The sequence below is a fragment of the Streptomyces fulvoviolaceus genome, assembly GCF_000718165.1.
Taxonomy (GTDB): Bacteria; Actinomycetota; Actinomycetes; order Streptomycetales; family Streptomycetaceae; genus Streptomyces; species Streptomyces fulvoviolaceus.
In genome coordinates this window covers 1-57671 of the sequence record NZ_JOEY01000024.1, presented here as the reverse complement: position 1 = coordinate 57671, position 57671 = coordinate 1, and the positions used below count along the sequence as shown (strand labels likewise).

Sequence of the window (57671 nt, the reverse complement as noted above, 5' to 3'; positions counted from 1 at the left end):
GGCACGGGCCGGTGCTCGGAGACGATCACCTCGGTGTGGCCGCGGACGGTGTCGAGCCAGTCGCCGAACTCCTCGGCGTTGGACACTGTCGCCGACAGGGACACCAGAGTCACGGACTCCGGCAGGTGAATGATCACCTCTTCCCATACGGCGCCCCGGAAGCGGTCGGAGAGGTAGTGCACCTCGTCCATGACCACGTACCCGAGGCCCAGGAGGGTCTGCGAGCCCGCGTACAGCATGTTCCGCAGCACCTCGGTGGTCATCACGACCACGGGGGCTTCGGAGTTGACGCTGTTGTCGCCGGTGAGCAGGCCTACCTTGTCCGCGCCGTAACGGCGGCACAGGTCGGCGTACTTCTGGTTCGACAGCGCCTTGATGGGTGTCGTGTAGAAGCACTTCTTGCCCTGCTGCAGGGCGAGATGGACGGCGAACTCGCCGACGATCGTCTTGCCGGAGCCGGTGGGGGCGGCCACCAGCACGCCCTTCCCGGATTCGAGCGCCTGACAGGACTCGATCTGGAAGGGGTCGAGGCCGAAGTCGTACATCTCGCGGAAGCCCGCGAGGGCGGTGGCCTGCTCGACAGCGCGCCTGCGTGCTGCCGCATACCGCTCGGCCGGTGAGAGGTCCTCTGTCATCGTGCTTTCGAGCGTACCGGGCCCCACTGACAACAGGACGATCATTATCCGGATATCGTCCTGCGAAACCTGAGCTTTACGCAGCTCAAGGGCCTACGACGCGTACCGCACCCCGCACGCAGCGCGCGGTCAGCGGCAGCGGCCCGAGCGGCTCGCCGTCGGCATACCCCGTGACGCCTTCGGCGACCACCTCGACCTTCGCCGCCCTCAGCACGGTGACCTTGGGATGCGAGACATGCGTACCCGGGTACACACTCGGGAACACCCGCAGCAGGGTCGTACGGCTGCAGTCCCCGACCACGGTGATGTCGAACAGCCCGTCAGTGAGGTCCGCGCCGGGACAGATGCGCATGCCGCCGCCGTACGACGATCCGTTGCCGATGGCCACGAGTGTCGCCTCGACCTCCCTGACCGCACCGTCGTCCAGCGTGATCCGGTACGGGAACGGCCGGAAGGCGGCCAGTTCGGCGAGCATCGCGAGGTCGTACTTGAGGCGTCCGGCGGGCCATCTCATGCGGTTGCCGCGGTCGTTGACACGGGAGTCGAAGCCGGAGGCCAGGACGGTGCCGAACCAGCGGCCGTCGGCCTGGCCGAGGTCGATGTCGCGCAGTCGGCCGCCCTTGAGCGCCTCGGCGACGATCCGCCCGGCGGCGGCCGGGTCGCGCACGGGCAGGCCAAGGGCGCGGGCGAAGTCGTTGCCGGTGCCGACGGCGACCAGACCGAACGGGGTGCGGGTGCCGGCGACCGCCTGGAGGGCGAGGCCCGCCATGCCGTCGCCGCCGACGGCGATCAGGGCACCGGTGCCGTCCTCGACGACGGCACGTGCGCGCGTGAGGGCGTCCCGGGCGTTCTCGCCGAGGACCGTACGTACGGAGAATCCGGCCGCCCGCAACGCGGAAGCGGCCGGCTGCGCCGCGTGGGCGCCCCGGCCGCGGCCCGCGGTGGGGTTGACGAAGAGGGTGATCTCGCTGGTCACAGAACCGACCCTACGAGCGGCTTCCCGATCTTCAGGTCACGTCGTCATAACCGTTGACCCGGTCCGAGCTCGCCTGCTCGGGCAGCGCCCGGCTGGCGGAGACGGTCTCGACCGGGCCGACGTCCTCGGGGGTGAGATCCAGGTCGGAGGCCTCGTCGTCGTCGGGGCCCTCGGCATCCCGGCGGCGTCGGCGCTTGTCGTTCAGCAGGGAGAAGAGCACCGCGCCGAAGTAGAGGATCCAGATCGGTCCGGCGAGCGCCAGCATGGTCAGCGGGTCCGTGCTCGGCGTCGCGACGGCCGCGAACACGGTGATACCCATGATCATCGCCCGCCACCAGCTGAGCATCCGCTTGCCGGTGATCATCCCGGTGAGGTTGAGGAAGACCAGCAGCAGGGGCAGCTCGAAGGAGAGACCGAAGACCAGCACCATGCGCAGGACGAGGTCGAGCAGGTCGTCCAGCGGCAGCAGGTTGGAGGTGCCGTCCGGGGTGAAGCCGATCAGTACCTTCGCCGTGGTGGGCAGCACCGTGTAGGCGAAGTAGGCACCGCCCATGAAGAGCGGGGCACCCGTGCCGACGAACGCGTAGGCGTACTTCCGCTCGTGCCGGTGCAGACCGGGAGCGATGAAGGCCCACAGCTGGTAGAGCCAGACCGGCGAGGCCGCGACGACGCCGGCCATCAGCGACACCTTCAGCGCCAGCGTGAAGGGGGCGAGGAGACCATTGATGGTGATCTCCGCGCACGGCTCGGTGGACTTCGTCGACTTCGCCAGTTCCGCGAAACTCTTGTCACAGCCGACCGAGTCGAGGATCGGCCTGGTGATCAAGTTGATGATGTCGTTGTAGAAGAAGGCGGCGACGACTGTGATGGCGACGATGGCCAGCATCGCCTTCGCGAGCCGGTTGCGGAGCTCACGAAGGTGATCCGCGAGAGGCATCCGCCCCTCGGGATCCCTCTCCTCTTTGCGGGCAGACTTCAGCAACCCACGTTCCCATCTCGTGCGGCGGGCCGGAGGTCACCGGCCCTGCGTCAGCGCTTGGTCGTGTCCGTCGGCTCGGCGACCGGGCGGGAGCTGGTCACGTCACCGGGAGCGGCCTGGATGGTGCGCTGGACGGGGGGCTGCTGGTCGTCCTGCGGCGGGGCCGCGGGAGCGGACGCGTTGTCCTGACCCTCGGTCTTCATCGCCTTGGCCTCGCTCTTGAGGATGCGAGCCGACTTGCCGAGCGAGCGCGCCATGTCGGGAAGCTTCTTCGCGCCGAACAGCAGGATGATGACGACGAGGATGAGAATGATCTCGGGGGCGCCGAGCCTTCCGAACATAAGTCTTTACCTTCTCACCGAGGCGGCTGGGGGTGGGTGCTGTCCGACCGGTCGGACATGTGTCCGATCAGTCGTGCTGGCAGCGATCGTAACGCTCAGGGGTGAACGTGTGGCAATCCCCGTGCGTACTCCCGGTCCGCGGCCGGGCCTCGTTCTCCGGGCCGCGACCAGCAGCGTACCTGCCGCGAGCACCAGGGTGACAGGGCGAAGTGGCGCAAAACGCATGCGACCCGGGACTCACACCCAACTCTCAGCCGGACTCACAGCGAGTCCACAGAGCGGGCCGTGCTCACGGCCGCCCGCTCCAGGTCCTCCGCGGCCCGGTTGATACGGCGCGCGGAGTCCGTGACCTGCTTTCCGAGGCGCTGCGCCTCCAGGAAAACGCGTACGGCGAGCACACCGAGGACGGCGAGACCCACGAAACCCACAGCTACGGCGAACATCGGCCAGAACATGGGGCCGAGCCTAGAGGGTGGAGTGCAGGCGCAGGGTCCTGACCCCGCCCCCGGTGAGCAGCTCGACGATCCGCTCACCCGCCGGCTTGCGGACCGCCTCGCCGCACTCGGGGCAGGTGAAGGAGTAGAAGGTGGTGCGGCTCGAGGCGCCGATGGCCAGGCGCAAGGAGCTCGCGGCGAGCTCGAAGCTGACCCGGCAGTCCGGGCAGCCCGCCCTGAAGGTCACCGGGGTCACGCTTCTCATCCCGGCGAACGCGGCGGCCACCGTCATTCCCTCGTGGGCCGTCACTCCCGCGCCAGACGCCGACGACTCGCTCAAAGCCCCTGCTCCTGCCTGTCGTGCTGCCCGTCGTGAACCGCGGACGCTCCGTGAGCGCCCTGCGCCTCGACCCCGTCGTACGCCGCCAGCGCCTCGCGGGCCGCCTGGCGGGCGCTGTCGGCGAGGTCGCGCGGCGAGACGATCCGGCCCTCACGGCCGAGCCGCAGCGCCAGCCGCCTGAGCGACGTCGGATCCGGGGTGCGCAGGCTGATACGCAGCCCGCCGTCCGGAAGTTCATCCGCACTGTCGTGCGGGTAGTACTCGGCGACCCAGCGCCCGCCGGGGCCGACCTCGATGACCACCTCGGGGTCCTCGGCCGCGGGCTGCACGAGCCCCTCGGACAGGTCCCTGAGCTCGATCTCGGGCGGCGCGGACGGCTCGTCGAGGATCCTGATCTCGGCGACCCGGTCGAGCCGGAAGGTGCGGCGCGCCTCGGAGCGGCGGCACCAGGCCTCCACGTACGTGTGCCCGACGCTGACCAGCCGGATCGGGTCGATCTCGCGCTCGCTGAGTTCGTCGCGGGCGGGCGAGTAGTAGCGGATCCACAGGCGGCGGCGCTCGGAGATGGCCCGGTCGACGTCCGCGAAGACGCCGCCCTCGGACTCGAAGGTGACCGACAGGCGCGCACTGGCGCCCGCCGTCTCGCCGGCCGCGGTCTCCACCTTGGCCGTGGCGCGCAGCAATGCCTGCCGGTCGCTCTCCCGCAGCCCGGGCAGCGTGGACACCGCGCGGGCGGCCACGAGCAGCGCGGTGGCCTCGTCGGCCGCGAGCCTCAGCGGCTCGGCGACGTCATCGGGGTTGTGCCACCAGATGCGCTCGCCGTCGGTGTCGATGTCGAGCAGGTCGCCGCCGCGGAAGCTGGTGCCGCACATGGGCAGCACGTCGAGGTCCGAGACCAGCTCGTCCTCGGTGATCCCGAAGGCGCGCGCCACGTCCTCGACCCGGGCGCCGGGACGCTCCCTCAGATACGTGACCAGGGAGAGCATCCGCCGGGTCTGGTCGATGGCGTTCGCGGGCCTGGCCGGTTTTCCCACCACTGTGCTACGTCCCCCTCAGCCCTTGGCCACGGCACGCAGCCGGTCCACCACGTCGGCCCGCAGCTCGGCCGGCTCCAGGACCACCACGTCCGGCCCGAACTCCACGAGCCAGGCGTCCAGTCCATGCCCGTACGGGATCTCCAACTCGTCCCAGCCGTCCCCCAGTTCCCGCACCGAGGCGGCCTTCGCCCGCAGCGGGTACCCCGCGTCCGTGCGCAGCCGGATCAGCGCGGAGCGGTCGGCGTTCTCCCCCGCCCAGCTCGCGACGGTCTCGCGGACCGTGACGACGTCCGGGACGGGCGCCGTGAACCTGGCTCCGCGGGTGCGCACCTTCCCGGTGATCCGGGAGAGCCGGAACACCCGCTCGGCGCCCCGGTCGCGGTCCCAGCCCGCCAGGTACCAGTGGCCACGCCAGCACTCCAGGGCCCACGGCTCGACATGCCGGGGCTCGGGGTGGGCGGCGGTGGCCTTGCGGTAGTCGAAGACGACCGGGCGGCGATCGCGGCAGGCCAGCATCAGCGGTTCGAACGACGCCTCGTGCACCGGGATGCGCGGCTCCAGGGCGCCATGCGACTCGTACGGGTCGAAGTCCTCGGGGAGTCCGGCCGCGCGCAGTTTCTGCAGCGCGCCGCTGGCCGCGCCGGCGAGCCGGGCCTGCTGCCACACCTTGGCGGCCAGGCCCAGGGCGGCGGCCTCCTCGGCGTCGAGGGTGACGGGCGGGAGACGGTTGCTGTCGCGGCGGGCGAGGTAGCCGACGTCGCCGTCGAGGTTCTCCACGGTCTCGATCACGAGCCCGAGTTCGCGCAGATCGTCCTTGTCGCGCTCGAACATCCGGTTGAAGGAGTCGTCGGAACCCGCTTCGAGATAGGCCTCGATGGACTCACGCAGCTCGCGTTTGCTGAGTGGCCGCCGCGTCCCGAGCAGACACAGCGCCAGGTTCATCAGCCGCTCTGCCTTGGCAATGGCCATCGACGCCCTTCGCCTCCCTATGGTGCTTACGGACGATGACCGTACCGCCCCGAAGTGGCGCGGCAAAAGCCGAGGGCCCATGCCCGGACAGGCATGGGCCCCAGCTGGTCGAGACCGGTCGTACGACGATCAGACTCCGAGGAGGTCGACCACGAAGATCAGGGTCTCGCCCGGCTTGATCGCCGGGGTCGGGCTCTGGTTGCCGTAGGCGAGGTGGGCGGGGATGGTCAGCTGGCGACGGCCGCCGACCTTCATGCCCTGCACGCCCTGGTCCCAGCCCTTGATGACCCGGCCGCCACCCAGCGGGAAGCGGAACGGGGTGCCACGGTTCCAGCTGGCGTCGAACTCCTCGCCGGTGCTGAAGGCGACACCCACGTAGTGGACGCTGACGGTCTGACCCGCCTGGGCCACCGCGCCGTCGCCCTCCCAGATGTCCTTGATCTCCAGGTCCGCCGGGGGCTCGCCGCCCGGGAAGTCGATCTCGGGCTTGTCGATGCTCACGTCACTAGCTCCTGCTTGTTCACGGAAAGGCAACAGGGACAGTCTTACACCTCCGAGGGGTCACATCTTCGCCAGGATGTCCACGGAGAAGACGAGCGTGGAGTCCTTCTCGATGCCGCTGCCCGACGGCGGGCTGTCGCCGTAGCCCAGCTTCGGCGGGATGGAGATCAGGACGCGGCTGCCGACCTTCTTGCCGGTCAGCCCCTGCGCCCAGCCCTTGACGACCTGCTCGAGCGAGAAGGACGCCAACTGACCTCGGCCGTACGTCGAGTCGAACTCCTTGCCGGTGTCCCACACCACGCCCTTGTACTGGACGAGCAGGCTGTCGGTGGCGGCGACCGCGTCGCCGTCGCCCTCGAGGATGTAGTTGGCCACCAGCTTGGTCGGGGCGTCCGCCTTCGGGATGTCGATGGAGGGGGCCTTGCCGTCGGTGTTGGTGCCGACCTTCGGCAGGTCCGCGTCGTTCTGTGCGACGTTCGTGCCCTTGGCGGAGCTCTTCGCGTTGAACGTCTCCTGCAGGTCGACGACGAAGACCAGCGTGTCGGTGCCCTTGATGCCCGCCTGGGAGTTGCCCTCCGTGCCGTAACCCCAGGTGGGCGGCACCGAGAACTCGACGCGACTGCCGGTCTTCTTGCCCGTCAGGGCATACCGCCAGCCATCGATGATGCTGTTCTGGGCGAGCTGGATGATCAGCGGCGCCTTGCGGTCGTAGGAGTTGTCGAAGACCTTCGCCGTGGCCCAGACCTGGCCGAGGTAGTGCGCCTGGACGTAGTCGTTCTCCGCGACCGTGGTGCCGCCGCCCGCGATGACCGTCTTCACCGCGAGCTGCTTCGACGGGTCGCCACTGCCCTTGGCGACCGTCGGCTTCTCACCGAACTTCGCGCCCGCGGTGATCGCCGGCAGCGGACCATCGACGATCTTCGGCGGCGGCGCGGCAGAGGCCGATGTCGACGCCGAGGGCGACGCGCTGTCACTCGCCTTACTCGAGTCGGACTTGTCGTCGCCGCAAGCGGCGAGCGTGGCCAGTCCTGCGGGTACGGCGATGAGGAGTGAGCGTCGGCGCACGGTGGGGGCCTCGTAATCGGTCGATCTTGTGATGGCGTGCGCGCAACTCTACGGCGTGAGAAGGGCGCCGTACGGGAAACGTACGGCGCCCGTGTTGCGTTCCGGCAATTCAACCGGAACGCGCTGCTCACATACCGGCGATCAGCTTCTCCACCCGGTCGTCGACGGAACGGAACGGGTCCTTGCACAACACCGTGCGCTGGGCCTGGTCGTTGAGCTTGAGGTGGACCCAGTCGACGGTGAAGTCCCGTCGCTGTTCCTGGGCCCGGCGGATGAAGTCACCGCGAAGGCGGGCCCGAGTGGTCTGCGGGGGTACGGACTTGCCCTCGAAGATCTTCAAGTCGTTGCAGATCCGGGCGGCTTGACCCTTCCTCTCCAGGAGGTAGTACAGGCCTCGGCGGCGGTGGATGTCGTGATAGGCGAGGTCTATCTGCGCGACCCGCGGGTGGGACATGGTCATGTTGTGCTTGGCCCGGTACCGCTCGATGAGCTTGTACTTCATGACCCAGTCGATCTCGGTGCCGATCCGGTCGAGGTCCTCAGCCTCGATCGAGTCGAGCACCCGGCCCCACAGCTCGAGGACCTGCTCGACCGTTCCGGTACGGATGCCGCGGCGCTCACAGAAGTCCACGGCCTTCTCGTAGTACTCGCGCTGCACCTCCAGCGCGGAGGCCTCGCGACCGCTGGCCAGGCGCACCTTGCGCCGGCCGGTGATGTCGTGGCTGACCTCGCGGATCGCCCGGATCGGGTTCTCCAGGGTGAGGTCACGCATCACGGTGCCCGCCTCGATCATGCGCAGCACCAGGTCGGTGGCGCCGACCTTGAGCAGCATGGTCGTCTCGGACATGTTCGAGTCGCCCACGATGACGTGCAGGCGGCGGTAGCGCTCGGCGTCGGCGTGCGGTTCGTCTCGCGTGTTGATGATCGGCCGGGAACGCGTCGTCGCCGAGGAGACGCCCTCCCAGATGTGCTCGGCCCGCTGGCTGACGCAGTACACGGCGCCCCGCGGGGTCTGCAGAACCTTGCCCGCACCGCACAGCAGCTGGCGGGTGACAAGGAAGGGAATGAGGATGTCCGCGAGCCGGGAGAACTCCCCGTGGCGTGCGACGAGATAGTTCTCGTGGCAGCCGTAGGAGTTACCCGCCGAGTCGGTGTTGTTCTTGAAGAGGTAGACGTCGCCCGCGATTCCTTCCTCATGCAGGCGTCGTTCGGCGTCCACCAGGAGTCCTTCGAGAATGCGCTCGCCTGCTTTGTCGTGCGTGACCAGTTCGGTCACGTTGTCACATTCGGGTGTCGCGTATTCCGGATGTGACCCGACATCGAGATAGAGGCGGGCGCCGTTTCGCAGAAAGACATTGCTGCTGCGGCCCCATGACACGACACGGCGGAAGAGGTACCGCGCCACCTCGTCGGGAGACAGGCGCCGCTGTCCCCTGAACGTACACGTGACGCCGTACTCGTTCTCCAGCCCGAAAATGCGGCGGTCCATGAGTGAACATTACGCCCGATCCCCTGAGCTGAAACGGGGTTCGACAGCACGGTTTGGATCATTTTCCGATGAAGCCGCAACTACCGCGCGTCCGGCGGGAGCTGCGAGGACCCGTCCCGTGGCCAGCAGAACCAGCAGGGAGACGCCCCCCGCGACACCCGGTACGGCGAAGCCCCACAGGGCCCCGCCCGCCTCGACGACCGGGCCCGCCAGCCCCGTTCCGACGGACGCGCCCACGGTGAACGTGGTCACGAACCAGGAGAACGCCTCGGTGACGGTCCCCCTCGGCGCGTGCCGGTCGACGAGCACGAAGGCACAGGCGATGGCGGGCGCCAGGAACACCCCGGCGACGGCCGTGAGCAGCGTCATGGCGACCGCGCCCGGCATCAGCAGCAGCGGCAGGTAACCCGCCGCCAGAAAGGCCACCAGGACCCGAAGTCGCCGCGCCGGCTCCCCCGCCCACTGCCGCGCCCCGTAGACGGCGCCGCCCACGAGCGCGCCGAGCCCCAGCGCCGCCATCATCCAGCCGAACACCGCGTCCCCGCCGTTGTCGTCCGCGTACGGCACGGCGGCGACCGTGATGGAGCCGAGCGCCATGCCCACGAAGAGGAACGCGCCGAGAAGCGCGAGGAGTCCGGGCGAGCGCAGGGCGCCGAGCCAGTGCGCCTCCCGCGGGGCCGAGCGCCACGCGCGCGAGGGCGGCGACACGACCACCGAGAGCGCGCCGAGCACCCCGATGGCGTTCAGCACGAGCAGCGCGGCCTGCCCCGACCACAGCGACACGAACAGCGTCACGAGCAACGGCCCGACGGTGAACATGACTTCCTGCGCCACGGCGTCCATGGCGTACGCCGTGTGCACCTGGTCCTCCTTGCGGAGGACGGAGGGCCACAGCGCCCGCAGACCGCCCTCCAGGGGCGGTGTGAAGAGTCCGGCGGCCGCCACGGCGGCGTAGGCGAGCGGCAGCGGCTCCGTGCCCGTGAAGGCGAACACGGACATCGCGAGGGCCGACAGGACAGCCGACGGCAGCTGCACACGGGGCTGGCCGTGCAGGTCCACCAGCCGCCCGAGCAGCGGCTGCCCCACGGCGTTGGCGACGCCGTAGACCGCCGCGAGCCCGCCGGCCAGGGTGTACGAGCCGCCCTCGGCGCGGACGAACAGCAGGATCGCGATCGCGGCCGTGGCGTTCGGCAGCCGGCCCACGAGCGTGCCGACCAGCAGCCGGGTGGCGTGCCTCGTCCTGAGGATCTCCAGGTATCCCGCGGCCATGTCCCGACCTTCCCTCGCCGAATGCGTTGAGGTTGTACGTATAACTCCCTTCGTCATACGTACCATGTGCGCTGTTCACGAGTCCAGACGAAGGAGCAGGGAGACGGTGGCACGAGGCAGCACCCGCCCCACGAGCCGTGACGTCGCCCGGGTCGCCGGGGTCTCCCAGGCCGCGGTGTCCCTGGTCCTCGGCGACAAATGGCGCGGCCGGGTCTCGGAAGCCACGGCGGAGCGCGTCCGCACAGCCGCGGGCGAACTCGGCTACCGGCCCAACCTCGCCGCCCGCAACCTGCGCCTGGGCCGCACCCGCACGGTGCTCCTCGTGGTCCCGGTGCTGACGACGGAGTTCTTCGCCGGCGTCTACACGGGCGCCGCCCGCATCGCCGCCGAGCACGGCTTCGGAGTGGTCCTCTACCCCTCCCCCGAGGGAATCGGCCCCGCCAAGGACCCCTTCGCCTCCGCCCAGGCCGCCCTGGACGGCGTCATCGCCTCCTCCATGGCCGCCGACGCCGTCACCGCCATCCGCGGCGACCAGCTGCCCCTGGTCATGCTCGACAGCGACCCCGAGGGCAGCCTGGGCGCGGCGACGGTCAACCTGGACATCGCCGACGGCGTCCGCCAGGTGGTCGACCATCTGGCCGGCCTGGGACACCGCCGCTTCCTGCACCTCGCCGCGGACGTGGCGTCCTGGACCTTCGACGTACGCGCCCGCGAGCTGGCCGCACGGCTGGAGGCGTTCCCGGGCGCGACGGTGCGCACCGCGCACGCGCCGATCACCATCGACGGCGCACGCGCCGCGACCGAAGCCGCCTTCGCCGCCCCCGGCCCCCGGCCCACCGCCATGGTCTGCGACGACGACAAAATGGCGGTCGGCGCCTACAAGGCGATCCGGCACCTCGGCCTGCGCATCCCCGACGACGTCTCCGTCACCGGCCTCGACGACCTCGCCCTGGCCACAGCCGTCGACCCCGAGCTGACCACCGTCCGACTGGACGCGGAGCTGTTCGGCGAACGCGGTATGCAGGCCCTCCTGGCGGTCCTGGAGGGCCGTACGCCCGAGGCGGGGGACATCCACGTCGAACTGGTCGTACGGGGCTCCACGGCCCCGCCCAGCGCCCCCTGAACGCCCTGTGCCCCGGCCGAGTCGCCGGCCGGGGCACATGAGGGATGAGGACGATGCGGAGTTACTCCTCCTCGGCGCTCTCCGCCTCCGTGGTCGCACCGCCGGTCTCCAGCAGACGGCCGAGCTGACGACCCACGATGCGCTTGAACTTGCGCTGCTGCGGACGCGTACGGTCCAGCACCGCGACCTCCAGGCGCTCCGCGGGGATCTCCCGCTCACTGCCGTTCGTGTCACGGGACAGGGCCTGGACGGCCAGCTTCAGCGCCTCGGCCAGGCTCATGCCGTCCTGGTGCCGCTGGTCCAGATAGCTGCTGATCTGCTCGGCGTTGCCGCCCACCGCGACCGAGCCGTGCTCGTCCACGATCGAACCGTCGTGCGGCAGCCGGTAGATCTGGTCGCCCTCCGGCGTCTCGCCGACCTCGGCGACCACCAGCTCCACCTCGTACGGCTTCTCGGCCGCACTGGAGAAGATCGTGCCCAGCGTCTGGGCGTAGACGTTGGCGAGACCGCGGGCGGTCACGTCGTCACGGTCGTAGGTGTAACCGCGGAGGTCGGCATAGCGCACGCCGCCGATCCGCAGGTTCTCGTACTCGTTGTACTTGCCGGCGGCCGCGAAGCCGATCCGGTCGTAGATCTCGCTGAACTTGTGCAGCGCGCGGGACGGGTTCTCGCCGACGAAGACGATGCCGTCGGCGTACTGCAGCACGACCAGGCTGCGGCCACGGGCGATGCCCTTGCGGGCGTACTCCGCCCGGTCGGCCATGGCCTGCTGGGGGGAGACATAGAACGGCGTCGACACCGGTTATCCATCCCTTTCTGTCGAAGTCACTGGATCACCTTGGCAACAACGGGCTCTCGCCTACAGCAGCGCGGCCCGCGGGCCGTCGGGCTGCTCCAGGCGCCGCTCCAGGATCGAGCGGGCGATCTCGGAGGACTCGTCCTCGCCGAGCCGGCGGAAGCCGTCCTCGGTGATCACGGTGACGATCGGGTAGATCCGGCGGGCGACATCGGGACCACCGGTCGCCGAGTCGTCGTCAGCCGCGTCGTACAGGGCCTGCACCACGAGCATCGTGGCCTCGGCCTCGGTCAGACCGTCGTGGAAGAACTTCTTCATGGCACCGCGCGCGAAGATCGAGCCGGAGCCGGTGGCGGCGAAGTTGTGCTCCTCGGAACGGCCGCCGGTGACGTCGTAGGAGAAGATGCGGCCCCTGCCCCGGTCCACGTCGTACCCGGCGAAGAGCGGCACCACGGCCAAGCCCTGCATGGCCATGCCCAGGTTGGAACGGATCATGGTCGACAGCCGGTTGGCCTTGCCCTCCAGGGACAGCTGCGCACCCTCGACCTTCTCGAAGTGCTCCAGCTCCAGCTGGAAGAGCTTGACCATCTCGACGGCGAGACCGGCGGTGCCGGCGATACCGACGGCCGAGTACTCGTCCGCCGGGAACACCTTCTCGATGTCCCGCTGCGCGATGACGTTGCCCATGGTGGCCCGTCGGTCACCGGCGAGCACGACGCCCCCCGGGAACGTCACGGCCACGATCGTGGTGCCGTGCGGCGCCTCGATCACGCCCTGCACCGGGGGCAGTTGCCGCTTACCGGGCAACATCTCCGGCTGGTGGTCCGACAGAAAATCCATGAAGGACGACGACCCAGGCGTCAGGAAGGCAGCTGGCAGACGCCCGGTGCTACGAGTGTTGGCTTCCACGCGATTCCTTCCAAGTAAGCGGCGGCCCGACGGACGGCGTCGGGGTCATCTCCCAACCTGCCGATGGCCGAATTGCAGTTGAAGCACAGTACGCCTCGGACCCTACCCGTCCTGTGGCAGTGATCCACATGTACGGCCGGGGCTTTCAGGCAGATCACGCAGAGCCCCATTTGAGAGGCGACCATCTCGGCACGCTCGGCTTCGGTCATGCCGTAGTGGCGCTTCAGGTGACCGGCACGCCCCTCGACGGCTCGGCACGCCTTGCAGCGCGTCGACAGTCCGTCCGAGGCCGTTGCATTGCGGTGCCACTCGCTCCACGGCTTCACCTCGCCGCACTTGAGACAGAGCTTGTGCCCTTCCGGGACTTCCGCCCTGGGACGAACATTCCGCCCCAGGCTCTGCTGACGCGTCCGGTGATAATCCGATGCGCAGTCTCGGCAGTGTCGCTGCAAACCGTCCAGATTGGACCGCCTGCGAGCGAAGTCTGCGTGCGGCTTGGTCTCACCGCACCGCACCGCACGCAGCGCTTCACGCCCTCTTCGCTTGCCAACCCCAGGCCTCCTGTAGCCTTCGATTCGAAGGCTACTGGCCACCTTTCTGAACGAATGAACGAACGAAGTCCTCGGCATTTTCTTCCAGGACATCGTCAATCTCGTCCAGGACGGAGTCCACGTCGTCGCTCAGCTTCTCCTGGCGCTCCTTGAGGTCTTCGGATGCCTGCGCCTCGGGCGCCTCCTCGACCTCCTCGGTGCTGCGCGTCGCCTTCTGCTGTCCGCCGCCGGTGTCCTTGGTCGCCATAACCCCTCACCCCGCTCGGTTCGACGTTCTTGATCAGACCCTACAAGCAGGGTCCGACATCGGCCCCGCAGTTCCTACAACGTACGGGGGCCATCTCGATGATTCCCGTCAGGCGGGCTTTCCACCCTGTCCGGCCGCCTCTTCCGGGTATCCGTTCAGTTACCCGACAGCACCCTGACCAGGTCTTCCGCGGTACGACAGCGGTCCAGGAGCTCCTTGACGTGATTACGCGTTCCGCGAAGCGGTTCCAGGGTTGGGACCCTCTGGAGCGAGTCCCGCCCCGGCAGGTCGAAGATCACGGAGTCCCAGGAGGCCGCCGCCACGTCGTCGGCGTACTGCTCCAGGCAGCGCCCCCGGAAGTACGCGCGCGTGTCCTCCGGCGGCTTCGTACGGGCCCGCTCGACGTCGTTCTCGTCGAGCAGGCGCTTGATGCGCCCACGGGCCACCAGACGGTTGTAGAGGCCCTTCTCGGCACGCACGTCCGCGTACTGGAGGTCGAGAAGGTGGAGCTTCGCCGCGTCCCAGTCGAGGCTGTCGCGGCGCCGGTAGCCCTCCATGAGCTCCCGCTTGGCGACCCAGTCCAGCTCGCCGGCCAGGCTCATCGGGTCGTTCTCCAGGCGGTTGAGCGTGTCCTCCCAGCGGACCAGGACGTCCTTGGTCTGGTCGTCGGCGTCGGCGCCGAACCGCTCCTCGACGTACTTGCGGGACAGCTCGAAGTACTCCATCTGCAGCTGGACCGCGGTGAGCGTCCGGCCGCTGCGGAGGGTGACCAGGCGCTTGAGCGTCGGGTCGTGGGAGACCTGGTGGAGGGTGCGGACGGGCTGGTCCACCGCCAGGTCGACGGCGATGAAGCCGTCCTCGATCATGGACAGGACGAGGGCTGTCGTGCCCAGTTTGAGATAGGTCGAGATCTCCGAGAGGTTCGCGTCGCCGATGATCACGTGCAGGCGGCGGTACTTCTCGGCGTCGGCGTGCGGCTCGTCACGCGTGTTGATGATCGGGCGCTTCAACGTCGTCTCAAGGCCCACCTCGACCTCGAAGTAGTCCGCGCGCTGGCTGAGCTGGAAGCCGTGTTCGTGCCCGTCCTGGCCGATGCCGACGCGGCCCGCTCCGGTGACGACCTGACGGGAGACGAAGAACGGCGTGAGGTGGCGCACGATGTCCGAGAAGGGGGTTTCCCGCTTCATCAGGTAGTTCTCGTGCGTGCCGTAGGAGGCGCCCTTGTTGTCGGTGTTGTTCTTGTAGAGGTGGATCGGCTGGGCACCGGGCAGCTGGGCGGCCCGTTCCGCGGCCTCCGCCATGATGCGTTCGCCGGCCTTGTCCCACAGGACGGCGTCCATCGGGTTGGTGACCTCCGGCGAGCTGTACTCGGGGTGTGCGTGGTCGACGTAGAGTCGCGCGCCGTTGGTGAGGATGACGTTGGCCAGGCCGATGTCCTCGTCGGTGAGCTGGCTGGAGTCGGCGGCCTCGCGGGCGAGGTCGAAGCCTCGCGCGTCCCGCAGCGGGTTCTCCTCCTCGAAGTCCCAGCGGGCCCGCCTGGCCCGGTGCATCGCCGCTGCGTATGCGTTGACGATCTGGGACGAGGTGAGCATGGCATTGGCGTTGGGGTGGCCGGGGACGGAGATCCCGTACTCCGTCTCGATGCCCATTACTCGCCGTACGGTCATGCGGCCCTCCTTGCCCGGCGGCGCCCTCGGTCGGGGGCGCCGCTCAAGTACCGCTGGCGCTCCGGTGCGTGTGCGGTGCCCGTCCCCGCACTCCGCGACTCGGCGGTACCGAAGAGCCTAGAACGCCTCTGCGCTGGTGGGGAGATCATTTGCGTCATTGCCTTGCTCCGGCCGTGTCCTGAAAAACAGTCGGCTGCGGGTACCCGGTGAGGGCACCCGCAGCCGCCCTGTCTATTACAGGTACTGACCGGTGTTCGCCACCGTGTCGATGGAGCGTCCGGTGTCCGCGCCCTGCTTTCCGGTGATGAGGGTACGGATGTAGACGATCCGTTCGCCCTTCTTTCCGGAGATCCGGGCCCAGTCGTCCGGGTTGGTGGTGTTGGGCAGGTCCTCGTTCTCCTTGAACTCGTCCACGCAGGCCTGGAGGAGGTGCGAGACGCGGATGCCCTTCTGCTTGTGGTCGAGGAAGTCCTTGATCGCCATCTTCTTGGCCCGGCCCACGATGTTCTCGATCATGGCGCCGGAGTTGAAGTCCTTGAAGTAGAGGACTTCCTTGTCACCGTTGGCGTAGGTGACCTCCAGGAAGCGGTTCTCCTCGGATTCCGTGTACATGTGTTCCACGGCCGTCTGGATCATGCTCTGGACGGTGGTGGACTTGTCGCCGCCGTGCTCTCCGACGTCCTCGGGGTGCAGGGGGAGGCGTTCGGTGAGGTACTTCTGGAAGATGTCCTTGGCCGCTTCGGCGTCCGGACGCTCGATCTTGATCTTCACGTCCAGGCGGCCGGGGCGCAGGATGGCGGGGTCGATCATGTCCTCGCGGTTGGAGGCACCGATCACGACCACGTTCTGCAGGCCCTCCACACCGTCGATCTCGGCGAGCAGCTGCGGGACGATCGTGTTCTCGACGTCCGAGCTGACACCCGAGCCACGGGTGCGGAAGAGGGACTCCATCTCGTCGAAGAAGACGATGACGGGCGTGCCCTCGCTGGCCTTCTCCCGTGCACGCTGGAAGACGAGGCGGATCTGCCGCTCGGTCTCACCGACGTACTTGTTGAGCAGCTCGGGACCCTTGATGTTCAGGAAGAAGCTCTTGCCCGTGGCCTGGCCGGTCACCTCGGCGACCTTCTTGGCCAGGGAGTTGGCCACGGCCTTGGCGATGAGCGTCTTGCCGCATCCAGGAGGCCCGTACAGCAGGACGCCCTTGGGCGGCCGCAGTTCGTGCTCCTTGAACAGGTCCGGGTAGAGGTACGGCAGCTCGACCGCGTCCCGGATCATCTCGATCTGGCCGCCCAGACCGCCGATCTGCTCGTAGCCGATGTCGGGGACCTCTTCGAGGACGAGTTCCTCGACCTCGCTCTTGGGAACGACCTCGTAGACATAGCCGGAGCGGGGTTCGAGCAGCAGGGCGTCGCCGGGGCGGATGGTGATGTCCAGCAGCGGCTCGGCGAGCCGCACCACCCGTTCCTCGTCGGTGTGCCCCACCACGAGGGCGCGCTCGCCGTCCTCGAGGATCTCCTTGAGGGTGACGATGTCGCCGACGCTCTCGTACTCCATGGCCTCGACCACGTTGAGGGCTTCGTTGAGCATCACTTCCTGGCCGCGCCGGAGCTCTTCGAGGTCCACGCTCGGGCTGACGTTCACCCGCAGTTTGCGACCGCCGGTGAAGATGTCGGCCGTGCCGTCCTCATTCGCCGTGAGAAAGACACCGAAGCCGGCCGGAGGCTGTGCGAGCCGGTCGACCTCCTCCTTGAGGGCCACGATCTGGTCGCGGGCCTCACGGAGCGTGTTGGCGAGTCGCTCGTTCTGGGCGGACACGCCGGCCAGGTTGGTCTGCAGCTCGACGATCCGCTCTTCGAGAATCCTCGTGTGTCGCGGAGAGTCGGCGAGCTTGCGTCGCAGGACGGCGATCTCCTGCTCAAGGTAGGCAATCTGCCCGGCGGGGTCATCGGACCCTCGTCCCGGGCGGATGCCGCGGTTCATGTCGTCGTCGTGGGCTGCCACGGTCCTCACCTCCTCCAAGGGGAGCTGGACGCTTCCAGACCCTACCTGGGTGGGTGTCGATTGAAACCCCTAGATCACAAAGACTGTCGAGGTGTGTCCGATCTTCACCCTTGCGCTCTCCCTCACGCCAGGGGAATACCCACCGAACATGATTGGGAAGCCGCCGGAGGTAGGGTCGAAGTGTTCAACACCCGTCAGAGCTGGCCTGATTCCCATCGGCTCGACACCTAAACGGCAGGAGACATGAGCGTGCAGCAGGAGGCCGAGGTCGGCAGCGGCGAGCTGGAGGTCTGGATCGACCAGGACCTCTGTACCGGCGACGGTATCTGCGCCCAGTACGCGCCCGAGGTGTTCGAGCTGGACATCGACGGTCTGGCCTATGTGAAGAGCCCGGAGGACGAGTTGCTGCAGGACAAGGGCGCCACAACGCCCGTGCCACTGCCGCTTCTCACGGATGTGGTCGACTCCGCGAAGGAATGCCCGGGCGACTGCATCCATGTACGTCGAGTTTCGGACAGGGTCGAGGTCTACGGACCCGACGCGGAGTGATCGCACAGAGACTCCGCGTCACTACTGTCTGATTTCTCACACATGTGGTGACGCCGGTCAGACGGTGTGTGATCCGGCGGGTGCAGAGCGCAGGAACGCGCCGTTCTTCCACTGCCACTTCGCGCTCTTCTTGACGTCCGGGCAGCAACTGGGCACGTCCGACGAGGAGTAGCCGAGCAGTGTTGCCTGAACGGCTCCGTCACTCACCGCGAAGTCGGTGACGGTGTTGCGGTCCTTCGGGTTGACGAGCGTGGCCACCACGCGGGGTTCGGTGCTGTCGGCGGCCTGGGTCAGGACGTAGACCCCGTCGGGCGGGGTGCCCATCGGTGCGTCGCAGTGCACCACTACGACAGTTTCCGGCCGTCCGTCGCCGTCTAGGTCTCCGGATGCCTTCTGTACCACGATCGCCTTGACCGGGCCGCACTCGATCGGGAAGTCGACGCCCGCGGGGTCGGGGGCCGTCGTGACGGTCGGGGCGGTTCTGGCCTCGGGGCCGGCGGCCTGGGCGGCTGTCGCCGGGTTGGGCTGCAGGACCGAGGAGAGGGCCACTACTCCGGCCACGGCGGTGGCGGTGGCGACCCAGTGGATCGGGCGGGTGTGCGTGTGTGCCAGTTCCGGGACGGCGGATTGCTGCACTAGGAGTGTCTCCCGTGAGGGCTGTGCCGGTGGGGGTGGGGTGGCCTGCATGGTGCCACACGTCACAGGACGGGGGAATGGCGGGGTGGGTACTCGGTCGCGTTCGGTACGACGGTCTCTGGTGCCGTGTCAACTGGCAGGCGCCGTGGCCCAGTTCCCGGGATCTACGGGAACTCCGCCACGGCGCCTGTGTGTTGGTTCGGTCAGCGGCCGGAGCCGCCGTCGGCGTTGGGGCCTGCGTAGTCCTCGCCGTAGGCGCCCTTGGCGGGGCGGCGACGGCGCATGGGCGGCTCGACTCCGTCCGCGAGGCGGCGGGCGGTGAGCAGGAAGCCGGTGTGGCCGATCATCCGGTGGTCGGGGCGGACGGCCAAGCCCTCGATGTGCCAGTTGCGGATCATCGACTCCCAGGCGCTCGGCTCGTTGAAGCAGCCGATCTCGCGGATGGACTCGACGGTCCGGGCGAGCTGGGTGGTGGTCGCCACGTAGCAGCAGACGATGCCGCCGGGGACAAGTGCCTTGGAGACGGCCTCCAGGCACTCCCAGGGGGCGAGCATGTCGAGGATGACGCGGTCGACGTCGGTGTCGGAGAGGTTGTCCTGGAGGTCGCCGACGGTGAGCTGCCAGGCGGGGTGCGGGCCGCCGAAGTAGCGTTCCACGTTCTGCTGGGCGATCTCGGCGAAGTCCTCGCGGCGCTCGTAGCTGTGCAGCATGCCCTGGTCGCCGATGGCGCGCAGCAGGAAGCTGCTGAGCGAGCCGGAGCCGACTCCGGCCTCCACGACGCGTGCGCCGGGGAAGATGTCGGCGAAGGCGAGGATCTGCCCCGCGTCCTTGGGGTAGACCACGGCGGCGCCGCGGGGCATGGACAGGACGTAGTCGGGGAGCAGGGGGCGCAGCGCGAGGTAGGCGACGTTCCCGGTGGTGCGGACAACGCTGCCCTCGGGAGCACCGATCAGTTCGTCGTGCGGGAAGGAACCCTTGTGGGTGTGGAAGTTCTTCCCGGCTTCGAGCGTGAACGTGTAGTGGCGGCCCTTGGGGTCGGTCAGCTGAACCTGGTCCCCGACCTTGAAGGGCCCGCGACGGCGGGCGGCACCGGTCGGTTCGGACATGTGAACAGCGTACCGGTCCCCGGAGGGGGCGCCGACCACTGCGGGAGGGTGCAGAAGGTGCGGGTGGTCCGTGGCTGGTCGCGCAGTTCCCCGCGCCCCTGAGGGGCACGTTCAGCTGGGCCTTGCCATTGCCTTGACGAAGGCTCGCTCCACATCGGCCGCGGAGAGTACGCCGTAGATCTCTCCGGTCTCCTCCACCACCAGATACTCGGTCGCCGGAGTGGCGCGCAGAGTGTCCAGGAGGTCCTCGCCCGCCAGTTCCGCCGAGACGCGCATGCCGTCGGTGAGGTCCTGGGCGAGGCCGCTGACGGAGACCCAGGGGCGGCGATGTTCCGGTACGCCGACGATGGCGGCCTCGCGGACGAGGGAGAGGGGATTGCCGTCGGCGTCGACGACGACGAGGGCGCGGGCGCCGGCGGCGTTGGCGCGGCGCAGGGCCTCCGAGAGGGGGGTGTCGGTCTCGACGGGAACGGCCCGGCGGGTGAGAGTGCGGGCGCGCAGCTCCGGGAGGTGTTCGCGCAGGCGGGCCATACGGAGGCTGTTGCCGGCGCCGGTCCAGATGATCGCGGCGAGGATGGCGGCGAGCAGGGCGTCCATCACCGTGTCCATGCCGACGTTGTCCTCGGCGTTGGAGCCGAGGGCGCCGGACTGGGTGAGCAGCGGGAGGCCGATCAGGACGGTGACGGCGAGGGCGCGGCCGACCCAGGCGGCGGCGATGGTACCGGTCATGGGCCTGCCGGTGATCTTCCAGACGACCGCGCGGAGCATACGGCCGCCGTCGAGGGGCAGGCCGGGCAGGAGGTTGAAGGCGGCGACGATGAGGTTGGAGATCATCAGGCCGGCCAGCAGGACGCCGGGGACCGTGCCGGGCTGGACGGGCTGCAGGGCGAGGTAGAAGAGGCCGGCCAGGACGAGCGAGAGGAGCGGGCCGACGAAGGCCAGCACGAACTCGCGGCCGGGGGTCTCGGCCTCCTTCTCGATCTCGGAGACGCCGCCGAAGAACTGGAGCTGGATGCGGCGGACGGGCAGCTTGAAGCGCAGGGCCGCGACCGTGTGCGCCAGTTCGTGGACGAGGACCGAGGCGTAGAAGGCGACGGCGAAGAACAGGGAGACGAGATAGCGGGCCGCGCCGAGTTCGGGCAGCACGCGGTCGAGCTGGCCGCCGAACACCCAGGTGATCAGCGCGGCGACGAGAAACCAGCTGGGCGCCACGTAGACGGGCACACCGAAGGGACGGCCCATCAGCAGCCCGCCGCGCGGCTCCGGGGGGCGCTGGGGAGGACGGCCCTTGGTGACGCCGGCGTGGGCGAGGGTGCGGTGGTCGTCGGGGTGGGGAGCCTGGTGGTCGCCGAAGGGTCGGCGGTCCTGGTGGTCGCCCGGGGCAGGACGGTGGGACGCGGGGTCGGAGGCTTCGGCAGGGTCGGCGGAAGGGGAGGCGTCGGGACGGCCGGCGGGGCTGTCCGCCGGACCGTCGGAGGCGGGAGACTCCGGGCCGCCCGGCGAACGGTCCGAAGCCGTGCCGTCGGTCGAGGGGGTGGACGGCGTGGCATCCGCCGAGTCGGCGGCTGTGTCCGCGTTCGGCGCTGTCGGATGTGCCGGGGCCTCGGGTGCCGTCGTCGACGCCGGGCTCTTGCTGTCCGGCTCCGGGGTGGCCGTCCGGTCCTCGTTGCCGGTCGGGTCCTGGTCCGCGGCGGGGGCGGGACGATGTTCGTCGGGCAGGTGGGGCGTCGTGTTGCCGTGCGGGTCCGGGTCGGTGGCCGAGGCCGCAGGTCGTGCGTGGTGCTCGGCCGACTTGTCCGTGCCGGACCGCGGCTGCCCGCTCCCGCCGCTCTCGTCCACGATGTCCCCTCGTTCGAAGCGTCTTCCGCGCCTGCCGGGCGGAAGGGTCTCGGGTCGATGGTATGCGGCGGGCCCTGCGCGTTCCGCCCCGGCACCCCCTGTGTTTTCTCTGCCGTCGCACCCGTCACGGCTGCGACCGGGTCACTGTCAGTGGCGGGCCGTATGGTCTGTGGTCATGGAGACGAGCACCGAGGGCGTGACGGAGGCCCACAGCGGCGACACCGCGGCAGCGGAACCGCCGGTCGTGGCCGGTTCGACGGCGGCGGCAGGGGAGAGCGCGACCGCGGGCGGACGGCTCGCCATAGCGCCGGCCTCCCTGTCCCCCTCGCGTGCCAGTGACTTCATGCAGTGCCCGCTGCTGTACCGGTTCCGGGTGATCGACCGGCTGCCGGAGAAGCCGAGCGAGGCGGCGACCCGGGGCACCCTGGTGCACTCGGTCCTCGAGCGGCTCTTCGACGCCCCGGCGGCCGAGCGCACGGCTCCACGCGCCAAGTCGCTGGTGCCGGGTCAGTGGGACCGGCTGCGCGAGTCCCGGCCGGAGGTGGTGGAGCTCTTCGCCGACGATCCGGAGGGCGAGCGGCTGGCGCGCTGGCTCGGTGAGGCGGAGCGGCTCGTGGAGCGCTGGTTCACGCTGGAGGATCCGACCCGGCTGGAGCCCGCCGAGCGGGAGATGTTCGTCGAGGCGCAGTTGGACTCGGGGCTGAAGCTGCGCGGCATCATCGACCGCGTCGACGTGGCGCCGACCGGTGAGGTACGGATCGTCGACTACAAGACGGGCAAGGCGCCCCGGCCCGAGTACGCCGAGGGTGCGCTGTTCCAGATGAAGTTCTACGCCCTGGTGGTGTGGCGGCTGAAGGACGTGATCCCCCGTCGGCTCCAGCTCGTCTATCTCGGCAGCGGTGACGTGCTGACGTACGACCCCGTCCTCGCCGACCTGGAGCGCGTCGAGCGCAAGTTGCACGCGCTGTGGGAGGCGATCCGCGAGGCCACGGAGACGGGCGACTGGCGGCCCCGTCCCACCAAGCTGTGCGGCTGGTGCGACCACCAGGCCCACTGCCCGGAGTTCGGCGGCACTCCCCCGCCGTATCCCTTGCCGGTGAGGGCGGCCGGCCCGGAACCAGCCGAGGGTCCGGCCCACGGCGCAGCCGCAAGCTAATACAGCGTCCCCCGGGAGACGCAGCCGCTGGCCGGTGAGGGCGGCCGAGTCCGGGAGCGTGGCGCAGGGCAGAATGGGGCCGGACTAGCGAAGGAGACTCACGTGGCCATCCGCGTCCTACTCGTCGACGACCAGCCGCTGCTGCGCACCGGCTTCCGGATGATTCTGGAGGCGGAGCAGGACCTTGCGGTCGTCGGCGAGGCCGGAGACGGCCTGCAGGCTCTCGACCAGGTGCGGGCCCTGCAGCCCGATGTGGTTCTGATGGACATCCGCATGCCTCGGATGGACGGTGTCGAGGCGACGCGGCAGATCACCGGTCCGGGGCGGGACGGTCCGGCCAAGGTGCTCGTGCTGACCACCTTCGACCTCGACGAGTACGTGGTGGAGGCGCTCAGGGCCGGTGCCAGCGGGTTCCTGCTCAAGGACGCCCCGGCGAACGAACTGGTGCAGGCCATCCGGGTGGTGGCCGCGGGCGAGGCGATGCTCGCGCCGAGCATCACCCGGCGGCTGCTCGACAAGTACGCCACCCACCTGCCCTCCGGCGACGAGCCGGTGCCCGACACCCTGCACACCCTCACCGACCGCGAGGTGGAGGTCCTGAAGCTGGTGGCGCGCGGGCTGTCCAACGCGGAGATCGCCGCCGACCTGTTCGTCAGCGAGACCACCGTCAAGACGCACGTCGGTCACGTCCTGACCAAACTGGGGCTGCGCGACCGCGTGCAGGCCGCGGTGTACGCGTACGAGAGCGGTCTGGTGCGCCCCGGCGCACAGTAGGTTTTCGGTCCGCCACGACGAAGAGGGCGCCCCTGCCAGGCAGGGGCGCCCTCTTCGTGCCTGCGGTGGTCGCTCAGCCCTTGCTGAGCTCCCAGAACCGGAAGACGGTCGAGGCGTCGAGGCAGTACTCCAGGCCGTAGACGTCGTCGCGGACGACGGCGTACTGCTTGGCCTGCCAGACCGGGAGGACGGGGACCTCGTCGGCGACGATGTCCTGGAGCTTGCCGTAGGTGTCGTCCGTGGCGGCGCGGTCCACCTGGGAGGCGGTCTGCGGGATGATCGTGCCGGTGATCGCGCTGTTGCTGTAGTTGTTGCTCAGCACGTTGCCCTTGCCGAAGAAGGGGGCCGTGAAGTTGTCGGCGTCCGGGTAGTCGGGCACCCAGCCCTTCACATAGACGCCGTACTTGCCGTTGGCGATGTCCTTCTCGTACTGGTCGAAGGCCACGGACTCGACGTCGGCGTCGAACAGGCCGCTGTCGTTGAGCTGTTCGGCGATCGTCTGCAGTTCCTGGTCGGTGGCCGGGCCGTAGCGGGACGGGGTCGACCACAGGGTCAGCTTCACCTTGTCGGTGATGCCGTCGGCCTGCAGGGCGGCGGCGGCCTTGGCCTTGGAGGGGCTGGCGCCGTAGGTGTCGAAGAACGCGGTGTTGTGGCCCGCGATGCCGGCCGGGATCATCGAGTAGAGCGGTGTGGCGGTGCCCTGGTAGACGTCCTTGATGAGGGCCTCGCGGTCGAGCAGGTAGGCCATGGCCTTGCGGACACCGAGCTGTCCGGCGACCGGGTCGTCCATGTTGAAGACGAGGTGCTGGACCTCGGCGCTGCTGCCCTCGACGACCTCGACGCCGGAGTCGTCGTCGGCGTTCTCGATGTCGCTGATGTCGCCTGCGGTGAGGCCTCGGTAGGCGATGTCGATCTTGTTGGCGGTCAGGGCCGACTTCAGGGCGGACTGGTCACCGTGGAAGAACTTGAGCGTCACGCCGGAGTTCTGGGGGTCGGCGGTGCCCTTGTAGTTCTCGTTGACGGAGAAGACGGCCTCGTCGTCGTTGAACGAGTCCAGCGCGTAGGGGCCGGAGCCCACCGCCTTGCCGTCCTTGCGCAGCCCGTCGGCGTCGTACTGCCGGTGGTCGACGATGGAGCCGGCGCCGGAGGCGACCTTGCTCGGGAAGGTGGCGTCGGCCGTGTTGAGCTTGAAGACGACGGTCTTCTCGTCCGGCGTCTCGACCTTGTCGAGCATGGGGAACATGACCGCGGGACCGTCGTCGTCGTTGATCTTCAGCATGCGGTCGAAGGAGAACTTGACGTCCTCGGAGGTGAGCGAGTCACCGGTGCTGAACTTGAGGCCGTCCTTCAGCGTGCACTTGTAGACCTTGGTCGCGGTGTCCGTGAAGACGCACTTCTCGGCGGCGTCCGGCTGCGGTTCCGTGCCGCCCTTGGGGAAGCTCAGCAACGACTGGAAGACGTTGTTGAACAACAGCCAGGAGCCGGGGTCGTAGCCGGAGGCGGGGTCGGTGGCCAGGACGTCGTCGGACATTCCCATGACCACGGCGGAGCCGTCGGATCCGGAGCTCCCGGACTCCGTGCCGCAGGCGGTCAACAGGCCGGAGGCCAGCCCTGCCACGATCGGCAGGACCGGCCACTGGTTGCGCTTGTTCACGTGCAGGTGCCTTGTCGTCGTTTCTTGAGATCCCGGGGCCCTCGTCCCGGGCCCCGGGCTGGGCCCTCGGCTGTGTCAGCCGCTCACGCCGCGGCCGAGCTCCCACAGCTGCAGCGTCGAGGAGGAGTTGAGCGCGTAGGCGGTGCCCGTCACGTCGCCGCGCGCGGCGACGTACTGCTTGCCCTGCCACAGCGGCAGCACGGGGACGTCGGCGGCGACGATGTCCTGGATCTCCGTCAGGCTGGTGGCCGCGGTGAGCCGGTCCGCCTCGCGGCGGGAGTCCGGGATCAGGGTGTTGCGGATCTCGCTGTTCGCGTACGGCGAGCCGAGGAAGTTGTCCTTGTCGAGGAAGGGCGCGAGGTAGTTGTCGGCGTCCGGGAAGTCAGGGAACCAGCCCATTCCGTAGACGTCGTACTCGCCCTTCTGCTCGGCCGGGCGGAAGGTGGCCCAGGGCGCGCCCTTGATGCTGACGTCGAAGAGTCCGCTGTCGTTGAGCTGCTTCTGCAGGTCCTCGAACTCGTCCTTGGTGGCCGAGCCGTAGTGGTCGGTCGTGTAGTGGAGGGTCAGCTTCACCGGGGTCGAGATGTTGGCCTGGGTCAGCAGCGACTTGGCCTTGGCGACGCTCGGGTCGCCGTACTTGTTGAAGAACGAGTTGGAGTGGCCGGTGATGGACGCCGGGACCAGCGAGTACAGCGGTTCGGCCTGGGTGCCGTAGACCTTGGAGACGAGTTCGCCGCGGTTGATGAGCTGGGCCATCGCCTGGCGTACGGCCCTGGACTTCACGGTCGGGGCGTTGGTGTTGAAGGCCAGGTAGCGGATCTCGAGGCCGGCCATCTCGACGACGTCGATGTCGCCGCCCGACTCGGCGGAGAGCTTCTTGATCTGCGCGGGCGACATGGTGCGGGTCATCAGGTCGATGTCGCCCTTGTTCAGGGCGGCCCCCATGTCGTCGGCGTCCGCGAAGGAGCGCAGCTCGACCTTGTCGTTGTTCACCTCCAAGGTCCCCTTGTAGTTGGGGTTCTTGGTGAACACGGCGTCGACGAGCTCGTCGTTCTTGACCTCGGCGCTCATGGTGTACGGGCCGGAGCCGTCGACGTCGAAGCCGTCGCGCAGCTTGCCCTTCTCGTAGTCGTCGGGGTTGACGATGCCGGCGACCGGGGTCGACAGCTTGTACGGGAAGGTGGCGTCGGCGCTCTTGAGGTGGAAGATGACCTCACGGTCGCCCTGGGTCTCGACGGTGTCGATGGTGGAGAGCAGCGCGAAGACGCCGGAGTCGGCCTTGATGGCGCGGGCGCGGTCGATGGAGTACTTCACGTCGGCCGCGGTGATCTTGTCGCCGTTGGCGAACTCGAGGCCCTCGCGCAGGGTGCAGACGTAGCGCTCGTTGCCGCTGTCGGTGAAGCGGCACCGCTCGGCGGCCTCGGGCACCGGGTCGCCCTCGCCCTTCGGCTGGATCATCAGGGTCTGCACGGTCTGGCGCAGGATGTTCCAGGTGCCGACGTCGTAGGCGTAGGCGGGGTCGAGTGGCGCCGGAGCGTCCTTCGTGGCGCTGAACCGGTCCGTGGTGCCGACGACGATCGCATCGCCGCTGCCGCTGCCGCTGTCGGACCCGCCGCAGGCGGCGAGCACCGGCGCGAGCAGACCGATTACGGCCGGCAGCACCAAAGTCTTGCGGTTCATGCTCGAGTTTCTCCAGAGCTGTCGTCCGTGTACCCGGCATGCATGGGTGTTGCGGCGGATCACGGAGGTGAGGGTGATGTTCTCACCAGGAGATTAGTCCGCACCTGCACGAGGGTTCACAGCCACCGGAGTTGAGCTTCCATCACGGAGCGGAACCGGGCGCGGACACACCGAAAACCCGACCGGGGAAGGATTAGTGCAGCGTCCCATCAATCGGGACACATGGGCACGCCCACGCCCCCTGAAAGGGGGCGAACAGCACACCCTTATCCACCTGTCGAGACCCTTTCGAGTGGGGAACGTCACATGGACAACGGTGTCAGGGTGTACAGGAATTCGGCCACCCGGCACGTTGCGAATTCGTTTACCGGAGGCGCTCCGGGAATTGGCCCCTATCGACGCCGCACGCTGGGTGAACGCCCGGCGCATTTCCGTCATCAGCCCGTCAGCAGTCCCCGCAGAAATGCCAGGTCGACCACTTCGAGCGAGGTCACGACGGTACGCCGGACCGCCGGGGCGATCGGCGCCACGGACGGCACCGCCACGACGTGGCAGCCTGCCGCCTCGGCTGCGGCGACCCCGGTCGCGGTGTCCTCGACGACCGCGCATCTGGCCGGATCCACGCCGAGTCCGGCGGCCGCGAACAGATACGGGTCCGGGTGCGGCTTGGTACGGCCCACCTCGTCGCCGGCGACGGTCAGGGCGAAGTACTGGGGGCCGAGCGAGGCGAGCACCCGGTCGATGATGCGCCGGTGCGAGGCGGAGACGAGGGCCGTGGGGATCTCGTGCGCGGCCAGTTCGGCCAGCAGCCGGGCGGCTCCGGGCATGAGCGGCAGGGCGCGCCCGATGCGGTCCATGAACCCGTCGTTGAGCAGCACCGTGAGCTCGGCGAGGGTGACGTCGGCGCCGGTGGCCTCGATCAGGAACCCCGCACTGCGGGTCATGGGGCCGCCGACCACGACATGGCGCCAGGAGTCGTCGAGGGTGTGGCCGAGGCGGGCGAAGATCTCGACCTCGACGTCCCACCAGAAGCCCTCGGTGTCCACCAGGGTTCCGTCCATGTCGAGGAGTACGGCCTGCAGGGCGGAGCCTTCGGCCGTACGGGTTCCGAGCGCGGGGACCGTGCTGGTCATCCTGGCGCACCTCCTTGAGGGACGATCAGGCCGGTTCCCACTAAGGGAACCGGCCTGCGGTGGACCGACCAGTGTACGACTTATCCGATCAGCGCGCTCTGTGAGACGCGCTTCACCGGGTGAGAGCCCGTGTCACCGTGCGTTGAAGTACTTCGCCTCGGGGTGGTGGATGACGATCGCGTCGGTGGACTGCTCCGGGTGCAGCTGGAACTCCTCGGACAGGTGGACGCCGATGCGCTCGGGCTCGAGCAGGTCGGCGATCTTGGCGCGGTCCTCCAGGTTCGGGCAGGCGCCGTAGCCGAGGGAGAAGCGGGCGCCCCGGTACTTCAGGGCGAACATGTCCTCGACGTCGGCCGGGTCCTCGCCGGCGAAGCCCAGTTCGGACCGCACGCGCGCGTGCCAGTACTCGGCGAGCGCCTCGGCCAACTGCACGGACAGGCCGTGCAGTTCGAGGTAGTCGCGGTAGGAGTTCGACGCGAAGAGCTTCGCGGTCTCCTCGCCGATCCGCGAGCCGACGGTGACGACCTGGAGACCTACGACGTCCGTCTCCCCCGACTCCTCCGGGCGGAAGAAGTCCGCGAGGCACAGCCGGCGGCCGCGGCGCTGGCGCGGGAAGGTGAAGCGGGTGCGCTCATTGCCCTGCTCGTCCAGGAGGATCAGGTCGTCGTCCTTGGACACGCAGGGGAAGTAGCCGTAGACAACGGCGGCTTCCAGCAGGTTCTCGGTCTGCAGCTTGTCCAGCAACCCGCGCAGCCGCGGCCTGCCCTCGGTCTCGACCAGTTCCTCGTACGACGGTCCCTCGCCCGTGCGCGCCTGCTTGAGGCCCCACTGGCCCTTGAACAGCGCGCCCTCGTCCAGCCAGGAGGCGTACTCCTTGGTCTGGATGCCCTTGATGACGCGGGTGCCCCGGAAGGGAGGCTCGGGGATCGGGTTGTCGACGGCGACGTCGGAGCGGACGTGACCCTCCTCCGGGCGCTCCTCGACCTCTACGGCGGCGGCCGCGCGCACCCGGCGCTGCTTGAGCTCGGGGAGCTTCGCGCCGGGCACGCCGCGCTTGACGCCGATCAGGGCGTCCATCAGGCGCAGGCCCTCGAACGCGTCGCGGGCGTAGCGGACTTCGCCCTGGTAGATCTCGTGCAGGTCCTGCTCGACATAGGCGCGCGTGAGGGCCGCGCCGCCGAGGATGACCGGGAAGTCGGCCGCCATACCGCGCTGGTTGAGCTCCTCCAGGTTCTCCTTCATGATCACCGTGGACTTGACCAGCAGGCCGGACATGCCGATGACGTCGGCGCGGTGTTCCTCGGCCGCCTCCAGGATCGCGGAGACCGGCTGCTTGATGCCGAGGTTGACGACGTTGTAGCCGTTGTTGGACAGGATGATGTCGACGAGGTTCTTGCCGATGTCGTGCACGTCCCCGCGCACGGTGGCCAGCACGATGGTGCCCTTGCCCTCGGCGTCCGACTTCTCCATGTGCGGCTCGAGGTAGGCCACCGCGGTCTTCATGACCTCGGCGGACTGGAGCACGAACGGCAGCTGCATCTGGCCGGAGCCGAACAGCTCGCCGACCACCTTCATGCCGTCCAGGAGCGTGTCGTTGACGATGTCCAGGGCGGGGCGGGTCTCCAGGGCGGCGGCGAGGTCGGCCTCCAGGCCGTTCTTCTCGCCGTCGATGATGCGCCGCTTGAGGCGCTCCTCCAGCGGGAGAGCGGCCAGCTCCTCGGCCCGGCCGGCCTTCAGCGACTTGGTGGTGGCTCCCTCGAAGAGGGCCATCAGCTTCTGCAGCGGGTCGTAGCCCTCGGACCGGCGGTCGTAGACCAGGTCCAGGGCCGTCTCCACCTCTTCCTCGGTGAACCGGGCGATCGGCAGGATCTTCGACGCGTGCACGATCGCCGAGTCCAGGCCCGCCTTCACGCACTCGTCCAGGAAGACGGAGTTGAGCAGGACACGGGCGGCCGGGTTGAGGCCGAAGGAGATGTTCGACAGGCCCAGCGTGGTCTGTACGTCCGGGTGGCGGCGCTTGAGTTCGCGGATCGCCTCGATGGTGGCGATGCCGTCCCCCCGGGACTCCTCCTGACCGGTGCAGATGGTGAAGGTCAGGGTGTCGATGAGGATGTCCGACTCGTGGATGCCCCAGTTGCCGGTCAGGTCGTCGACGAGCCGTTCGGCGATGGCGACCTTGTGCTCCGGGGTGCGGGCCTGGCCCTCCTCGTCGATGGTCAGCGCGATCAGCGCGGCGCCGTGCTCCTGGGCGAGCTTGGTGACCTTCGCGAAGCGGGACTCCGGGCCGTCACCGTCCTCGTAGTTGACGGAGTTGATGACCGCGCGGCCGCCGAGCTTCTCCAGGCCGGCCTGGATCACCGGGACCTCGGTGGAGTCCAGGACGATCGGCAGGGTGGAGGCGGTGGCGAAGCGGCCGGCCAGCTCCTCCATGTCGGCGACGCCGTCCCGGCCGACGTAGTCCACGCAGAGGTCCAGCATGTGGGCGCCCTCGCGGATCTGCTCGCGGGCCATCTCCACGCAGTCGTCCCAGCGGGCCTCCAGCATGGCCTCGCGGAACTTCTTCGAGCCGTTGGCGTTGGTGCGCTCGCCGATCGCCAGGTACGAGGTGTCCTGGCGGAACGGGACCGTCTGGTAGAGCGAGGCGGCGCCGGGCTCGGGCTGCGGGTGGCGCTCACCGGGGGTCAGGTCGCGGACCCGCTCGACGACCTGGCGCAGGTGCTCGGGGGTGGTGCCGCAGCAGCCGCCGATCAGCTGCAGGCCGTAGTCGCGGACGAAGGTCTCCTGGGCGTCGGCCAGACCTTCGGGGCCGAGCGGGAAGTGCGCGCCGTCCTTGGTGAGGATCGGCAGGCCCGCGTTCGGCATGCACAGCAGCGGGATACGGGAGTGACGGGCCAGATAGCGCAGGTGCTCGCTCATCTCGGCCGGGCCCGTCGAGCAGTTCAGGCCGATCATGTCGATGCCGAGCGGCTCCAGCGCGGTGAGGGCGGCGCCGATCTCGGAGCCGAGCAGCATCGTGCCGGTCGTCTCGAACGCCATCGAGACCACCAGCGGCACGTCGGCGCCGGTCGCCTCCAGCGCGCGCCGGGCGCCCAGCACGGACGCCTTCGTCTGGAGCAGGTCCTGCGTGGTCTCGACGATCAGGGCGTCGGCGCCGCCGGCGAGCAGACCCTCGACATTGGCCTGGTAGCCGTCGCGGATCGTCGCGTAGTCGATGTGGCCGAGGGTGGGCAGCTTGGTGCCGGGGCCGACGGAGCCCAGCACCCAACGCTGCCGGCCGTCGCGGGCGCCGTACTCGTCGGCCACCTCACGGGCGATCCGGGCACCCGCCTCGGACAGTTCGTGCACCCGGTCGGCGATGTCGTACTCGGCCGCGGCGGTGTGGTTGGACCCGAAGGTGTTCGTCTCCACGCAGTCGACGCCCACCGCGAAGTACGCGTCATGGACGGACCGGACGATGTCGGGCCGGGTCACGTTGAGGATCTCGTTGCAACCCTCGAGATTCTCGAAGTCCTCCAGGGTCGGGTCCTGGGCCTGGAGCATGGTTCCCATCGCTCCGTCGGCGACCACCACACGGGTGGCGAGCGCCTCACGGAGCGCGGACACACGGGTCCGGCTGTCGGCGGAAGGGGTCAGTGGCGACGAGGCCATGAAAGGGGCTCCCTTGGATGCGACGGCTGTCGGCTTTGCGTGGCCCGTGGAACTCTCCGCGGTGGGCGCACCTCGCCAGAGTAGCGGGGTCGGCGCCCGATGGTCAGGACGTCCACGGGCCGGACGAGGATGGCGGGCAGGTCACCGACGGGATACAGGTGACGCAACAGATGCCGACCGACCATTAGCGGGAGGTCGGCAGGGACGGGTAGTGTTCGACATTGCCGAACGGCGGCAGCGACGTCGCGCGTCGACGGTCGAAGGGGACGGAGGCAGTACGGCGATGGCACGGAACATCCAGTCGCTCGAACGGGCGGCCGCGATGCTGCGCCTGCTCGCGGGCGGCGAGCGGCGGCTCGGCCTCTCGGACATCGCCTCGTCACTCGGACTGGCCAAGGGCACGGCCCACGGCATCCTGCGCACCCTCCAGCAGGAGGGCTTCGTCGAGCAGGACGACGCCTCCGGGCGCTACCAACTGGGCGCCGAGCTGCTGCGCCTGGGCACCACCTATCTCGACGTGCACGAGCTGCGGGCACGCGCCCTGGTGTGGACGGACGACCTGGCCCGTTCCAGCGGCGAGAGCGTCCATCTGGGCGTGCTGCACCAGCAGGGCGTGCTGATCGTGCACCACGTCTTCCGGCCGGACGACAGCCGGCAGGTGCTGGAGATCGGGGCCATGCAGCCCCTGCACTGCACAGCCCTGGGCAAGGTCCTGTCGGCGTACGACCCGGTCGCGCACAGCGAGGCGCTGGAGAGCGACCGCAAGTCGTTCACGGACCGGACCGTCTGCGATCTCGACGAGTTCGAGCAGATCCTCGACATCACGCGCGCGCGTGGGTACGCGGCGGACGTCGAGGAGACCTGGGAGGGCGTCGCCTCGATCGCGGCGCCCATCCACGACCGGCGTCGCATGCCGGTCGGTGCGGTCGGCATCACCGGCGCCGTGGAGCGGCTGTGCCGGGACGACGAGAAGGACGCGCTGCGCCCCGAGCTGATCGCGGCGGTACGGGACTGTGCCCGTGCGGTCTCCCGGGACCTGGGCGCCGGGCGGTTCTGAGCGACGTACGAGAGAGGGCCGGGACGTCGGTGGACGTTTCGGCCCTCAGTCGTACCCTGACACAACGGCCCAAACCCCCCGATCGGTACGCACTGTGCCCGCCTCGGAGCCGTGCGTGCCGCACTTCAAGATCGATAGCTCACAGCAATCAATAACGATCGTGTTTTCGATAACAGCACTCTTGACGTGCACGTAACGCCGGAGCAAGACTCGCGTCCATCGGTCGGCATTGTCGAACACCTACCGGCAATACGCGCTAGAGTGTGACAACGCCAAGGGCCGGCATCGCTCTCACCCCGAGGGCAGCTCGAACCTCCGGAGGGACCCGGGGTTCGGTCCCCTGGACGAAGGACAAAGGAGTCGCGGGTGTCCAGCTCCGACATCTTCATCGGCGAGACCATCGGTACCGCCATACTCATCCTGCTCGGCGGTGGCGTGTGCGCCGCCGTCACGCTGAAGGCCTCCAAGGCCCGCAACGCCGGCTGGCTCGCCATCGCCTTCGGGTGGGGTTTCGCCGTCATGACGGCCGTGTACATCTCGGCACCGCTCTCCGGCGCCCACCTGAACCCGGCCGTGACGCTCGCACTCGCCATCAAGGACGGCGGCTGGGACAACGTTCCGATCTACTGGGCCGGACAGATCCTCGGCGCCATGATCGGTGCGGCGCTGGTCTGGGTCGCGTACTACGGCCAGTTCCACGCCCACCTCACCGACCGGGAGATCGTCGGCGGTCCGGGCGCGCAGGCCACCAAGGCCAAGGCAGTCGAGGCCCAGGAGAAGGGTGCGGGCCCCGTCCTCGGCATCTTCTCCACCGGTCCCGAGGTCCCGGTCGTGTGGCAGAACCTCGCCACGGAGATCATCGGCACCGTCGTGCTGATCCTCGCCATCCTCACGCAGGGCCTGAACGCCAACGGCGACGGCCTCGGCACCCTGGGCGCCCTGATCACCGCGTTCGTGGTCGTCTCGATCGGTCTCTCCCTCGGCGGCCCGACCGGCTACGCGATCAACCCGGCCCGTGACCTCGGTCCGCGCATCGTGCACGCCCTCCTGCCCCTGCCCAACAAGGGCGGTTCCGACTGGGGCTACGCCTGGATCCCGGTCGTCGGTCCGCTGATCGGCGGCGCGATCGCTGCAGGCATCTACAACGTCGCTTTTGCTTAGAACCATCCTTCAAAGCAATTAAGCAGCAGCAGTAGAAGCAGTCCCCATGACCACGGAACCCCTCAGGAGCACACAGTGACCGACGCCCACACCGCCGGCCCGTTCATCGCGGCAATCGACCAGGGCACCACCTCCAGCCGCTGCATCGTCTTCGACAAGGACGGCCGGATCGTCTCGGTCGACCAGAAGGAGCACGAGCAGATCTTCCCGAAGCCGGGCTGGGTCGAGCACAACGCCACCGAGATCTGGACCAACGTCGAGGAGGTCGTCGCCGGGGCCATCTCGAAGGCCGGCATCACCCGCGACGACATCAAGGCCATCGGCATCACCAACCAGCGCGAGACCACGCTGCTCTGGGACAAGAACACGGGTGAGCCCGTCCACAACGCCATCGTCTGGCAGGACACCCGCACCGACTCCCTGTGCAAGGAGCTCGGCCGCAACGTCGGCCAGGACCGCTTCCGCCGTGAGACGGGCCTGCCGCTGGCGTCGTACTTCGCCGGTCCGAAGGCCCGCTGGCTCCTTGACAACGTCGAGGGCCTGCGCGAGCGCGCCGAGGCCGGCGACATCCTCTTCGGCACCATGGACAGCTGGGTCATCTGGAACCTGACGGGCGGTGTCAACGGCGGCAAGCACTACACCGACGTCACCAACGCCTCGCGCACCATGCTGATGAACCTGCACACGCTGGAGTGGGACGAGAAGATCGCCGAGTCCATCGGCGTCCCGCTGAACATGCTGCCCGAGATCCGCTCCTCCGCCGAGGTCTACGGCGAGGTCACCGGCGGCAAGCTGGGCGAGCTGCTCGGCGGCATCCCGGTCGCGTCCGCGCTCGGCGACCAGCAGGCGGCCCTGTTCGGCCAGACCTGTTTCGCCGAGGGCGAGGCCAAGTCGACGTACGGCACCGGCACGTTCATGCTCATGAACACCGGCGAGAAGATCATCAACTCGTACTCCGGGCTGCTGACCACGGTCGGCTACCGCATCGGCGACGACAAGCCGGTCTACGCCCTCGAGGGCTCGATCGCCGTCACCGGTTCGCTGGTGCAGTGGATGCGCGACCAGATGGGCCTGATCTCCACGGCCGCCGAGATCGAGACCCTCGCGCTCTCCGTCGAGGACAACGGCGGCGCCTACTTCGTGCCGGCCTTCTCCGGTCTGTTCGCCCCGTACTGGCGCTCCGACGCCCGCGGCGTGATCGCCGGTCTGACCCGGTACGTCACCAAGGCGCACCTCGCGCGTGCCGTCCTGGAGGCCACCGCCTGGCAGACCCGTGAGATCACGGACGCCATGACCAAGGACTCGGGCGTCGAGCTCGCGGCCCTCAAGGTCGACGGCGGCATGACCTCCAACAACCTGCTGATGCAGACCCTCTCGGACTTCCTGGACGCCCCCGTGGTGCGCCCGATGGTCGCCGAGACGACCTGCCTCGGCGCCGCCTACGCCGCCGGTCTCGCCGTCGGCTTCTGGACCAGCACCGACGACCTGCGTGCCAACTGGCGCCGGGCCGCCGAGTGGACCCCCCGCATGGACGCGGATGCCCGCGACCGTGAGTACAAGAGCTGGCTCAAGGCCGTGGAGCGGTCCATGGGCTGGCTCGAAGACAGTTCTGTCGAGGAGTAAGAACCCCACATGACCAGTCAGTCCACCCTGCAGTCCGTGCCTGCCCTGGGTACGCGCCCGGCCTCCGGCTCCAACCCGAGCCGCGCCGAGACCCGGGAGCAGCTCTCCAAGGCGTCGTACGACCTTCTCGTCATCGGCGGCGGCATCCTGGGCATCTCCACCGCCTGGCACGCCGCGCAGTCCGGCCTGCGGGTGGCCCTGGTCGACGCCGGCGACTTCGCCGGCGCCACCTCTTCCGCCTCCTCCAAGCTTCTCCACGGCGGTCTGCGCTACCTGCAGACCGGCGCGGTGAAGCTGGTGGCGGAGAACCACTTCGAGCGCCGTGCGGTCTCTCGTCAGGTGGCTCCCCACCTGGCGAACCCGCTCACGTTCTACCTCCCCGTGTACAAGGGCGGGCCGCACGGCGCGGCGAAGCTCGGGGCGGGCGTCTTCGCCTACTCCGCCCTGTCGGCCTTCGGTGACGGTGTCGGGCACCTGCTCTCGCCGTCGAAGGCCGCACAGGACGTGCCCGAGCTGCGCACCGACAACCTCAAGGCCGTCGCCGTGTACGGCGACGACCAGATGAACGACGCCCGTATGGCGCTGATGACGGTCCGCGCGGCCGTCGAGGCGGGTGCGGTCGTCCTGAACCACGCCGAGGTGACCGGTCTGCGGTTCACCAAGGGCCGGGTGACGGGCGCGGATCTGCGCGACCGTCAGTCCGGTGACGAGTTCGGCGTCAACGCCCGTCTGGTGCTCAACGCGACCGGCCCCTGGGTCGACCACCTGCGCAAGCTGGAGGACCCGAACGCGGCTCCGTCCATCCGCCTGTCCAAGGGCGCGCACCTGGTCCTGAAGCGGACCTCGCCGTGGAAGGCCGCGCTCGCGACCCCCATCGACAAGTACCGCATCACCTTCGCCCTCCCCTGGGAGGACATGCTCCTGCTCGGCACGACCGACGAGGAGTTCGAGGGCGACCCGGCGGACGTCACGGTCACCGAGAAGGACACGGCCCAGATACTCGACGAGGCCGCGTTCTCCATCCGCGACCAGCAGCTGTCCCGTGACCTGATCACGTACTCGTTCGCGGGTCTGCGCGTGCTGCCGGGTGGCCCCGGCAGCACGGCGAAGGCCAAGCGCGAGACCGTGGTCACGGAAGGCCGTGGCGGCATGCTGTCCGTCGCGGGCGGCAAGTGGACGACCTTCCGCCACATCGGCCGTACGGTCATGCAGAAGCTGGAGGCGCTGCCGGGCGCTCCGCTGGGTGACGACTACGAGCCCGTCTCGTCCCTGCCGAAGAAGCTGCCGCTGCCGGGTGTCGCGAACCCGCGCGCGGTCGCGCACCGGCTGCTCGTCGACCACCCTGCGCCGGGTCCGCGGATGGCGGCCGACACGGCCAGGCACCTTGCCACGCACTACGGTTCGCTGGCCTTCGACATCGCGCGTCTGGCGAACGAGAACCCGGAGCTGGCCCAGCGCGTGCACCCGGACGCGCCGGAGATCTGGGCGCAGGTCGTCTACGCCCGGGACAACGAGTGGGCCGAGACGCAGGACGACGTGCTGCGCCGCCGTACGACGCTCACGATCCGGGGCCTGGCCACGGACGAGGTCCGTGCGAAGGTCCAGGACCTGCTCGACAAGAAGTAGGCGGTACGACGGGAAAGGGGCGGCTCCACGCCGATGGAGCCGCCCCTTTCGCGTGCTCCCGTCAGCGCTCAGCTCCAGCGTCGTACGACCTGACGCTCCGCCACGCCCAGCACCGCGTCGCTCGCCTTCCCCAGCAGGGCCAGCAGGACGATGGCCAGCAGCAGGATGTCCGTACGGCCGGTGTTCTCGCTGTCGATGAGCAGGAAGCCCAACCCCATGGAGGAGGCGATGAGTTCGGCCGCGACCAGGAAGAGCCAGCCCTGGGCGAGGCCGAGGCGCAGGCCGGAGATCACGGCCGGGGCGGAGGCCGGGACGAGGACCTCGGCGAGGAGGGCGGGGCCGCGTCTGCCGTAGGCGTGGCCGAGTTCGCGCAGACGGGGGTCGACGTGGTCGAGGCCCGAGGAGACGGTCGTGTAGACCGGGAAGAACGCGCCGATCGCCACCAGGGTGATCTTCGGGGTCTCGCCGATGCCCAGCCAGAGGAGCAGGAGCGGGACCCAGGCCAGGGACGGGACCGCCCGCAGGGCCTGGACGGTGGGGGCCAGGATCGCCTTCGTCGTGCGGGACAGGCCCACCACGCCGCCGAGCAGTAGGCCCAGCGAGGCGCCGATCGCGAAGCCGATCAGGACGCGCTGCAGGCTGATCGCGATGTGGTGCATGAGCTCGCCGCGGGAGAACAGGGCGCGGGCCGCGTCCAACACCGCCGACGGGGGCGGGAGTTGGCTGCGAGTGTACGTCCCCGACGTCGCCGCCAGCTGCCACGCGAGCAGGAGGGCGGCCGGGAGGATCAGCCCGGCCGCCGTCCGGAGTGCCGCTCGTTTCACTTGCTCGCCTTCTCGGCGAACTGCGGTGCGTACAGCGTCTTCAGGGCCTCGTCGACGTCCTTCTCGTCGGCGACGAGGTTGTCGGCGACCAGGAGCGGGGCGATGCGTTCCAGGACCTTCCTCTGGGCGGCGCCGGGGACCGGTGAGATGTCGAAGTGCGTGCGCTCGGCCAACTGCTGCTTCGCCACGGCCGGTTCGATCTTCGCCGCGGCCGCGAGGATCCGCTGTGTCTCTTCGGGGTGCTTCTCGATCCAGGTGCGGGCCCGCTCGTACTGGTCTACGACGATCTGGACCAGGTCGGCGTGCTCGGCGAGGAACGTCTCGGAGACGTTGAGGAACCCGTACGAGTTGAAGTCGAGGTTGCGGTAGATCAGCTTGGAGCCGTTGTCGATCTGGCTCTGCGAGAGGTACGGGTCCAGGCCCGCCCAGGCGTCGACCTGGCCGCGTTCCAGTGCCGTCTTGCCGTCGGCGTGCTGGAGGTTGACGACGGTGACGTCCTTCGCGGTGAGGCCCTTGGTCTCGAGGGCCTGGAGGAGGAAGAAGTAGGGGTCGGTGCCCTTGGTGGCAGCGATCTTCCTGCCCTTGAGGTCGTCGACGGAGTCGATCTTCGAGCCCTTGGCGACGACCAGGGACGACCACTCCGGCCGGCTGAAGACGTCGACCGTCTTGAGCGGGGTGCCGTTGGCGCGGGCCAGCAGGGCGGGCGTACCGGCGGTGGAGCCGAAGTCGACGACCTCGGCGCGGAGGTTCTCGTTGGCCTTGTTGCTGCCGAGGGACTGGGTCCAGGTGGCCTTGGCGCCCTTGGCCTTCAGCGCGTCGTCGAGCCAACCCTTCTCCTTCAGGACCAGGCTCTGCGGGTTGTAGTAGGCCCAGTCCAGGCGGACTTGGGCGGTCTCCTTCTCGGCAGCCGCCGGCCGTCCGGAGGAGTCCTCGCCCTCGGCGCAGGCGCCCAGCAGGAGGGTGGCGGTGGCGAGGAGGGCGGCGCTTCTTACGGCTCTCACGGCGAACTTCATCGGAGGGGTTCCTTGTCTGAGGCGCTGCGGCCGACGCCGAGGCGGCGGAGCAGGTCGGCTCGCAGCGGGAGGAGATCGAGGTCGTCGCGGGCTCGCGGGCGGGGCGTCGGGACCTCGACGGTGGCGGTGATGGTGGCGGCGGGGCCTGTCCCCAACACGACGATGCGATCGGCGAGTTGGAGTGCCTCGTCGATGTCGTGGGTGACGAGGAGGACGGTGGTGCCCGCGGCGCGCTGCACCTCGTCGAGAAGGTCCTGCATCCGCAGCCGGGTGAGTGCGTCCAGGGCGGCGAACGGCTCGTCGAGGAGAAGGACGCCGGGCTGCCGCACCAAAGCCCTTGCGAGTGCGGTGCGCCCGGCCATGCCGCCGGAGACCTCGCTGGGGCGGTGGCGTTCGAAGCCGTCGAGGCCCACGATGTCCAGCCAGCGCTTCACCTCGCGGGCACGGACTGCGCGCGGGGTGCCCTTGGGCAGGCCGAAGGCCACGTTCGAGGCGAGGCTGCGCCAGGACATCAGGCGGGGGTCCTGGAAGACGAGGGCGGGGCTGCCGTCGAGGCTCACAGTGCCCTCGGTGGGGGTGTCCAGGCCTGCGACGAGGCGTAGCAGGGTGGATTTGCCCGAGCCGGACGGGCCGAGAACGGCGACGGTCTCGCCGGCTTCGACATGCAGATCTATGGAGGTCAGTACGGGGCGTTGCCCGAAGGTACGGCTGACGCCCCGCAACGACACGGTTGCGGGCACGGATGTCTCCGACGGTTGCGCGGGATGGGCTGCGTTGTTAGCGGCCGGCGCGACAGAGTGCGGCTGCGGTGCGGACGAGGTCCACGCAGCGGCGGGTTGTCAGAGACTGACGCGGCATGCGGTGATGCAAGCAGGGTGACTGGACATGGTCAAGGTGCTGTTCGGCATCCGAGACGGGGGTTCGGCAGAGGCCGTCTGCGGGTCCGTTGTGGCTGGTCGCGCCCACGCGGCGGAGCCGCAAATCGAGACAGCCCCGCGCCCCTTTAGGTCGGCTGCACCACTGCCCTTACATCCTTCGGGTTCTTCAACTCCTCGCGGCTCACTACCAGTTCTCGGCCCAGTAGCAGCGCCCGCCGCGACGCCGGGACCGGGTCCTCCAGTGTCGTCAGGTCCGTCAGGTGGGCGAAGCCGATGATCCTGCGGATGATTTCCGTGCCTGCGTAGCCGATCGACTCCGTCCACACCCGGCGCAGGAAGCGGTCGAGGTAGGCGTCGTCGAAGAAGGTGTCGACGCGGGTCGGCCACAGGCGGCGGAACTCGGTCTCGAACGCCTCCCAGGACAGCCGGAGTTGGTCCGCGTGGTCGGTCAACGCGCCCAGCGCCCGCGCTCGCTCCTCCGACACCAGCACGTTGGCCCAGTACAGGCCGAGGTCGTAGCCGATCGGGCCGACGAAGGAGAACTCGGGGTCGAAGACCCGGACCACAGGGGCGCCTTCGCGTTCGCCGACCATGACGCTGCCGGTGTGCAGGTCGCCGTGGAGCAATGCCTGGGCGCTCGTCATGAAGGTGTGGCGGAGGTCGGCGACCTCGGTGCGGAGTCGGGCGTCGGCGCGGAACTCCGCCGCCAGATCGTCCAGTCCCTCGTGCCAGTGGTTGTGTTCGTGCTCGATGTACGGCTCGGACAACACGACGTCTTCGGTGATCTTGCAGAGCTCCGGGCTGACCGAAGCTGAGATCAACGCCTTGCGGTCAGCCGATTCCATGCCGAAGTCGCTGGTCGCAAAGGAGAATTGGGCTACGAACTCGCCGATCCTCGCCGACGTGTCCGGCCCGTACGCCGCGCCCTCGTTGAGGAGCGTGCGCAGGACCTCCAGGTCGGACATGTCCTCCATGACGAGGGCGTAGTTCTCGGGGTCGTAGCCGTGGATCGCCGGGATCTTGTCCGGGGCGACCTTGGCGACCTGCTCGTAGGCGCGGGCCTCGGCGTCGGCGCGGTCCGGGTTCATCGGCCAGGAGGGGCCGGCGACGCGGACCCAGGGCAGGGCCTGCTTGACGGCGAGGCTGCGGGTGCCGTCGGTGGAGGACGCGAGGAAGACGCGGTTCATGTTGCCGTCGGAGACCTCACGGACCTCCGGATCGGTCGCGCCGTCCCAGTGGCCCCGCTCGCGCAGGTACGCCGGGATGTCGTCGGTCTCCAGGATGCGGTAGCCCATGTCGTGAACTCCCTTATGCGGTGCGGCGCTTGGACAACGTGAAACTGAAGACCAGGGCGAGGATGAGGACCGCGCCCTCGACGACGTCCTGCGTGTAGTACGGCAGCCCCTTGATGGTGAGGCCGGTGGTGATGATGCCGATCAGCACCGCGCCGAGAGCCGTGCCCCAGACGTTCGGGCGGCCGCGGCCCAGGACCGACGTACCGACCAGCGCCACCGCCACCGCCTCCAGCAGCTGGGAGGTACCGGCCGACACATCGCCCTGGCCGATGCGGGAGGCCAGGATCAGGCCGCCGATCGAGGCGAGGACGCCGGAGAGGACGTATGCCAGGGCCCGGTACGCGCCGACGCGGATGCCCGCCAGGCGGGAGGCCTCGGGGTTGGCGCCGATGGCGTAGAGGACGCGTCCCCAGCGGGTGCGGGCGAGGAAGACCCAGGCGGCGACCGTCAGTCCGCCGAAGATGAGTACGGAGATCGGGATGCCGAGGACCGTGCCACGGTCGATCTTGAGAAAGCCCGCGGTGAACTTGCCGGGCGCGGTGGAGCCGTCGGACATCGTCATGCCGGGGGTGATGGACTGGCCGTCGACCAGGATGAGTTTGCTGCCCTGGATCACGAACATCGTGCCGAGGGTGGCGAGCATGTCCGGGATCTTCAACACCACGATCAGCAGGGCGTTGAGCAGGCCCGCCAGCGCGCCCGCCGCCAGCACCGCGATGATCGCGACCGTGCCGATCTGGTTGAAGACGACCATCGTCTGGGCGGCGACCGAGACGCCGAGGCCGGCGACGGCGCCGACGGACATGTCCATCCCGCCGACGGCCATGGTGAGGGTGACGCCCAGGCCGAGGATGGCGGCCACGGAGACATAGCGAAGCGTGTCGAGGAGGGTCGCCGACTCACGGAAGGAGCCCTCGCTCAGCGCGAAGTACAGGAACAGCGCGACCGTGACGAAGATGAACCCGTACTTGATGACGGCGTTCTGGACGCGCACGGCGGTGGAGGTCGCGGGCGGGATCGCCGCCTTGGTGGGGACCTCGGTGCTCTGCGTGGTGGTCATGAAGTGCGGCTTCCTTTGGCCGGCGTCAGACCGACGCCGAGATGGTCTGGATCACGCGGTCGCGTTCCGCGTCTTCGCCGTACGCGTCGAGATGGATCTCACCGGCGGCCAGTACGACGACCCGGTCGGCGACCTCCAGCACCTCGTCGACGTCGGCGGACAGGACGAGCACGGCGGCACCCTCGGCGGCGAGCGCCCGGGCCCGGCGGCCGATGTCGCGCCGGGCGCCGATGTCCACGCCTCGGAACGGCTCGTCCAGGATGAGGACACGCGGGGTCGAGGCGAGCCAGCGGCCGACGACGACCTTCTGCTGGTTGCCGCCGGACAGCTCCTCGACGGTGCTGTGCTCGTCGCGGGCCACGACTCCGAGGGCCTCGATGGTGTCCCGGCCCAGGGCGTTCTCCTTCGAGTGCTGGACGAGGCCCAGCCGCGAGAGCGACTTCAGGAACGGCAGCGAGATGTTCTGCGCCAACGACCAGCCGGGGACGAGGGCGTCGGCGTGCCGGTCCTCGGGGACCAGGTGGACTCCGGCCCGGATCGCGTCGGAGGGCCTACGGGGCGCGAACGCCTTGCCGTCCAGCGCGACAGCGCCCGCCCTGAAGGGCTCGGCACCGAACAGGCCACGTGCCAGCTCGGTCTTGCCGGCCCCCAACAGGCCGACCACCCCGGTGACTTCGCCGGCGCGGATGTCGAGGTCGAGAGGTGCCCGGCCCTCGAAGAGGCGGACACCACGCAAGGACAGTGCCACCTCGCCCGCGGCCCCTTCCCGCACCGGGCGGGCCGTGTTCGCCTCCTGGGCCTGGGCGAGCATCGCGCGCAGGGCGGCGTCCCAGTCGAAGGGCTTGGCCTGGTCCTCGGTGAGGAGCCCGTCCCGCAGGACGACCAGGCGGTCGGCCAGCGCGTCGATCTCGCCGAGGCGGTGGGAGACGTAGAGGACCGCGATGCCGTCGTCCCGCATCCGCTCGACGAGCGCGAAGAGGCGCTCGGCCTCGGCGGCCGAGAGCGCCGAGGTCGGCTCGTCGAGGATCAGCAGGCGGGGGCGGGTGACCAGGGCGCGGGCGAGGATCAGCAACTGCCGGTCGGAGATGCCGAGTTCGCTGACGTCGCGGCGCAGGACCGAGTCGCTCCAGTCCAGGCCGAGGCCGGCCTGGATCTCGCGGGCCCGGGCCAGCTGCTTGCCGCCGTTCAGGAACGGGTTGCCGCGCCCCTGGGCCAGCTCCTCGAAGACCAGGTTCTCGGCGACCGAGAGGCCGGGCACGATGCCCTCGCCGATGCGCTGGTGCACCGTCTGGATGCCCAACTGCCGGGCGACGAGCGGCGACTGGAGAGCTGCGGGCTCCCCTGCGACCCGCACCTCCCCGCCGTGGTCCGTGTGCACGCCCGACAGGATCTTGATGAGCGTGGACTTGCCGGCGCCGTTCGCGCCGAGCAGCGCGACGACGCTGCCCGGTGCGATGTCGAGCGAGACGGAGGCGAGCACCGTCTTGCCGCCGAAGGCCATGCTCACGTCCCGCAGACTGACCGCGGGAACCACGTCAGTGGGCGACATTCGAGATCCAGTCGGCGGTCGAGACGCCGGCCAGGTTCAGCGCGGGCAGCGCCTCCCGCAGCTGGTCCATGTTCTCGATCTTGTTCTTCTTCAGGAAGTCCTGGGTGATGGCGACGGCCGGGAACTCGACCGAGGTCTTGTTCAGCTGTCCGGCCAGCTCCAGAGCAGTCGTACGGACGACGGCGGCGCCGACCGCGGACGGGTCGGTGCCGGCCGTGGCGACCCACGGGCTGTCCTCGGCGGTCATGTTCTGGATGTCGGCGTTGGAGACGTCCGCGCCGAAGACCTTCACCTTGTCCTGGAGCTTCTTGTTCTGGACGGCGAGGACGGTGCCCTTGGCGAGCTCGTCGTAGGGGGCGAAGATGCCGGTCACGTCCGAGTGCTGGGTGAGCGCGGCGGAGACGAGGGGAACGTTGTCGGTGGCCGTGGAGTCGGTCACCTTGCCGACCTTGAACTCCTGCTTCCAGGCGTTGGAGTCGACGGCCGTCTTCCAGACCGAGTCGCGCTTGTCGAGGGCGGCGTAGCCGGCGACGTTGACGTAGCCGACCTTGGCGTTCTTGCCGAGGTCCTTGGCCATGACGTCGAGGACGGCCTTGGCCATGCTGGCGTCGTCCTGCTCGGTGGAGACGACACCCTTGGTGTCGGTGTCGACGTCGTAGACGACGACCTTGATGCCCTTCTTGACGGCCTTGTCGATCTCCGGCTGGATCGTCGCCGGGAAGCCGTGGTCGATGATGATCGCCTTGGCGCCGGAGTTGATCGCCGAGGACAGGTCGGTGGCCTGCTTGGCGTTGTCGGCCTGGGCGTCGTACACCGTCAGGTCGATGCCGAGCGCCTTGGCCTGGGCCTTGGCGCCGTTGCCCCACTGCTCGAAGTAGTCGCCCGCTCCGCTCTGCCGGACCAGGGCCACCTTGACCTTGCCCTCGCTGAACGGGGCGGGCTTCTTGCCGGTGGCGACCGAGGCGGAGGCGGAGGTGTCGCCGGTGTCCTTCGAGGCGTCGGTGGACTGCGAGCAGCCCGCGAGGAGGAGGGCGGAGACGGAGGCCAGTGAGAGCGCGGCGAGGGGGACACGGGTGCGGGACATGAGGGGCTCCAGGTGCGGGGTCGTGCAGAGGGGAGTGAAGGAGGGAGTGCTTGACCCGGAGCAGGGGACGGGAATGCGCCATCGCACGGCAGAGGGCGAACGCCTCACGCAGAGGGGCGCGTCGGGGCTCCGGTGGTGGTCAGCGACAGCTGGCTGTGGTCGACCGGAGCAAGTCCACGTACAGCCGCCGCACGAGCAGCAGCGTCTTCATAAACAGATCATGAGAACGTTTCCAGCCAATCGTCAAAGCCCTGGACATGGATTCTCATCAAGTGAGACAACGACTACGTCACACCTGGTCGGCCCGCCCGCTGGAGTTACCATCACAAGACCGGCACCCGACCCGGCACAGTGAGGCCCCGATGACGACACCTGGCGCGAAAGCGATGTGTATGCCCTGCATGCACCGCTGTCCCGGCGCGCCGTGTCGCGGCTGACCGACTGTTGCCGCCTGTTCGCCGCTGCCTCTCTTCCTCCCCCGCCCGTCCGGTGCTTGTCTCGGTATCCGGACTTTCCTTCCAGCCTCCTGGAGTTGCCCCCATGACCCTGCTGACGACCTGGTCCGAGTCCGGCCCCGAGACCCTGGTCCGCCGCACCTCCGACCCCGCCGAGATCGCCGAGGCCCTCAAGCCGCTCGGTGTGCGCTACGAGCAGTGGCCGATCCGCGAGGACGTCCCGTTCGACGCCGACAGCGACACCGTGTTCGCCGCCTACCGCCCGGAGATCGACAAGCTGAACGCCGAGGAGGGCTTCACCACCGTCGACGTCCTCGGTCTGCACCCCAGCGACGACCCGGAGTTCCCGGCGAAGGCGAAGGCCGCGCGCGCGAAGTTCCTGCAGGAGCACACCCACGACGACGATGACGAGGTGCGCTTCTTCGTCTCCGGCTCCGGCATCTTCTACCTGCACGTGAACGGCGAGGTGCACGCGGTCTTCTGCGAGAAGGGCGACCTGCTGGGCGTGCCGCGCGGCACCACCCACTGGTTCGACATGGGCACCAGCCCGTCCTTCACCGCGATCCGCTTCTTCCACGAGGAGGACGGCTGGATCGGCAACTTCACCGGTTCCACCATCGCCGGCCGCTTCCCGGACTACGACACGATCGCCGCCGGTTACGAGGCCGACAGGGCCGCCGCGTGAGCGTGCACGACCCGCGCTACGACGTGGACGCCGTGGTGCTCGACATCGAGGGCACCACGAGCGCCACGGGCTTCGTCGTCGACGTGCTGTACCCGTACTCCCGCGCCCGCTTCGCCGAGCTGCTCACCGAGCGCGCGGGTGAGCCGGAGGTGGCGCGGGCGATCGCACAGGTGCGGGAGCTGACGGACGAGCCGGACGCCGACGCGACCGCGATCGAGAAGACGCTGAACGCCTGGCTCGACGAGGACCGCAAGGCGACCCCGCTCAAGACCCTCCAGGGCATCGTCTGGTCGGAGGGCTTCGCACGCGGCGACCTCGTCTCGCACTTCTACGACGACGTCGTACCGGCGCTGCGTGCCTGGCACTCGGCGGGCCTGACGCTGTACGTCTACTCGTCCGGCTCGGTGTCGGCGCAGCGGGCGTGGTTCACCAACAGCCCGGAGGGCGACCTCACGTCGCTCGTCTCCGGTCTGTACGACACCGAGAACGCGGGGCCCAAGCAGGAGCCGGAGTCGTACCGCCGTATCGCCGCGGCGACCGGCGTCGAGGCCTCCCGCCTCCTCTTCCTCTCCGACCGGCCCGGCGAGCTGGACGCGGCCCGCGCGGCCGGCTGGCACGCGGTCGGGATCCGGCGCCCCGGGGAGCCGTACTACGAGCAAGGCGTCGGCGACCACGCGCAGGCGGGGACGTTCGACGAGATCAGCATCACCACTTCCAGGAGCACCGCATGACCGCCGACATCAGCGCACTCGACCTCGAGGAGGCCGGGGCGGTCCTCGCCGCCGAGTCCGCCCGCTTCGCCGGCTTCGGCTGGATGCGGGGCACCTCCGGGAACCTGTCCGTGGTGCTCTCCCGCGAGCCGCTGCGGCTCGCGGTCACCGCCAGCGGTCACGACAAGGGTGAACTGACGCCCGCGGACGTGGTGTTGGTCGACGGGCAGGGTGCCGCCGTGCAGGGTGGCAAGCCGTCCGCGGAGGCCGAGCTGCACGCGCGCGTGGCCGCGCTGACGGGCGCGGGTGCCGTGGTGCACGTGCACACGGTGGCGTCGGTGGCGATGGGCCGCCGTGAGCCGGGCGGGATCGTGTTCAAGGACGTCGAGATGCTGAAGGGCGTCGGCCAGCCCGCGCACGACGTCGAGGTGACCCTGCCGGTCATCACCAACAGCCAGGACATGAAGGTCCTCGGGGACCGCCTGGAGGCGGCGCGTGATCCCCGGATGCCGGCCGTGGTCGTGGCGGGGCACGGGCTGTACGTGTGGGGCGACAACCCGCGCCAGGCCCGCCACCACACCGAAGTGGTGGAGTGGCTGCTGGAGTTGGAGCTCACACAGCGGTAACTCCCCGCTCCCCCGGAGCGGCGACGACGCCTAGCTGTCGTCGTCGCTCTGGCCCGAGCCCCGATTGCTCGACCCCGACCGGCGCACCAGTTCACCCGCCGCCAGGGTCGCGGTCGCCACCGCGCGCACCCAGGTCGGACCACCGCGCGAGGCCCACACGACGCAGACACACCCTCCGGCGGCGAGCACGATCAGGCCGGCCAAGACGAGCAGGATCATGCTCATCCCCCTATCTTTGTCGAGGTCCTGACATCTTCGCAGTCCTCACGGCAGACAGCTGTGCCGCCCCTCAGCTTGTTCTTTAACCTCCGTCCGGCCGAGGCAGGGTGGGCGGAGGTTGAAGAACAAACTCAGCGCAGGTGGTCACCAGGCAGTTGACCGGAGGCCACTTCCAGCACGCCGCGCTCCGTCACCAGCCCCGTCACCAGCCGCCCCGGCGTCACGTCGAACGCCGGGTTGTGGCCGCGGGACTCGGCGGGAGCCGTCCGTACGCCGCCCCACTCCAACACCTCGGCCTCGCCGCGGAGTTCGATGTGGATGTCGTCGCCGGTCTTGGTGGAGAGGTCGACCGTGGTCGTGGGGGCCGCCACCAGGAAAGGGATCCCCGCGTCCGCGCACGCCAGCGCCACACCCACCGTGCCGACCTTGTTCGCGGTGTCGCCGTTGGCCGCGATGCGGTCGGCACCGACGATCGCCGCGTCGACCTCGCCGCGCAGGATGGTGCCGGCGGCTGCGCCGTCCGCCTGGACGTAGTGCGGGATGCCTTCCTGCACCAACTCCCAGGCGGTGAGCCGGGATCCCTGGAGCAGGGGACGCGTCTCGTCGGCGTACACGACCTCCAGCCGTCCACGCGCGTGCAGTTCGCGGATGACGCCGAGTGCCGTGCCCCACCCGGCCGTGGCCAGCGCACCCGTGTTGCAGTGGGTCAGGATGCGCAACGGCCGGTCCACGCCCACCATTTCGAGCAGCCAGTCGGCACCGTGCGCGCCCATCGCCCGGTTCCCCTCGACGTCCTCGCGCTGGACGGCGGCGGCCTCCTCCAGCACCGCGTCGAGGCCCTCGTCGAAGCGGGTCATGACCCGGTCCACGCACACCATGAGGTTGACGGCGGTCGGCCGGGCCTCGCGGATACGCGCGACGGCCGCGCGTACCTCGTCCGTCGACCAGCCCTCCCGCTCGCCCTGCACCAGCGCGAGCGCGACGCCGTACGCCCCCGCGGCCCCGATCGCGGGCGCGCCACGTACGACGAGACGCTGGATGGCGTCGACCAGGGTGTCCACATCGCGGACAGCCATCGTCTCGTTGCGGTGCGGAAGCAGTGTCTGGTCGATGAGCGCGAGGCCGTCTCCGGTCCAGTCGACAGCGCGCAATTCCTGGGGCATTTCGGGACACTCCTGATGTTCCGGTGGTGTCCGGCCACGGTACATGACCTGGGAGAACCATAGTTCGAGACAGTCGGGCAGGTGTCCGGAAACAGGTGTTACAGTCCAGCACCCAGTCCGCAGACCGAGACGAAGGAGGAGGACCCGTGCTGCTGACCAAGCGCCGCTTCCTCGACTTCGGTCGGTGTGCCGGCGACGGCTGTCGACGCTGACCCGTCCCCTTCGGCGCTCCCCGTCCACCCTCACGCGCTCCCGCCGGAGCGCGCTCTGCCGTATCCCGGAAGGTCCCCGATGCCTCGCAGAACCCGCCGTTCCCTGCAAGTCGCCGCCGCCACCGCACTCCTGGTCACCGCGGCCACCGCCTGCAACGCCGCCGCCAAGAGCGACGCCTCCGACAGCGCGAGCGGCTCAAGCGGCAAGTCCTTCACGCTCGTCACGCCCGACGCCGTGGGCCAGAACGAGTTCCTGAAGCTCGCCGTCACCGGCGTCAAGGCAGCGGCGAAGCAGCACGACGGTTCGCAGAAGGTGTACGAGTCCACGGACACCGCCTCGCAGCAGCAGAACGTGCAAGCGGCCGTGGACGCGAAGCCGGACGTCATCGTGCTGGTCGGCTTCGAGTTCGCCGACATCGTCGCGCAGCAGGCGGAGAAGAACCCGAAGCAGCAGTTCCTGATCATCGACGCCTGCACCACCAAGACGTACAAGAACGTCAGTTGCGCGGTCTTCCGTGAGCACGAGGGCGTCTACCTCGCCGGCGCCGAGGCGGGCCTGCTCAGCAAGTCCGGGAAGGTCGGCGCGGTCGACGTCCTCGACACGCCCCAGTTCCGCCGCTACAGCGACCCGTTCGCGGCCGGCGCCAAGAAGGTCGCGCCGAAGACCTCCACCAGCACCCGCTTCGTCGGCGGCCAGTCGCCGTTCGACGACTCGGCCCGCGCCAAGGAGCAGGCGGACTCCCTGCTGTCCAAGGGCTACGACCAGATCATGGCGGCCGCGGCGGCCGGCAACTACGGCGTCTTCGAGGCCGCGAAGGCCAAGGGCGCCTACGCGTACGGCGTCGACGTCAACCAGTGCACCTCGGCCCCCGGCACGGTCGTCGACAACGTGATCAAGCGCACGGACGTGGCTGTGGAGAAGGGCGTCGAGTCGGTCCTCGGCGGCACGACGGGCACGACCGTCTCGTACGGCCTGAAGGAGGGCGGCATCAGCCTGACCGGCCTGGAGGACGGCGTCGACTCGTCGAAGTGCGTGATCGCCGACCACAAGGACGTGCTGAAGAAGGTCGAGGCGCTGCGCGACCAGATCGTCGCCGGGAAGCTGAAGGTCGATGACCCGGCGGCAAGCTGAACCAGCCGTCGAGCTCCGGGGAATCACCAAGCGGTTCCCCGGCACGCTCGCCAACGACGCCGTCGACCTGACCGTCCGCCACGGCGAGATCCACGCCCTGATGGGCGAGAACGGCGCCGGCAAGTCCACCCTCATGTCGGTCCTCTACGGCATGGAGCGCGCCGACGCCGGCACCATCCGGATCGACGGGCGGGCCATCAAGTCCGGCTTCGGCAGCCCGAGCGACGCGATGGCCGCCGGGCTCGGCATGGTCCACCAGAGCTTCAAGCTGTTCGACTCCCTGACGGTCGCCGAGAACGTCGTCTACGCCGCCGAGCCGCGCCGCTTCGGCCTGGTCGACCGGGCCGCGGCCCGCCGCCGGGTGCGCGAACTCGCCGAGGAGCACGGCCTGGCCGTGGACCCGGACGCCCGGGTCGGCGACCTCCCGGTCGGGCTGCGGCAGCGCGTGGAGATCCTGAAGCTGCTGCACCGCGGCGCCCGCACGCTCATCCTCGACGAGCCGACGGCGGTGCTCACGCCCGCCGAGGCGGACGCCCTGTTCGCGGTCCTCAAGTCGCTGGCCGCGCAGGGCCGCACGGTGATCCTCGTCACGCACAAGCTGCGCGAGGTCCTCGAGGGCAGCGACAACGTGACCGTCCTGCGGGACGGCCGGGTCGTCGCCCGCCTGGTCACCGCCGAGACCTCGGCCGACGAGATCGCCGCCGCGATGACCGGCCGCGCGGTCGAACTGGACCGCGTCCACGCGCCGGGCACGCCGGCCGACGTGGTGCTGGCCGTGAACGGTCTCACCACCGACGCCGTGCACGACCTCGCGCTCACCGTCCGCGCCGGCGAGATCGTCGGCATCGCGGGCGTCGCGGGAAACGGGCAGAGCGAGCTGGTCGAAGCACTGGCCGGACTGCGGCCCACCACCGCCGGGCGGGTCACCCTCAACAGCGAGGACATCACCCACGCCTCGGCCACCGAACGCCGCGTCAAGGGCCTGGCGTACGTCCCCGAGGACCGCCACGCGGTCGGTACGGCACCTGCCGCGTCCGTCGCCGACAACCTCGCGATGGGCCATCACCGTACGTCCCTGTCCTCCCGCGGCCTGCTGCCGCCCGCGGCCGTCCGCGCACACGCCCAGCGGCTCGTCGAACGGTTCGGCATCAAGGCGTCCTCCCCCGAGGTGCCCGCCTCCGCGCTGTCCGGCGGCAATCTGCAGAAGCTGCTGATCGGCCGCGAACTCGCCCATGACGCACCGCTGTTGCTCGTCGAGCAGCCCACGCGCGGTGTCGACATCGGCGCCATCCAGAACATCCACGACCAGCTGATCGCCTACCGCGACTCCGGTCACGCCGTGCTCCTCGTCTCGGCCGAACTGAGCGAGATCCGGGGGCTCGCGGACCGGGTCCTGGTGATGTACGAGGGGCGCGTGACCGCGACGTACACGAAGGACGAGGCGGACGAGCGGACGCTGGGACTCGCCATGGCGGGCGGCGCCGGCATCGCGGTGGAGGCCGTCGACTGACATGAACAACCGGATATCCGGAGCCCTGCGCTCCCCCATCGCCTTCTCCGTGCTCGCGGGCGTCATCATCGGCGCGCTGTTCCTCGTCGGCACCGGAGCGGACCCGATCGCGGCGTACGAGGCGGTCCTGACCGGCTCGCTCGGCGCCGACGGCATCGGCTCCACCCTGACCACCGTCACCAGCGTGCTCGGCATGGCGCTCGCGCTGGCGATCCCGCTGCGGGCCGGGCTCATCAACCTCGGCGGCGACGGACAGATGGTGCTCGGCGGCATCACCGCGGCCGTGACCGGCCTGTACTCGCCGCTGCCCGCCCCGCTCACCGTCGTCCTCGCACTCCTCGCGGGCATGGCGGCGGGCGCCGCGTACGCCGCGCTGGCCGCTCTGTGCGAGAACCGGCTCGGCGTCCCGCTGCTGGTGAGCAGCCTCCTGCTCAGCTACCCGGCGGTGTCGCTCGCCTCCTACCTGGCGCGCTACCCGCTCAAGGAGCCGGGCTCCAGCCTCCCGCAGACGCGGTCCATGCCCGACGGTGTGGCGCTGCCCGCGTTCGGCGACTCGACGGTCACCGTCGGCCTTCTCCTCGTGGTCCTCGCCGCGGCCGCCTACTGGTTCACGGATCGGCGCACCACCTTCGGGTACGAGATCCGGATGACCGGTCTCAACGCGCGCTTCTCCGCGTACGCGGGCGTCGAACGCCGGGGCCTGACCCTGAAGTTGATGTCCGTCTCGGGCGCGCTCGCCGGACTCGTGGGCGCGATCGGCGTGTTGAGCTTCCCGTACCGCTTCGTCGACGGCTCGCTCACCGCACCCGGCTACACCTGGACGGGCCTTACGGCCGCGCTGCTGGCGACCGCCGCGCCGCTCGGCACGGTGATCGCCTCGTTCTTCTTCGCCGTCCTCCAGGTCGGCGGTCTCGCGATGGAGCGGACGACCGAGGTGCCTCGCGAGCTGACCCAGGTGCTGCAGGCGATCGTGATCGTGTTCCTCGCGGCCCGGCTGAGCTTCCCGCGCTTTACGCGCCGCAAGGTCAAGGAGGCCGTGTGATGTTCTTCGACTCCGATCTCCTCATGTCGGCGCTGCGCGCCCTCACCCCGATCCTGCTGGCCGCGCTGGGCGGCGCGATCTGCGAGCGGGCAGGCGTCTTCAACATCGGCCTCGAAGGCATGATGCTGATGGGCTGCTTCACGGCCGTGGCCACCAGCTGGTTCACCGGCAGCCCCTGGCTCGGCGTCCTGGCGGCGGCGCTCGCGGCGGCGGCGTACTCGCTGATCCTCGCGGTGGGGACCGTAACTCTGCGCGGGGACGCGGTCGTTCTGGGCGTGGCCATGAACCTGCTGGCCGTCGGCCTGACCAGCTTCCTGCTGCGTACGATCTTCGGTGTGCAGGGCACTTTTGACGATCCGTCACTCGCCGGACTGCCGCTGATCGGTGGCCTCAGCCCCCTCGCCTATCTGTCGTGGGTGGCGGTCGCGGTGGCCGCCGTGATGCTCTCGCGGCACGTGTGGGGACTCAGGCTCCGCGGGGTCGGCGAGGCGCCGGACGCGGCGGCGACGCTCGGGGTGAGCCCGGCGCAGTACAAGTACGGGGCCGTGCTGGTCTCCGGTGTGCTGTGCGGGCTCGCGGGTGCCCAACTCGCCCTTGGCAACGTCACCTTGTTCACCGAGAACATGACGGCGGGCCGCGGCTGGATCGCGGTCGTCGCGGTCATGCTCGGTCGCGCCGCTCCCGTCGGCGTCCTGCTCGCCGCGCTCCTCTTCGGCCTCGCCGAAGCGGCCGGCTTCCGCCTCCAGGGCCTCGGCCTGCCGCAGCAGGCGACCGACGCGGCGCCGTACGTCGTCACGCTCGGCGCCCTCTTCCTCACGACGGCCCGCCGTCGTCGCCGTACCCCTTCTCCTTCCGGAGCCGTCTCATGACCCAGGACCTGCTGCCCGTCACCCGCATACCCCGCACCGGGCTTCCGGCGCACGCGGTCGTCGTCGGCGACCCGGCACGGGCCGCGGCCGTCGCCGCGCTGCTCGACGGTGCCGAGGAGGTCTCGTACCACCGCGAATACCGTGTGTTCAGCGGTAGTTGGAAGGGCCTGCCGGTCGTCGTCGCCTCGCACGGGGTGGGCGGGCCGGGCGCGATCCTGCTGTTCCAGGAGCTGGCGGACGCGGGGGTCCGCACGATCCTGAGGTTCGGTACGGCGGGCGCGATGAAGCCCGGCATCGGCGACGGCGATCTCGTCATCGCGGAGGCGGCCGTACGGGACGACGGGGTCACCCAGCAGCTGCTGCCGCCGGAGTACCCGGCGGTGTCCTCGCCGGAGGCCGTCCTCGCGCTGCAGCGCGCGGCCCGCGAGGCCGACGCCCCGCACCACCGGGGCATCGTCTGGACCCGGGCGGCCTTCCAGCCCGGGCTGATTCCGCTCTTCTCCTACGACGGTGCCGGGCTCGCAGCGATCGAGATGGAGCTGTCGGCGCTGCTGGTGACGGCCTCGCTGCGCGGGCTCGTCGCGGGCGGCGTGCTCGTCATCGACGGGGCGAACGCCGACGAACTCGTCGACGAGGAGGCCACCGGCGGGTACGACCCGCACCGGGACGTCGTCGCGGCGGGCGTCGAGCGGGGCGCGGTGGTGTCGCTGGAGGCGCTGCGGCTGCTGGCGGAGGAGCAGTGAGCATCGATCTGTTGGTGCACGGCGGTGACATCCTGACGGTGGACGAGGCCGGAACCGTCGTACGGGACGGGGCTGTTGCCGTCCACGAGGGCGAGATCGTCGCCGTGGGCCCCGCCGAGGAACTGTGTACGCGGTTCACAGCGCGGGAGTCCATTGACGCCGCGGGCTGTCTGGTCCTGCCGGGACTCGTCAACACGCACACCCACCTGGCGATGACCCTGCTGCGCGGCCGCGCCGACGACGTCACCCTGCAGGGCTTCCTGGAGCGGGTGCTGCCCGCGGAGGCCGAACTGCTGTCGCCGAAGAACGTGGCGTCGGCCGTGCGGCTCGCGGTCGCCGAGAGCGTACGGGCCGGGGTGACCTCCGCGCTCGACATGTACTGGTTCCACGAGGCGGCCGAACAGGCGGCCCGCGAGGCGGGCTGGCGACTGCACACCGGGCCCACCTTCATGGACGTACCGGAGCCGCCGGACGCCATCGCGTACGAGGACCGGCTGGAGTGGGCGCGGCGGGACCTGGAGGCGAGGGGTGCGGCGCACGCCGGGACGCGTCCCGTGGTGTTCGCCCACTCGACGTACACCCTCGCCCCCGACCAGCTCACCGAGATCTTCGCCCTGGCAAGGGAGTTCGGGGCCCTGCTGCACATCCACGCGGCCGAGAACGCCACCGAGGTCGCCACCGTCGAGGTGAAGTACGGCAAGCGCCCGGTCGAGCTGCTGGACTCGCTCGGGCTCCTCGGACCGGACGTACTGCTGGCGCACGCCGTCGACCTCACCGGCCCGGAGATCGCGGCGCTGGCCCGCACCGGCACCGCGGTCGCCCACTGCCCCGTGTCGAACCTGAAGCTGGGCTGCGGCATCGCGCCGGTGCCGCGGATGCTGAGCGCCGGGGTGACCGTCGGGCTGGGCACGGACGGGGCCGTCAGCAACAACACGCTGGACCTGCTGGGCTCGGTCCGACAGGCGGCGCTGGTGCACAAGGCGGCCGGCGACCCCACAGCGGTCGGCGCCGAGCAGGCCGTACGCATGGCGACGATCGAGGGTGCGCGAGCCCTGGGGCTCGGGGAGCACCTGGGGTCGCTGGAGGCGGGCAAGCGGGCCGACCTGGGCGTGCTCGACCTGGGCGGGCCGCATCTGCGGCCGCTGCACGACCCGTGGTCGACGCTGGCGTACACCGCGCACTCGGCGGACGTGCGGGACACGGTCGTGGACGGGCGGGTGCTGATGCGGGACCGCGTCCTGACGACGCTCGACGAGGCGACCGTGATCGCCGATCTGGAGGCGCTCGTCTGAACAGGCCGCATAATGTGCTGAGACATCCGATGTCTCAGCACGTCACGCGGCACATCATGCGGCAACAGGGAGGCCCGTCATGGCAGTCACCGACGAGGCGATCGAGAAGATCAAGGGCATGATCGTCTCCGGCGCGCTGCGCCCCGGCGACCGGCTCCCCAAGGAGAGCGAGCTCGCCTCCGAGCTCGGGCTCTCCCGCAACTCCCTGCGCGAGGCCGTGCGCGCCCTGTCGCTGATCCGGATCCTGGACGTGCGGCAGGGCGACGGCACGTATGTGACAAGTCTCGATCCGCAACTCCTCCTGGAGGCGCTGAGCTTCGTCGTCGACTTCCACCGCGACGACACGGTCCTGGAGTTCCTGGCGGTGCGCCGCATCCTGGAGCCGGCGGCCACCGCGATGGCGGCCTCCCGCATCAGCGAGCAGCAACTGGACGCGCTCACCGCCCAGTTGGACAAGCTCGGCAACGCCCCGTCCGTGGAGGACCTCGTCGCCTGCGACCTGGACTTCCACCGGGGCATCGTGCAGAGCTCCGGAAACTCGGTGCTCTGCTCGCTCCTTGACGGCCTGTCAGGACCCACCACCCGGGCCCGCATCTGGCGCGGCCTGACCCAGGAGGACGCGGTCAGCCGCACCCTGCACGAACACCGGGCGATTCTGGCGGCGTTGCGCGACCGGGACGCGGAGGCGGCCCGTTCCTGGGCGACGGTGCACATCGCGAGCGTGGAGCAGTGGCTGCGGTCCACTCTGTGAGGCACTAGGGCCGTTCCGCGTCGGCCAGTCGGTGCTGCAGCTCGATGTGGCGGAACTGGTGCACGGCCCCGACCCGGCGCAGGACACCCCGGTCGTGGGCGTCGGCGAGGAAGCCCATGAGGTCGTACGGAAGGTTCGCCCGCAGGGCGAGGTGGCAGCGGGCCACGGCATAGCGGCTCCAGGCCGTCTGACGCAGCCCGGCGGCCAGGCCCATCAACAGGGCGGGGATCAGTCCCACGACGTAGAGCCAGCCGTCGGCGGTGAGCTGCCCCGCCCAGAGCCGGGAGCCCACGAAGGTCACCATGCACCAGTCCTGGGCTCCGAACACCGCGGCGCCCAACACCGTGGCGGTCACCACGCACGTGGCCAGCGTGCGGCGGTCGTTGCGCAGCAGGGCCGCCGCGTCGACCGAGCCGGCCAGGTCCACGGGGACCGCCCTGAGTCCCTGCACGAGCATGCAGGCGACCGCGAACAGCGAGCCCTGCTGCCAGGCCGACCAAGCCGCCTCGACCGGGTCGGACGGGGCGACGTAGTAGCGGCCCGGCTCGCCCCCGAGCACACCCGTGAGCAGCCCTTCCGCCAAGTAGACCCCGCCCATCAGGGCACCGGCCAGCAGCCCCGCGGCGATGCCCCGGCGGCTCCACCTCCAGCGGACCCTGGCCACGGGGCTGCGGGGCGGGGGCGCGCCGTCCACGCCGACGACGACGGCCATGACCGTCAGCAGCAGCCCGCTGACCGTCCCGCAGGCGTTGCGGAACGCGGCCGCGTAGAGGCAGACGGTCACCAGGCCGGTCAGGATCACGCGCCGGTCCCATGCGGACGGCGGGCGCAGGACGGGTCGCCGCCCGACCGCGAGCCCGCAGCTGACCAGTCCGGCCAGCGCCAGCGTGCCGCTGTCCGCCAGTCGTTCCAGTACCAGTCCGGTGGTGACCTGTCCGGCGGCCGTGCACAGCAGGGCGGTGACGGCTCCGGCGGCGAGACCGCCGACCAGCCCGCCGCACAGGCATCCGACCAGCACGCCGAGTCCGCCGCGGCCGTCCCATTGCGGGGCGTAGAGCGGGTCGTGGGTGAAGTGGTGGACCACGGTCAGGGCCGCGCCCTCGAACAACCAGGCCAGAGCACCGAGGAACACTCCGGCCAGCGCCCTCGGCAGCGGCCCCGGCACCGCCGCGTACAACTTCCACCAGGCGACCTCCGCCGCCCCGTCGGCCCCCCGCTCCAGATGTCGGGCCAGGAACCGCAGCGCGCCCCGTGCCTGTGCCGCCGTCCACCGGGAGGGGCGGCGCGGGTGCGGCCGGTAGGCGGCGACGTCCGCCGCACCGAGGGGTGCTCGCCATGGAGTGCATACGAGGCCGAATTAGCTCGATCGTGTGATCGTCCGTTTGCTGGCTTGCGGAGCCCTGGTTCGACCGGGTTAACGTGATCCTGCGATCTGGGACGCCGGGTACGGCGCCAGCGTGCGGGGCCCCTGCTCCACCGGAGTGATGGCTCAGGGCCTCCCCGCCGCCCTCTGGCCGTACCCACATGGCCAGGTCGCGCAGGGAACTGGCCTCCCGGGCCCGGACCACGCACAGGATGCGTGTCGCCG

Annotated in this window: 53 protein-coding genes (1 of these 53 running past the window's edge); 18 read left to right on the top strand and 35 right to left on the bottom strand. The window is 69.7% G+C overall.

Annotation, left to right across the window (positions count from 1 at the left end; all coding sequences use genetic code 11):
• The 12 genes from IG08_RS0125200 to IG08_RS0125145 all read right to left on the bottom strand — a co-directional run.
• Positions 1-680, bottom strand: the 5' end (the start) of a protein-coding gene (locus IG08_RS0125200; protein WP_030606522.1) for a DEAD/DEAH box helicase. 2182 nt of this gene lie to the left of the window's left edge; 680 of the gene's 2862 nt are visible here — the first part of the coding sequence; its start codon is at positions 678-680; the stop codon falls past the left edge of the window.
• A gap of 40 nt (positions 681-720) precedes the next feature.
• On the bottom strand, positions 721-1611 hold the full coding sequence (locus IG08_RS0125195) for a diacylglycerol kinase (RefSeq protein ID WP_030606519.1): 891 nt from the start codon (positions 1609-1611) through the stop codon (positions 721-723).
• A gap of 31 nt (positions 1612-1642) precedes the next feature.
• On the bottom strand, positions 1643-2593 hold the full coding sequence (gene tatC / locus IG08_RS0125190; protein ID WP_030606515.1) for a twin-arginine translocase subunit TatC: 951 nt from the start codon (positions 2591-2593) through the stop codon (positions 1643-1645).
• Positions 2594-2640: 47 nt separating this feature from the next.
• On the bottom strand, positions 2641-2931 hold the full coding sequence (gene tatA / locus IG08_RS0125185) for a Sec-independent protein translocase subunit TatA (protein ID WP_030606513.1): 291 nt from the start codon (positions 2929-2931) through the stop codon (positions 2641-2643).
• 260 nt (positions 2932-3191) lie between these two features.
• On the bottom strand, positions 3192-3386 hold the full coding sequence (locus IG08_RS0125180) for a hypothetical protein (protein ID WP_030606509.1): 195 nt from the start codon (positions 3384-3386) through the stop codon (positions 3192-3194).
• Positions 3387-3396: 10 nt separating this feature from the next.
• Entirely contained in the window at positions 3397-3705 is a 309-nt protein-coding gene (locus IG08_RS0125175; RefSeq protein ID WP_390898615.1) for a hypothetical protein, read from the bottom strand.
• Positions 3702-4742 carry a helix-turn-helix transcriptional regulator gene (locus tag IG08_RS0125170; RefSeq protein WP_030606503.1) on the bottom strand — a complete coding sequence of 347 codons (1041 nt, stop codon included), beginning with the start codon at positions 4740-4742 and terminating at the stop codon, positions 3702-3704. The genes IG08_RS0125175 and IG08_RS0125170 overlap by 4 nt, the downstream gene beginning before the upstream one ends.
• Positions 4743-4757: 15 nt before the next feature.
• Positions 4758-5711 carry a helix-turn-helix transcriptional regulator gene (locus IG08_RS0125165; RefSeq protein ID WP_030606500.1) on the bottom strand — a complete coding sequence of 318 codons (954 nt, stop codon included), beginning with the start codon at positions 5709-5711 and terminating at the stop codon, positions 4758-4760.
• Positions 5712-5840: 129 nt separating this feature from the next.
• Positions 5841-6212, bottom strand: coding sequence for an FKBP-type peptidyl-prolyl cis-trans isomerase (locus IG08_RS0125160; RefSeq protein WP_030606497.1), 372 nt, complete (start codon positions 6210-6212; stop codon positions 5841-5843).
• 60 nt (positions 6213-6272) lie between these two features.
• Positions 6273-7277, bottom strand: a complete 1005-nt coding sequence (locus tag IG08_RS0125155) for an FKBP-type peptidyl-prolyl cis-trans isomerase (RefSeq protein ID WP_030606494.1) — start codon at positions 7275-7277, stop codon at positions 6273-6275.
• 127 nt (positions 7278-7404) lie between these two features.
• On the bottom strand, positions 7405-8766 hold the full coding sequence (gene pafA, locus IG08_RS0125150; protein ID WP_030606492.1) for a Pup--protein ligase: 1362 nt from the start codon (positions 8764-8766) through the stop codon (positions 7405-7407).
• A 9-nt stretch (positions 8767-8775) separates the two neighbouring features.
• Positions 8776-10035, bottom strand: coding sequence for an MFS transporter (locus IG08_RS0125145; RefSeq protein ID WP_030606489.1), 1260 nt, complete (start codon positions 10033-10035; stop codon positions 8776-8778).
• A 106-nt stretch (positions 10036-10141) separates the two neighbouring features.
• On the opposite strand from IG08_RS0125145, the gene IG08_RS0125140 reads away from it, so the two are divergent.
• The gene (locus IG08_RS0125140) at positions 10142-11158 is read left to right on the top strand and encodes a LacI family DNA-binding transcriptional regulator (protein WP_030606486.1); all 1017 of its coding nucleotides are present in this window, start codon (positions 10142-10144) and stop codon (positions 11156-11158) included.
• Between the two features lie 61 nt (positions 11159-11219).
• Here the strand turns inward: IG08_RS0125140 and prcA are convergent, their stop codons facing one another.
• The 6 genes from prcA to arc form a co-directional block, all read right to left on the bottom strand.
• Positions 11220-11957 carry a proteasome subunit alpha gene (prcA, locus tag IG08_RS0125135; RefSeq protein WP_030606483.1) on the bottom strand — a complete coding sequence of 246 codons (738 nt, stop codon included), beginning with the start codon at positions 11955-11957 and terminating at the stop codon, positions 11220-11222.
• A gap of 60 nt (positions 11958-12017) precedes the next feature.
• The gene (prcB, locus tag IG08_RS0125130) at positions 12018-12863 is read right to left on the bottom strand and encodes a proteasome subunit beta (RefSeq protein ID WP_030606480.1); all 846 of its coding nucleotides are present in this window, start codon (positions 12861-12863) and stop codon (positions 12018-12020) included.
• Positions 12815-13492, bottom strand: coding sequence for an endonuclease VII domain-containing protein (locus IG08_RS57395; protein WP_078655758.1), 678 nt, complete (start codon positions 13490-13492; stop codon positions 12815-12817). Before IG08_RS57395 ends, prcB begins: the two co-directional genes overlap by 49 nt.
• Complete coding sequence (locus IG08_RS0125120; RefSeq protein WP_030606474.1) at positions 13446-13661, bottom strand: ubiquitin-like protein Pup; 216 nt, start codon at positions 13659-13661, stop codon at positions 13446-13448. The genes IG08_RS57395 and IG08_RS0125120 overlap by 47 nt, the downstream gene beginning before the upstream one ends.
• Positions 13662-13816: 155 nt before the next feature.
• Positions 13817-15328, bottom strand: coding sequence for a depupylase/deamidase Dop (gene dop / locus IG08_RS0125115; RefSeq protein ID WP_338060167.1), 1512 nt, complete (start codon positions 15326-15328; stop codon positions 13817-13819).
• A gap of 234 nt (positions 15329-15562) precedes the next feature.
• Entirely contained in the window at positions 15563-17329 is a 1767-nt protein-coding gene (gene arc, locus IG08_RS0125110) for a proteasome ATPase (protein ID WP_030606468.1), read from the bottom strand.
• A gap of 243 nt (positions 17330-17572) precedes the next feature.
• Here arc and IG08_RS0125105 point away from each other — a divergent pair, with 243 nt between their 5' ends.
• Complete coding sequence (locus tag IG08_RS0125105) at positions 17573-17878, top strand: ferredoxin (RefSeq protein ID WP_030606465.1); 306 nt, start codon at positions 17573-17575, stop codon at positions 17876-17878.
• Between the two features lie 57 nt (positions 17879-17935).
• Here the strand turns inward: IG08_RS0125105 and IG08_RS0125100 are convergent, their stop codons facing one another.
• The 3 genes from IG08_RS0125100 to IG08_RS0125090 form a co-directional block, all read right to left on the bottom strand.
• Positions 17936-18514 carry a hypothetical protein gene (locus tag IG08_RS0125100; RefSeq protein ID WP_030606462.1) on the bottom strand — a complete coding sequence of 193 codons (579 nt, stop codon included), beginning with the start codon at positions 18512-18514 and terminating at the stop codon, positions 17936-17938.
• A gap of 203 nt (positions 18515-18717) precedes the next feature.
• Positions 18718-19620: a tRNA (adenine-N1)-methyltransferase gene (locus tag IG08_RS0125095; protein WP_030606459.1), complete on the bottom strand. Its 903-nt coding sequence runs from the start codon at positions 19618-19620 to the stop codon at positions 18718-18720.
• 111 nt (positions 19621-19731) lie between these two features.
• Positions 19732-21459 carry a site-2 protease family protein gene (locus tag IG08_RS0125090; protein WP_030606456.1) on the bottom strand — a complete coding sequence of 576 codons (1728 nt, stop codon included), beginning with the start codon at positions 21457-21459 and terminating at the stop codon, positions 19732-19734.
• 175 nt (positions 21460-21634) lie between these two features.
• Here IG08_RS0125090 and IG08_RS0125085 point away from each other — a divergent pair, with 175 nt between their 5' ends.
• Complete coding sequence (locus IG08_RS0125085) at positions 21635-22615, top strand: RecB family exonuclease (RefSeq protein WP_043455133.1); 981 nt, start codon at positions 21635-21637, stop codon at positions 22613-22615.
• Positions 22616-22717: 102 nt separating this feature from the next.
• Positions 22718-23389, top strand: a complete 672-nt coding sequence (locus IG08_RS0125080; protein ID WP_030606450.1) for a response regulator — start codon at positions 22718-22720, stop codon at positions 23387-23389.
• 73 nt (positions 23390-23462) lie between these two features.
• Here the strand turns inward: IG08_RS0125080 and IG08_RS0125075 are convergent, their stop codons facing one another.
• From IG08_RS0125075 to metH, 4 genes are all read right to left on the bottom strand, one after another.
• Complete coding sequence (locus IG08_RS0125075) at positions 23463-25043, bottom strand: ABC transporter substrate-binding protein (RefSeq protein WP_030606445.1); 1581 nt, start codon at positions 25041-25043, stop codon at positions 23463-23465.
• 75 nt (positions 25044-25118) lie between these two features.
• The gene (locus IG08_RS0125070; protein ID WP_030606442.1) at positions 25119-26723 is read right to left on the bottom strand and encodes an ABC transporter substrate-binding protein; all 1605 of its coding nucleotides are present in this window, start codon (positions 26721-26723) and stop codon (positions 25119-25121) included.
• 437 nt (positions 26724-27160) lie between these two features.
• The gene (locus tag IG08_RS0125065; protein ID WP_030606439.1) at positions 27161-27856 is read right to left on the bottom strand and encodes an HAD family hydrolase; all 696 of its coding nucleotides are present in this window, start codon (positions 27854-27856) and stop codon (positions 27161-27163) included.
• Between the two features lie 132 nt (positions 27857-27988).
• A complete protein-coding gene (gene metH, locus IG08_RS0125060; RefSeq protein ID WP_030606436.1) occupies positions 27989-31504 on the bottom strand; it encodes a methionine synthase in 3516 nt (1171 codons plus the stop codon).
• A 283-nt stretch (positions 31505-31787) separates the two neighbouring features.
• On the opposite strand from metH, the gene IG08_RS0125055 reads away from it, so the two are divergent.
• The 4 genes from IG08_RS0125055 (at position 31788) to IG08_RS0125040 (ending at position 36971) form a co-directional block, all read left to right on the top strand.
• Positions 31788-32561, top strand: coding sequence for an IclR family transcriptional regulator (locus IG08_RS0125055; RefSeq protein ID WP_030606433.1), 774 nt, complete (start codon positions 31788-31790; stop codon positions 32559-32561).
• A 366-nt stretch (positions 32562-32927) separates the two neighbouring features.
• Positions 32928-33722 (top strand): MIP/aquaporin family protein, encoded by a 795-nt coding sequence (locus IG08_RS0125050; protein ID WP_030606430.1) that lies wholly within the window; start codon positions 32928-32930, stop codon positions 33720-33722.
• 75 nt (positions 33723-33797) lie between these two features.
• Positions 33798-35345, top strand: a complete 1548-nt coding sequence (gene glpK / locus IG08_RS0125045; RefSeq protein ID WP_030606428.1) for a glycerol kinase GlpK — start codon at positions 33798-33800, stop codon at positions 35343-35345.
• 9 nt (positions 35346-35354) lie between these two features.
• Positions 35355-36971, top strand: a complete 1617-nt coding sequence (locus IG08_RS0125040; protein ID WP_030606424.1) for a glycerol-3-phosphate dehydrogenase/oxidase — start codon at positions 35355-35357, stop codon at positions 36969-36971.
• Positions 36972-37039: 68 nt separating this feature from the next.
• Here IG08_RS0125040 and IG08_RS0125035 read toward each other — a convergent pair whose 3' ends face one another.
• The 7 genes from IG08_RS0125035 to IG08_RS0125005 all read right to left on the bottom strand — a co-directional run bounded on the left by IG08_RS0125035 (position 37040) and on the right by IG08_RS0125005 (position 44674).
• Positions 37040-37795: an ABC transporter permease gene (locus IG08_RS0125035; protein ID WP_052424878.1), complete on the bottom strand. Its 756-nt coding sequence runs from the start codon at positions 37793-37795 to the stop codon at positions 37040-37042.
• A complete protein-coding gene (locus tag IG08_RS0125030; protein ID WP_030606419.1) occupies positions 37792-38808 on the bottom strand; it encodes an aliphatic sulfonate ABC transporter substrate-binding protein in 1017 nt (338 codons plus the stop codon). The genes IG08_RS0125035 and IG08_RS0125030 overlap by 4 nt, the downstream gene beginning before the upstream one ends.
• Positions 38805-39548 (bottom strand): ABC transporter ATP-binding protein, encoded by a 744-nt coding sequence (locus IG08_RS0125025; protein ID WP_199820904.1) that lies wholly within the window; start codon positions 39546-39548, stop codon positions 38805-38807. Before IG08_RS0125025 ends, IG08_RS0125030 begins: the two co-directional genes overlap by 4 nt.
• 263 nt (positions 39549-39811) lie before the next feature.
• A complete protein-coding gene (gene mtnK, locus IG08_RS0125020; RefSeq protein WP_030606416.1) occupies positions 39812-40981 on the bottom strand; it encodes an S-methyl-5-thioribose kinase in 1170 nt (389 codons plus the stop codon).
• Positions 40982-40994: 13 nt separating this feature from the next.
• Positions 40995-42041 carry an ABC transporter permease gene (locus tag IG08_RS0125015; RefSeq protein WP_030606414.1) on the bottom strand — a complete coding sequence of 349 codons (1047 nt, stop codon included), beginning with the start codon at positions 42039-42041 and terminating at the stop codon, positions 40995-40997.
• Between the two features lie 25 nt (positions 42042-42066).
• Positions 42067-43590: a sugar ABC transporter ATP-binding protein gene (locus IG08_RS0125010; RefSeq protein ID WP_030606412.1), complete on the bottom strand. Its 1524-nt coding sequence runs from the start codon at positions 43588-43590 to the stop codon at positions 42067-42069.
• On the bottom strand, positions 43577-44674 hold the full coding sequence (locus tag IG08_RS0125005; protein ID WP_030606410.1) for a substrate-binding domain-containing protein: 1098 nt from the start codon (positions 44672-44674) through the stop codon (positions 43577-43579). The genes IG08_RS0125010 and IG08_RS0125005 overlap by 14 nt, the downstream gene beginning before the upstream one ends.
• Positions 44675-45214: 540 nt before the next feature.
• On the opposite strand from IG08_RS0125005, the gene IG08_RS0125000 reads away from it, so the two are divergent.
• The 3 genes from IG08_RS0125000 to mtnB are packed head-to-tail and all read left to right on the top strand — an operon-like array spanning position 45215 to position 47150.
• A complete protein-coding gene (locus IG08_RS0125000) occupies positions 45215-45814 on the top strand; it encodes a 1,2-dihydroxy-3-keto-5-methylthiopentene dioxygenase (protein WP_030606407.1) in 600 nt (199 codons plus the stop codon).
• Positions 45811-46545, top strand: a complete 735-nt coding sequence (mtnC, locus tag IG08_RS0124995) for an acireductone synthase (RefSeq protein WP_030606405.1) — start codon at positions 45811-45813, stop codon at positions 46543-46545. Before IG08_RS0125000 ends, mtnC begins: the two co-directional genes overlap by 4 nt.
• Positions 46542-47150, top strand: a complete 609-nt coding sequence (mtnB, locus tag IG08_RS0124990; RefSeq protein ID WP_030606402.1) for a methylthioribulose 1-phosphate dehydratase — start codon at positions 46542-46544, stop codon at positions 47148-47150. Before mtnC ends, mtnB begins: the two co-directional genes overlap by 4 nt.
• A gap of 30 nt (positions 47151-47180) precedes the next feature.
• On the opposite strand, the gene IG08_RS0124985 is transcribed toward mtnB, so the two are convergent.
• Entirely contained in the window at positions 47181-47369 is a 189-nt protein-coding gene (locus IG08_RS0124985) for a hypothetical protein (RefSeq protein WP_030606399.1), read from the bottom strand.
• Positions 47370-47500: 131 nt separating this feature from the next.
• The gene (gene mtnA / locus IG08_RS0124980) at positions 47501-48532 is read right to left on the bottom strand and encodes an S-methyl-5-thioribose-1-phosphate isomerase (protein WP_030606396.1); all 1032 of its coding nucleotides are present in this window, start codon (positions 48530-48532) and stop codon (positions 47501-47503) included.
• Between the two features lie 291 nt (positions 48533-48823).
• Here mtnA and IG08_RS0124975 point away from each other — a divergent pair, with 291 nt between their 5' ends.
• The 7 genes from IG08_RS0124975 (at position 48824) to IG08_RS0124945 (ending at position 56083) form a co-directional block, all read left to right on the top strand.
• Positions 48824-49876 carry a BMP family ABC transporter substrate-binding protein gene (locus IG08_RS0124975; protein ID WP_030606394.1) on the top strand — a complete coding sequence of 351 codons (1053 nt, stop codon included), beginning with the start codon at positions 48824-48826 and terminating at the stop codon, positions 49874-49876.
• Positions 49857-51386: an ABC transporter ATP-binding protein gene (locus IG08_RS0124970; protein ID WP_030606391.1), complete on the top strand. Its 1530-nt coding sequence runs from the start codon at positions 49857-49859 to the stop codon at positions 51384-51386. Before IG08_RS0124975 ends, IG08_RS0124970 begins: the two co-directional genes overlap by 20 nt.
• A gap of 1 nt (position 51387) precedes the next feature.
• Entirely contained in the window at positions 51388-52428 is a 1041-nt protein-coding gene (locus IG08_RS0124965; protein WP_030606388.1) for an ABC transporter permease, read from the top strand.
• Positions 52428-53297: an ABC transporter permease gene (locus IG08_RS0124960; protein ID WP_030606386.1), complete on the top strand. Its 870-nt coding sequence runs from the start codon at positions 52428-52430 to the stop codon at positions 53295-53297. Before IG08_RS0124965 ends, IG08_RS0124960 begins: the two co-directional genes overlap by 1 nt.
• Entirely contained in the window at positions 53294-54040 is a 747-nt protein-coding gene (locus IG08_RS0124955) for a nucleoside phosphorylase (RefSeq protein ID WP_030606383.1), read from the top strand. Before IG08_RS0124960 ends, IG08_RS0124955 begins: the two co-directional genes overlap by 4 nt.
• Positions 54037-55332 carry an amidohydrolase gene (locus IG08_RS0124950; protein ID WP_030606378.1) on the top strand — a complete coding sequence of 432 codons (1296 nt, stop codon included), beginning with the start codon at positions 54037-54039 and terminating at the stop codon, positions 55330-55332. Before IG08_RS0124955 ends, IG08_RS0124950 begins: the two co-directional genes overlap by 4 nt.
• Before the next feature lie 79 nt (positions 55333-55411).
• Entirely contained in the window at positions 55412-56083 is a 672-nt protein-coding gene (locus IG08_RS0124945; RefSeq protein WP_030606374.1) for a FadR/GntR family transcriptional regulator, read from the top strand.
• 4 nt (positions 56084-56087) lie between these two features.
• Here the strand turns inward: IG08_RS0124945 and IG08_RS55960 are convergent, their stop codons facing one another.
• Complete coding sequence (locus IG08_RS55960) at positions 56088-57248, bottom strand: hypothetical protein (RefSeq protein WP_052424877.1); 1161 nt, start codon at positions 57246-57248, stop codon at positions 56088-56090.
• Positions 57249-57671 lie beyond the last annotated feature (423 nt).

Coding starts and splice junctions, on each gene's coding strand:
- IG08_RS0124970 (WP_030606391.1), top strand. CDS start 49,857: ATGACCCGGCGGCAAGCTGAACCAGCCGTCGAGCTCCGGGGAATCACC.
- IG08_RS0125085 (WP_043455133.1), top strand. CDS start 21,635: ATGGAGACGAGCACCGAGGGCGTGACGGAGGCCCACAGCGGCGACACC.
- IG08_RS0124985 (WP_030606399.1), bottom strand. CDS start 47,369: ATGATCCTGCTCGTCTTGGCCGGCCTGATCGTGCTCGCCGCCGGAGGG.
- IG08_RS57395 (WP_078655758.1), bottom strand. CDS start 13,492: ATGCCGAGGACTTCGTTCGTTCATTCGTTCAGAAAGGTGGCCAGTAGC.
- IG08_RS0125055 (WP_030606433.1), top strand. CDS start 31,788: ATGGCACGGAACATCCAGTCGCTCGAACGGGCGGCCGCGATGCTGCGC.
- IG08_RS0125105 (WP_030606465.1), top strand. CDS start 17,573: ATGAGCGTGCAGCAGGAGGCCGAGGTCGGCAGCGGCGAGCTGGAGGTC.
- IG08_RS0125165 (WP_030606500.1), bottom strand. CDS start 5,711: ATGGCCATTGCCAAGGCAGAGCGGCTGATGAACCTGGCGCTGTGTCTG.
- IG08_RS0125010 (WP_030606412.1), bottom strand. CDS start 43,590: ATGTCGCCCACTGACGTGGTTCCCGCGGTCAGTCTGCGGGACGTGAGC.
- IG08_RS0125065 (WP_030606439.1), bottom strand. CDS start 27,856: ATGACCAGCACGGTCCCCGCGCTCGGAACCCGTACGGCCGAAGGCTCC.
- pafA (WP_030606492.1), bottom strand. CDS start 8,766: ATGGACCGCCGCATTTTCGGGCTGGAGAACGAGTACGGCGTCACGTGT.
- IG08_RS0125030 (WP_030606419.1), bottom strand. CDS start 38,808: ATGAAGTTCGCCGTGAGAGCCGTAAGAAGCGCCGCCCTCCTCGCCACC.
- IG08_RS0124960 (WP_030606386.1), top strand. CDS start 52,428: ATGTTCTTCGACTCCGATCTCCTCATGTCGGCGCTGCGCGCCCTCACC.
- IG08_RS0124965 (WP_030606388.1), top strand. CDS start 51,388: ATGAACAACCGGATATCCGGAGCCCTGCGCTCCCCCATCGCCTTCTCC.
- IG08_RS0124945 (WP_030606374.1), top strand. CDS start 55,412: ATGGCAGTCACCGACGAGGCGATCGAGAAGATCAAGGGCATGATCGTC.
- IG08_RS0125015 (WP_030606414.1), bottom strand. CDS start 42,041: ATGACCACCACGCAGAGCACCGAGGTCCCCACCAAGGCGGCGATCCCG.
- dop (WP_338060167.1), bottom strand. CDS start 15,328: ATGACCGTACGGCGAGTAATGGGCATCGAGACGGAGTACGGGATCTCC.
- IG08_RS0125145 (WP_030606489.1), bottom strand. CDS start 10,035: ATGGCCGCGGGATACCTGGAGATCCTCAGGACGAGGCACGCCACCCGG.
- IG08_RS0125005 (WP_030606410.1), bottom strand. CDS start 44,674: ATGTCCCGCACCCGTGTCCCCCTCGCCGCGCTCTCACTGGCCTCCGTC.
- IG08_RS0125120 (WP_030606474.1), bottom strand. CDS start 13,661: ATGGCGACCAAGGACACCGGCGGCGGACAGCAGAAGGCGACGCGCAGC.
- IG08_RS0124975 (WP_030606394.1), top strand. CDS start 48,824: ATGCCTCGCAGAACCCGCCGTTCCCTGCAAGTCGCCGCCGCCACCGCA.
- IG08_RS0125180 (WP_030606509.1), bottom strand. CDS start 3,386: ATGTTCTGGCCGATGTTCGCCGTAGCTGTGGGTTTCGTGGGTCTCGCC.
- IG08_RS0125000 (WP_030606407.1), top strand. CDS start 45,215: ATGACCCTGCTGACGACCTGGTCCGAGTCCGGCCCCGAGACCCTGGTC.
- IG08_RS0125040 (WP_030606424.1), top strand. CDS start 35,355: ATGACCAGTCAGTCCACCCTGCAGTCCGTGCCTGCCCTGGGTACGCGC.
- IG08_RS0125070 (WP_030606442.1), bottom strand. CDS start 26,723: ATGAACCGCAAGACTTTGGTGCTGCCGGCCGTAATCGGTCTGCTCGCG.
- mtnK (WP_030606416.1), bottom strand. CDS start 40,981: ATGGGCTACCGCATCCTGGAGACCGACGACATCCCGGCGTACCTGCGC.
- mtnB (WP_030606402.1), top strand. CDS start 46,542: ATGACCGCCGACATCAGCGCACTCGACCTCGAGGAGGCCGGGGCGGTC.
- tatA (WP_030606513.1), bottom strand. CDS start 2,931: ATGTTCGGAAGGCTCGGCGCCCCCGAGATCATTCTCATCCTCGTCGTC.
- metH (WP_030606436.1), bottom strand. CDS start 31,504: ATGGCCTCGTCGCCACTGACCCCTTCCGCCGACAGCCGGACCCGTGTG.
- mtnA (WP_030606396.1), bottom strand. CDS start 48,532: ATGCCCCAGGAATTGCGCGCTGTCGACTGGACCGGAGACGGCCTCGCG.
- IG08_RS0124955 (WP_030606383.1), top strand. CDS start 53,294: ATGACCCAGGACCTGCTGCCCGTCACCCGCATACCCCGCACCGGGCTT.
- IG08_RS0125095 (WP_030606459.1), bottom strand. CDS start 19,620: ATGTCCGAACCGACCGGTGCCGCCCGCCGTCGCGGGCCCTTCAAGGTC.